At 52.4% G+C, this 41,487-nt stretch carries 40 protein-coding genes; 33 read left to right on the top strand and 7 right to left on the bottom strand.

Annotated elements, in window-relative coordinates:
- The first annotated feature begins 517 nt into the window (after window positions 1-517).
- The 4 genes from ABU190_RS25490 to ABU190_RS25475 are packed head-to-tail and all read left to right on the top strand — an operon-like array spanning window position 518 to window position 3,483.
- Window positions 518-1,726: a SpoIIE family protein phosphatase gene (locus ABU190_RS25490; protein WP_296414737.1), complete on the top strand. Its 1,209-nt coding sequence runs from the start codon at window positions 518-520 to the stop codon at window positions 1,724-1,726.
- Between the two features lie 8 nt (window positions 1,727-1,734).
- Window positions 1,735-2,316: a SiaB family protein kinase gene (locus ABU190_RS25485; RefSeq protein ID WP_041852240.1), complete on the top strand. Its 582-nt coding sequence runs from the start codon at window positions 1,735-1,737 to the stop codon at window positions 2,314-2,316.
- The gene (locus ABU190_RS25480; RefSeq protein WP_071193932.1) at window positions 2,309-2,725 is read left to right on the top strand and encodes a DUF1987 domain-containing protein; all 417 of its coding nucleotides are present in this window, start codon (window positions 2,309-2,311) and stop codon (window positions 2,723-2,725) included. Before ABU190_RS25485 ends, ABU190_RS25480 begins: the two co-directional genes overlap by 8 nt.
- The gene (locus ABU190_RS25475; RefSeq protein WP_335255545.1) at window positions 2,719-3,483 is read left to right on the top strand and encodes a GGDEF domain-containing protein; all 765 of its coding nucleotides are present in this window, start codon (window positions 2,719-2,721) and stop codon (window positions 3,481-3,483) included. The genes ABU190_RS25480 and ABU190_RS25475 overlap by 7 nt, the downstream gene beginning before the upstream one ends.
- A gap of 38 nt (window positions 3,484-3,521) precedes the next feature.
- Here ABU190_RS25475 and accB read toward each other — a convergent pair whose 3' ends face one another.
- Entirely contained in the window at window positions 3,522-3,983 is a 462-nt protein-coding gene (gene accB, locus ABU190_RS25470; protein WP_354692738.1) for an acetyl-CoA carboxylase biotin carboxyl carrier protein, read from the bottom strand.
- 585 nt (window positions 3,984-4,568) lie between these two features.
- A complete protein-coding gene (locus ABU190_RS25465; protein WP_271850193.1) occupies window positions 4,569-5,171 on the bottom strand; it encodes a cupin domain-containing protein in 603 nt (200 codons plus the stop codon).
- A gap of 208 nt (window positions 5,172-5,379) precedes the next feature.
- Here ABU190_RS25465 and ABU190_RS25460 point away from each other — a divergent pair, with 208 nt between their 5' ends.
- The 23 genes from ABU190_RS25460 to ABU190_RS25350 all read left to right on the top strand — a co-directional run bounded on the left by ABU190_RS25460 (window position 5,380) and on the right by ABU190_RS25350 (window position 28,383).
- Window positions 5,380-5,931: a chromate transporter gene (locus tag ABU190_RS25460; protein ID WP_354692737.1), complete on the top strand. Its 552-nt coding sequence runs from the start codon at window positions 5,380-5,382 to the stop codon at window positions 5,929-5,931.
- Window positions 5,928-6,458, top strand: coding sequence for a chromate transporter (locus tag ABU190_RS25455; protein WP_296414733.1), 531 nt, complete (start codon window positions 5,928-5,930; stop codon window positions 6,456-6,458). Before ABU190_RS25460 ends, ABU190_RS25455 begins: the two co-directional genes overlap by 4 nt.
- Before the next feature lie 282 nt (window positions 6,459-6,740).
- On the top strand, window positions 6,741-7,580 hold the full coding sequence (locus ABU190_RS25450; protein ID WP_071193935.1) for an ABC transporter ATP-binding protein: 840 nt from the start codon (window positions 6,741-6,743) through the stop codon (window positions 7,578-7,580).
- On the top strand, window positions 7,570-8,451 hold the full coding sequence (locus tag ABU190_RS25445) for an ABC transporter permease (RefSeq protein ID WP_041852248.1): 882 nt from the start codon (window positions 7,570-7,572) through the stop codon (window positions 8,449-8,451). The genes ABU190_RS25450 and ABU190_RS25445 overlap by 11 nt, the downstream gene beginning before the upstream one ends.
- A complete protein-coding gene (locus ABU190_RS25440) occupies window positions 8,448-9,521 on the top strand; it encodes an ABC transporter permease (RefSeq protein ID WP_354692736.1) in 1,074 nt (357 codons plus the stop codon). The genes ABU190_RS25445 and ABU190_RS25440 overlap by 4 nt, the downstream gene beginning before the upstream one ends.
- A gap of 47 nt (window positions 9,522-9,568) precedes the next feature.
- Entirely contained in the window at window positions 9,569-10,585 is a 1,017-nt protein-coding gene (locus tag ABU190_RS25435; RefSeq protein ID WP_041852249.1) for an ABC transporter substrate-binding protein, read from the top strand.
- A 42-nt stretch (window positions 10,586-10,627) separates the two neighbouring features.
- A complete protein-coding gene (locus ABU190_RS25430; RefSeq protein ID WP_354692735.1) occupies window positions 10,628-11,275 on the top strand; it encodes a TetR family transcriptional regulator C-terminal domain-containing protein in 648 nt (215 codons plus the stop codon).
- A gap of 233 nt (window positions 11,276-11,508) precedes the next feature.
- Window positions 11,509-12,897, top strand: a complete 1,389-nt coding sequence (locus ABU190_RS25425; protein ID WP_354692734.1) for an NAD(P)-dependent oxidoreductase — start codon at window positions 11,509-11,511, stop codon at window positions 12,895-12,897.
- Window positions 12,890-14,194, top strand: coding sequence for an NAD-dependent dihydropyrimidine dehydrogenase subunit PreA (gene preA, locus ABU190_RS25420; protein ID WP_354692733.1), 1,305 nt, complete (start codon window positions 12,890-12,892; stop codon window positions 14,192-14,194). The genes ABU190_RS25425 and preA overlap by 8 nt, the downstream gene beginning before the upstream one ends.
- A gap of 194 nt (window positions 14,195-14,388) precedes the next feature.
- A complete protein-coding gene (gene hydA / locus ABU190_RS25415; RefSeq protein ID WP_354692732.1) occupies window positions 14,389-15,837 on the top strand; it encodes a dihydropyrimidinase in 1,449 nt (482 codons plus the stop codon).
- Between the two features lie 24 nt (window positions 15,838-15,861).
- A complete protein-coding gene (locus ABU190_RS25410) occupies window positions 15,862-17,148 on the top strand; it encodes a Zn-dependent hydrolase (protein ID WP_354692731.1) in 1,287 nt (428 codons plus the stop codon).
- Window positions 17,149-17,439: 291 nt separating this feature from the next.
- The gene (locus tag ABU190_RS25405) at window positions 17,440-18,678 is read left to right on the top strand and encodes an EAL domain-containing protein (RefSeq protein WP_354692730.1); all 1,239 of its coding nucleotides are present in this window, start codon (window positions 17,440-17,442) and stop codon (window positions 18,676-18,678) included.
- Window positions 18,679-19,290: 612 nt separating this feature from the next.
- A complete protein-coding gene (locus ABU190_RS25400; protein WP_296414722.1) occupies window positions 19,291-19,746 on the top strand; it encodes a helix-turn-helix domain-containing protein in 456 nt (151 codons plus the stop codon).
- Between the two features lie 87 nt (window positions 19,747-19,833).
- Entirely contained in the window at window positions 19,834-20,406 is a 573-nt protein-coding gene (locus ABU190_RS25395; RefSeq protein ID WP_354692729.1) for a fimbrial protein, read from the top strand.
- Between the two features lie 63 nt (window positions 20,407-20,469).
- Complete coding sequence (locus ABU190_RS25390) at window positions 20,470-21,063, top strand: fimbrial protein (RefSeq protein WP_354692728.1); 594 nt, start codon at window positions 20,470-20,472, stop codon at window positions 21,061-21,063.
- A 62-nt stretch (window positions 21,064-21,125) separates the two neighbouring features.
- Complete coding sequence (locus ABU190_RS25385) at window positions 21,126-21,716, top strand: fimbrial protein (RefSeq protein ID WP_354692727.1); 591 nt, start codon at window positions 21,126-21,128, stop codon at window positions 21,714-21,716.
- A 59-nt stretch (window positions 21,717-21,775) separates the two neighbouring features.
- The gene (locus tag ABU190_RS25380) at window positions 21,776-22,369 is read left to right on the top strand and encodes a fimbrial protein (RefSeq protein WP_354692726.1); all 594 of its coding nucleotides are present in this window, start codon (window positions 21,776-21,778) and stop codon (window positions 22,367-22,369) included.
- A 55-nt stretch (window positions 22,370-22,424) separates the two neighbouring features.
- The gene (locus ABU190_RS25375; RefSeq protein ID WP_354692725.1) at window positions 22,425-23,006 is read left to right on the top strand and encodes a fimbrial protein; all 582 of its coding nucleotides are present in this window, start codon (window positions 22,425-22,427) and stop codon (window positions 23,004-23,006) included.
- A 55-nt stretch (window positions 23,007-23,061) separates the two neighbouring features.
- Window positions 23,062-23,619: a fimbrial protein gene (locus ABU190_RS25370; RefSeq protein WP_354692724.1), complete on the top strand. Its 558-nt coding sequence runs from the start codon at window positions 23,062-23,064 to the stop codon at window positions 23,617-23,619.
- A gap of 190 nt (window positions 23,620-23,809) precedes the next feature.
- The gene (locus ABU190_RS25365) at window positions 23,810-24,391 is read left to right on the top strand and encodes a fimbrial protein (protein ID WP_354692723.1); all 582 of its coding nucleotides are present in this window, start codon (window positions 23,810-23,812) and stop codon (window positions 24,389-24,391) included.
- A gap of 46 nt (window positions 24,392-24,437) precedes the next feature.
- Window positions 24,438-25,157, top strand: coding sequence for a fimbria/pilus periplasmic chaperone (locus ABU190_RS25360; RefSeq protein ID WP_354692722.1), 720 nt, complete (start codon window positions 24,438-24,440; stop codon window positions 25,155-25,157).
- A gap of 87 nt (window positions 25,158-25,244) precedes the next feature.
- Window positions 25,245-27,872 carry a fimbria/pilus outer membrane usher protein gene (locus ABU190_RS25355; RefSeq protein WP_354692721.1) on the top strand — a complete coding sequence of 876 codons (2,628 nt, stop codon included), beginning with the start codon at window positions 25,245-25,247 and terminating at the stop codon, window positions 27,870-27,872.
- Window positions 27,873-28,140: 268 nt separating this feature from the next.
- Window positions 28,141-28,383: a biofilm development regulator YmgB/AriR family protein gene (locus ABU190_RS25350; protein WP_354692720.1), complete on the top strand. Its 243-nt coding sequence runs from the start codon at window positions 28,141-28,143 to the stop codon at window positions 28,381-28,383.
- Between the two features lie 281 nt (window positions 28,384-28,664).
- Here the strand turns inward: ABU190_RS25350 and ABU190_RS25345 are convergent, their stop codons facing one another.
- The gene (locus tag ABU190_RS25345; protein ID WP_108701856.1) at window positions 28,665-29,984 is read right to left on the bottom strand and encodes a diguanylate cyclase; all 1,320 of its coding nucleotides are present in this window, start codon (window positions 29,982-29,984) and stop codon (window positions 28,665-28,667) included.
- A 281-nt stretch (window positions 29,985-30,265) separates the two neighbouring features.
- On the opposite strand from ABU190_RS25345, the gene ABU190_RS25340 reads away from it, so the two are divergent.
- Together ABU190_RS25340 and ABU190_RS25335 are read left to right on the top strand one after the other, a co-directional pair.
- Entirely contained in the window at window positions 30,266-31,942 is a 1,677-nt protein-coding gene (locus ABU190_RS25340) for an AAA family ATPase (protein ID WP_354692719.1), read from the top strand.
- Window positions 31,939-33,237 carry an McrC family protein gene (locus ABU190_RS25335; protein WP_354692718.1) on the top strand — a complete coding sequence of 433 codons (1,299 nt, stop codon included), beginning with the start codon at window positions 31,939-31,941 and terminating at the stop codon, window positions 33,235-33,237. Before ABU190_RS25340 ends, ABU190_RS25335 begins: the two co-directional genes overlap by 4 nt.
- Window positions 33,238-33,348: 111 nt before the next feature.
- Here ABU190_RS25335 and ABU190_RS25330 read toward each other — a convergent pair whose 3' ends face one another.
- Window positions 33,349-34,800 carry an MFS transporter gene (locus ABU190_RS25330; protein WP_354692717.1) on the bottom strand — a complete coding sequence of 484 codons (1,452 nt, stop codon included), beginning with the start codon at window positions 34,798-34,800 and terminating at the stop codon, window positions 33,349-33,351.
- Window positions 34,801-35,073: 273 nt separating this feature from the next.
- Here ABU190_RS25330 and ABU190_RS25325 point away from each other — a divergent pair, with 273 nt between their 5' ends.
- Window positions 35,074-35,766, top strand: coding sequence for a heavy metal response regulator transcription factor (locus tag ABU190_RS25325; protein ID WP_354692716.1), 693 nt, complete (start codon window positions 35,074-35,076; stop codon window positions 35,764-35,766).
- Window positions 35,767-35,775: 9 nt separating this feature from the next.
- Complete coding sequence (locus ABU190_RS25320) at window positions 35,776-37,227, top strand: heavy metal sensor histidine kinase (protein WP_354692715.1); 1,452 nt, start codon at window positions 35,776-35,778, stop codon at window positions 37,225-37,227.
- Between the two features lie 41 nt (window positions 37,228-37,268).
- Here the strand turns inward: ABU190_RS25320 and ABU190_RS25315 are convergent, their stop codons facing one another.
- Complete coding sequence (locus ABU190_RS25315) at window positions 37,269-37,523, bottom strand: DUF1471 domain-containing protein (RefSeq protein ID WP_110295929.1); 255 nt, start codon at window positions 37,521-37,523, stop codon at window positions 37,269-37,271.
- Between the two features lie 423 nt (window positions 37,524-37,946).
- Between ABU190_RS25315 and ABU190_RS25310 the strand changes: the two genes are divergently transcribed.
- Window positions 37,947-38,288, top strand: coding sequence for a helix-turn-helix domain-containing protein (locus ABU190_RS25310; protein ID WP_041852265.1), 342 nt, complete (start codon window positions 37,947-37,949; stop codon window positions 38,286-38,288).
- Between the two features lie 73 nt (window positions 38,289-38,361).
- Here the strand turns inward: ABU190_RS25310 and ABU190_RS25305 are convergent, their stop codons facing one another.
- Together ABU190_RS25305 and ABU190_RS25300 are read right to left on the bottom strand one after the other, a co-directional pair.
- The gene (locus ABU190_RS25305; protein WP_354692714.1) at window positions 38,362-39,924 is read right to left on the bottom strand and encodes a methyl-accepting chemotaxis protein; all 1,563 of its coding nucleotides are present in this window, start codon (window positions 39,922-39,924) and stop codon (window positions 38,362-38,364) included.
- Window positions 39,925-40,284: 360 nt separating this feature from the next.
- Window positions 40,285-40,599: a PTS cellobiose transporter subunit IIB gene (locus tag ABU190_RS25300; RefSeq protein WP_296414708.1), complete on the bottom strand. Its 315-nt coding sequence runs from the start codon at window positions 40,597-40,599 to the stop codon at window positions 40,285-40,287.
- A 377-nt stretch (window positions 40,600-40,976) separates the two neighbouring features.
- Here ABU190_RS25300 and ABU190_RS25295 point away from each other — a divergent pair, with 377 nt between their 5' ends.
- Window positions 40,977-41,237 (top strand): DUF2534 family protein, encoded by a 261-nt coding sequence (locus tag ABU190_RS25295; protein ID WP_079497931.1) that lies wholly within the window; start codon window positions 40,977-40,979, stop codon window positions 41,235-41,237.
- Window positions 41,238-41,487: the final 250 nt, after the last annotated feature.

Here is a 41,487-nt window from a genome sequence, read left to right as displayed (position 1 = left end):
GTAATGACATGGTATCTCTCGCATCCCAGGGCATAAGTGACTCCATAAACGGGTTCTTATGCCTCAGTTGTAAGTGTCTACCATGTCCCCGAACAAGCGTTCACTATGTCTCCGGACCGTACACCCCAAAGAGGAGAGGGGACCGATCGTGCTCGCATTTTTTGTGGGGATTCCTCACCCCTTGAGGGAGAGGGAACAGCCGCAGACCCCTCCCTGCCACTTTTTTGAAAGTTGCACAAAATTTGGGGTTGATAACCAAGATGATAAAGATTATCTTTCTCATCACCGAATAGTTGAGTGAATCGCTCAGGTATTCGGTACGACATTGCTCACATTGCTTCCAGTATTATTTGCCCGCACGTCACGTGCGGGCTTTTTTTTGCCTCTGGCAAAGTGGCTGTGATTTGCCTTTAGGAACAATAATCTACCGTAATAATCATCTGTAATCCGCTGCAATGAAACCGTCACAATCAGGCTTTATCCTCAGATTATTCTTATCAAGGAAAACAGCAGGATCATGGATATACCTCTTTCATCGCGGCAGCTTACTGCGGGCGTGTTACGTATTGCCGTTCCGCACGTAACCCCCGAAGCAAATAATGTGCAGGTCATGTCGATGTTCTCCGAACATAAGTCACTGATTGGCTTACCCGTTCTTGAACAGAATCGCCCTATTGGCATGATTAATCGCCACATTTTTCTTTCGCAGATGAGCCGTCCGTTTTTCCATGAACTGTATGACCAGAAAAGCTGCATCGCGTTTATGGATAAAACGCCGCTCATTGTCGAGGCTGACGCAGGCCTGGATTACCTGGCCGAGCGCGTCATCGAAACGGGCGATAAAGCGATTACCGAGGGGTTTATCCTTACCGAAGACAACCAATACATCGGCATTGGCCTCGGTCTTGATCTGATTCGCACGGTATCGGATTTGCAGGCGAAACAGCATATGCAAATCATGCAAAGTATTGAATATGCGCGCATCATTCAGGAGTCCATGCTCAGCCGCTCACGGCAAAACATTGAGCAAACGCTGAATGACTGGTGTCTGTACTGGCACCCGCGTGATTGTGTAGGCGGCGATATTTACGCCTTTCAGCGCTGCGAAAACGGCTGGCTTCTGGTGCTGGCCGACTGTACCGGACACGGCGTTCCCGGTGCGTTTATGACCTTTATTTTTTCGTCTGCGCTCGAAAAAGCGCTGACTCAGGCGCAGGCCCACGAGCCAGATCGCCTGCTCGCGTCAATCAACCATTATATAAAACAGACGTTGAGCCAGAGTCATCCCACCGCAGATATGGGCCAGTCCAACGACGGTTGTGACGCCATCGCCGTGTTTGTCGATACGCAAAATGAGCAACTCATTTGGTCTAACGCGCGTATGCATGCCTTTATGCTCGGCGCGGACGACGAAGAGGTCGTTAATCTTGACGGCGATCGCAAAGGTATCGGCTATTCAGATACGGCCACAGATTATCAGTGGCGTCGTCATCAGCGTCCGTTACGTCGCGGCGATCAGTTGTTGATCGTAACCGATGGCGTAACCGATCAGATTGGCGGTCCGCGGGAAATAATGTTTGGTAAGAAGCGTATTCAGTCATTGTTATTGCAGCAACGTGCGCTGCCAATGTCATCCATTTCCGAGGCGCTACTCCTGGCGCTGACGAGCTGGCAGGGCAAGCAATCCGCGCGTGATGACATGACCTGGTTTGGTTTCCGTTGGTGATAAATTAAATGAAAATAAGCGACCTGCAGGTCAAAGAAGCGGTTTTGCTCCCCCTTTTTACTCTTCAGCGGCAAAGCGCTGTCGAGCTTTTTTACACGGGCTATTTTTCCCAACAGCACATTGTGTCGATGGGTGACGTGATGCGCACGTGGCTGGATAAACATGAAGCCTCCTCTGCGACGCGTCGCAAATTATTCTCCGTCTTTATCGAGATGGGGCAAAACATCGTTCGCTATTCATCGGATGAACGCTTTCTGTGCACGGGCCAGGATGAATTGCGCTATGGTTCACTGTGTTTTCACACCGACCAGGCAAATTATTACCTCGAAACCGCAAATCTGGTTGGCCCGGAAGAATCCTCTTTGCTAAAAACAAACCTCGAAGTCCTGCGCACAATGACCCAGGCGGAAATCCGCAATGCCTGGAAACAGGGATTACGCAGTGAAGCACCCGCCACAAGCAAGGGCGCGAACATTGGTTTGTTGACCATGGCGCGGGATACCAGTGAGCCACTGGAGTATCGCATTCATCCACTGGCGGCCAGTCCGTTGTCCGCCTTTCACCTAAAGGCAACGTTTTGCCATGACTGATATGACATTAACCTCTTCCATTGAGCAGCCCGCAACCCAGGCCACACCGGAAGTGAATTTTGATTTTTCAGCACATCGTCTGGTGCTTAAAGGTGAAGCCTATCCTGAAAATGCCGCGGCGTTCTTTCGCCCGCTGTTGCAGGCCATTGAGAACTGGCTGCAAGACAAACCGGCCACCGATGAACCGGTTCGTCTGCATGTCGCGCTGAGCTATTTCAATAGCTCCAGCACCAAGCTGTTATTTGAACTGTTCGAGTGTCTGAACGGCTTTGCGAAAGGCGGTATCGCCTGCGAGCTGCACTGGTACTATGACGAGGAAGACGATATTTCCGAAGAGTTCGGTCAGGAGTTACGTATCGACTTCCCTTCCCTGGCGGTCTTTCTTATCCCGGATCTTGACGCATGCTAGATATTAATGAGCTTTTCAAGGAGGAATATTCCGTACTCGAAGAGGCTCGCCTGGCGGCGGCAGACGCCACGCTGCCCGCAGACGCCTGTCGTGAAAAGCTGTGGAGCGTGGCGAAGCATTATCAACGCCTGATCCGCGAATCCTACCGCGTGATCAGCCGCAGCGACCGTGCGGAACGTGAACTGAACCGTATGAATGAGCAACTGCAAAAACTGGCGGCGCAGCTTGAGTATGAGGCCACGCACGACCCGCTCACCGCCGTCTTTAACCGCAGTGCCATCATCAACCACATCAATAAATCTCTGACGCAGGCAAACGTCGCCCTGATCCTGCTGGATATTGATCACTTCAAACGCATCAATGATGAATATGGTCACCCCACGGGTGACAGGGTGATTTGCGCGCTGGTGTCGCGCATTCGCCGCGCGCTGCCGGAAAGTGCATCCATTGGTCGCGTCGGCGGTGAAGAGTTTACGATTTTACTGCCGGAAGCCCGTATTGAAGATGCGATGATCATTGCCAGTTACATTCACTCTTCCCTGAATGCATCACCGCTGGATGTCTTACCGCAACAACTGGTGACCGCCAGTTTCGGTGTCAGCCTTGGCATGAAAAACAGTGATTTTGAAAACCTGTACAGCGCCGCCGACGCCGCGCTTTATACAGCGAAAAAACGCGGGCGTAACCAGGTTGCGCTGCATGAGGATTTTTTTCGCCAGCCCCCCCCGGTCCAGGCGAACATCGCACTCGTCCGTTAGGGTAGTAGAGCATCCTGATATGCCGGTCGTCAGTCGCGTTATTCGATGACGACCAGCGGCTCGTCAAACTCAACCGGCTGACCACTTTCCGCCAGAATCGCCTTCACTACTCCTGCTTTGTCCGCTTCGATCTGGTTCATCATTTTCATCGCTTCAACGATACACAGGGTATCGCCCACATTCACTTTCTGGCCGACTTCACAGAACGCTTTGGCATCCGGGCTCGGCGTGCGATAGAAGGTCCCGACCATAGGGAAACGCACGATGTGACCACTGATTTGTGCGGCAGCAGACTCTGCCGCCACTGTGGTTACGACTGGCGCAACTGCGTTTGACTGTGCTGGTTGCGGCATTACGGGGAGGGTATACGTATGCTGTGTCGCAGGGGTAGCGACCGCGCGACTGATACGCACCGACCCTTCGCCTTCGGAAATTTCCAGTTCGGAGATGCCTGACGCTTCGACCAGTTTGATCAGTTGCTTGATTTTCTCAATATCCATAGGGATTCTCAGTGGTTCAGTGCCGGATGTCGCGCAAGTGTAACGACGTGAATATGCAGTGTATAGAAGAGGTTATTGCAAAGCGCAACGATAAACAGGATCTCCGGCGATCGAAGGAGAATAACGAAATGCACAGGATGAATAAAAACAGCGGCGCTAAAAACGATTAAGCCCTGGCAGATGCCAGGGCCTGGTGTTTTAAGTCGAGCAAATACTTCAAGTTTATTTACCCTCCCGGCGCTTATCTCCGGCACTCACTATCTATTGTGGCGTTAGCTCTGTCTGGGGGTGAAGCCATAGTAGTCTATCGGAAAATTCCTGGCAATAAGCAGATCATACCAGCTTTTCAGAATTATGACGGCGATCATAATTTCCTAAAGGTTCCAAAAAAAACCACTAAATGTCCAAAAAAAAGCCAGCTCTCACGAGCTGGCCGCAACATGTCCAAAACCTTTTATCCAACAATGTCTTTCAATAGAGAAGACCATCATTACATACACAGAGAGCTTTGCATTCCTAATGCGCTTTAAGCGTAGACCGCAAAGTTAGCCCTGCCATAAAACAAGAAAATTCCTGGCAACACGATTAAAGCCATTGCTCTAAAAGCAATCCCTGCGCGCCAAAAACCGGGTCGCTATGAGGAAATGTCGCACTGGCAATCGCGGCTAACCTTTGCGCATCGGCTGCATCACGGCAGAGATCGAAATCCTGCCCTGGTGGATACGCGCCGACGACGGAAAAATCCGCGCTACTGCCGAGATTACAGTGCCCCGTCCCGGCAGGTAATACCACCACATCACCCGCCCGCACGGTCAATTCTTTACCACCCGGACCACCCAACATTAGCCTGGCTTCACCGCCGACAATCCCCAGCACCTCATGCGCCGTGCTGTGGTAGTGGTGGTAATCAAATACCCCGTCCACCCATTGCGGCGGCCAGCCATTTTTCGCAAACAACTGCTGTGCGTCCTGGGCTGTTGCCCGCCCCGGAATCACCTGACGATACAGCAACACGGGCAACACAGGATTATTGGGTACCCACTCTTTTGGCGAAAGCAAGAAAGCCCCGGTCACGGGAGCCGAAGCTGCCGCGGACTGCCCCTTTTCAGCCGCCTCGAGCAACCAGGGAGTCGTCAGCGCAGCGCCAGAAAGCATCTTCATAAAACAGCGACGATTCATATCAGCCATAGCACCTCCTGCATGTTGATCCGTCTCCTTAGCGTAGATGAAATCCCGCCGTCCCTTCGCCCTCTTGCGATATCTGTCGCTGCGGATCCCGGCGGCGATCATTTTTCTGCCGATGAAATTCCTGTAATTTCATCAAGATTACAAATGGGTTATCGATCGCCAGGGATCCGGCCATTAAAGGTAGGTCGTTGTGCAAGAAAATAAGAAGATGTCCGCGTCGCCTGACGCGAAACCCACATTGGGGCAGCTCTGGCTGGCCTGTTTTATGTTAGGAGTGACCGGGTTTGGCGGGGTGTTGCCGCTTATGCACCGGGCGCTGGTGGAAAAAAAGCGCTGGCTATCAGAACAACGCTTTGCCGAACTGCTGGGGCTGTGTCAGTTTCTGCCTGGCGGAAATGCCGTGAATTTATGCGTCGCCACCGGGGTAGAATTTCATGGCATAAAAGGGGGATTTGTCGCGCTGGTGGGGTTACTGACCGCACCGCTGCTGGTCATCGTCTGTCTTGGCAATATCTGGCTGCTCTGGCATGACAACCCACTGGTCGCCTCGGTCTTTGCCGGTATATCCGCCGCTGCCGCGGGGCTTATCATTGCTACTGGCCTGAAAATCCTGCGCTCAATGCCGCGTGCGCTGACATCGTGGCTTATTCTTGGCGGGATCATTGTTGCGATTGCCCTTTTCCGCCTGCCGCTGCTGCCAGTCTTACTGGTCGCCGTGCCGCTGAGTATTATGCTGAGCTACCGGAAACACACATCATGACAACGCTGTTTTCCCTCGCCTTCATTTTTTTACAGCTCTCGTTTTTAGCCCTGGGCGGCGGTAATGCCATTATCCCTGAGTTGCAACGCCAGGTGGTCGACGTGCATCACTGGATGACCTCACGGGAGTTCAGCGAACTGTTCGCCCTCGCCCAGGCCGCGCCTGGCCCCAATATGATGATTACCTCACTGGTCGGCTGGCGTGTTGCGGGCATCGCCGGGCTGATGGTGTCAACCGTTTGCCAGTTCATCCCCTCGTCACTGATCGTGGTGGCGTGCGTAACCTTATGGAATAAGAACACCGACGAGAAAATGAAACGCGTATTAAACCATGCGTTAATCCCGCTGACGGTCGGGCTGGTTATCTCCGGCGGAGCGCTGGTCGCCGGAGCGGTGATCCATAATTATCTGCAACTCGCCACGATTGCGGTCTGTATTGTCCTGTTTTTGAAAACCCGCCTTTCGCCGCTGATTTTACTGGCCGCAGGCGGAATAGTCGGACTGATAGCCGCCTTATACGGGCTCTAACCTCATCTGCCACACCGTCATATCCAGACTGTCACTCCCCCTTTGCGAAGGGGGCGTGTAACCTGCACACTAGCGCTTCTTTTTTCACCGAATTCGGCCCAACTTCCCCACACACCCTTGCCCCACGACTACGCACCATTGTCGACATTTGCACCAATTTAGCCATCAAAAAACCTTATCTTGCCGTCAAAAACCGCGAAAAACCGCCTTTTAACGCCTGGCACAAAAATGGCATAGAGAAACAAACTTAACCAGTTAGTCAAAAAACAGGGGAGGCCTGGAATGAGCCAGTTGATCTATGCAGAGGAATCTGCGGTCGTACCGTTAAAACCGGCAACCGCCACCGCACGGCCTGCCATCAGGGTAAACCAGGCCAACGTGATTTATCCGGCAGCCGACCAGCCGGTACATGCGCTCAAAGACATTAACCTGACCATTCGCCAGGGGGAGTTTGTCTCGTTTATCGGCCCTTCCGGCTGTGGCAAAACCACGTTATTGCGTGCCATTGCAGACCTCGAACCCATCACCTCCGGTGAAGTGCTGGTTAACGATATGTCGCCTTCGGAGGCACGCCAGGCGGGGGCCTACGGCTATGTCTTTCAGGCCCCGGTCCTGTTGCCATGGCGCACCGTGCTGGCCAACGTCAAACTGCCGCTGCAAATCCAGGGCGTGCCGCCGGAGCGCTGCGACGAAATCGCCCGCGAGCAGTTGGCACGCGTCGGGCTAAAAGGCTTTGAGAAAAAATATCCGTGGCAGCTTTCCGGCGGCATGCAACAGCGCGTCTCCATTGCCCGTGCGCTGGGTTTTGAACCCAAAATTCTGATGATGGACGAACCCTTTGGCGCGCTGGATGAACTGACGCGCGACAACCTCAACCAGCAATTACAACAACTGTGGTTTAACGAACAGCGCACGATGGTCTTTGTGACCCACTCCATTTCCGAGGCCGTCTACCTGTCGACCAAAATTGTGGTGATGTCGCCGCGTCCGGGCAGAATTGTGAAGGTAATTGACTCTCCGCTTCCGGCCGGGCGCTCCCTTGCCATTCGCGATACCCCCGCGTTTTTACAGCTCGCCGCCGACGTGCGCGAAGCACTGGTGGAGGGACATCATGACCATTAGTCAGCGTCTGCATCTGCACGTTCTGCCCGTCGGCAGCGTATTGCTGGTGGCGTTGATCCTCTGGTACGTGCTGGCCTTCGCCCTGAATGCTTCCGGGGTGATCGACCGTGTACTGACCCCGCGCGGCCCCTGGACAAGTACAGACCTGATTGCCGCCTCCCTCAATGCCACCCGCCCGCTGCTACCCGCGCCGCATCAGTTGGTTATTGATATCTGGAACAGCATCACCCAGTGGCCGCTCACTTCGCCTCGCAACCTATTACTGCATACTTGGGTGACTGCCAGCGCCGCGCTGACCGGTTTCGCCATGGGCGTAGTGCTAGGCGTACTGCTGGCGGTGTGCATTGTCCATTCACGGACGCTCGATAAAGCGCTGATGCCGTGGATTGTCGCCTCGCAAACCATTCCGGTACTGGCGATTGCCCCCATCGTGCTGATTATTCTCGGCAGTCTGGGGGTTACAGGTATGCTCCCCAAAGCAACCATCGCCATGTACCTGTGCTTTTTCCCGGTCACCATCGCCACCGTGCAGGGACTGCGTTCGCCGCAAAAAATGGAGATGGAACTGGTGCATACCTATGCCGCCAGACGGGTCGATATCTTCTGGATGGTGCGTCTGCCCTCCTCTTTGCCCTATCTCTTTCCGGCCTTTCGCGTCGCCATTGCCAGTGGTCTGGTCGGCACGATGGTGGCGGAGCTGCCCACCGGCGCACAGGCCGGACTGGGGGCAAGGCTGCTCACAGGCTCCTATTACGGCAACACCATTCAGATCTGGTCTGCGTTGGTGATGGCCTCCCTGCTGGGTCTGGCATTAACCGGGCTGGTAACCCTGACCGAACGGCTGGTGATGCGCCAGCGTAAGGGGGCATGATGAAAAAAAATACAACGCCCGGCACCCTGCTGTTAGTCAGCGCCTTCATTGTTGCCGTTTTGTCGCTGATTCAGTTAAGCGGAGACAGCGATGCCGCTTATGGGCTTCGTTTCCACGCGCTGCTGCTTGTTGTCTGTTCGCTGCTGGCCTGTTCACAGACGGCTTTGCGTAGCGTGCTGTTCGCCGCTGCGCTCGCAGGCAGCGCACTTTGGCTTGCGCTGTTGCCGTTTAATGGCCTGAGCACCCTCGCCCTGGCGCTGCTTGCCGCCGTCAGCGTACAGCGACTGGCGAGCGCCCCGGTCCCGCCTGCCGCCGTCGCCGCGCTGCTCGGTATCTGGCTGCTGTGGTTCTGGCAGATTCTGGTCACTGGCTTTGCCGTTCCGCAGGTCATCCTGCCTGCGCCACTGGATATTCTCACGGCGTTAGTCGACGGCGTCTCACTGCTGGCGGGTGACCTGGTACAAACGGTCCTCAAATCGGTGCTGGTGGGATATCTGCTGGGTTGTGGTTTAGGCATTGGCGTGGCGCTGCTTATTGACCGATTACCCTTCCTGCAACGCGGGCTGCTGCCGGTCGCCAGCCTGACCAGCACCGTGCCACTGGTCGGCGTCGCGCCTATCGCGGTGATGTGGTTTGGTTTCGACTGGCCGTCAAAAGCTGCCGTGGTCATTCTGGTGACCTTTTTTCCGGCGCTGGTCAGCACGCTTGCCGGGCTGAAAGCAAGCGGCAGGCTTGAGCAAGAGCTGATGTATTGCTACGCCGCAACGCCCCATCAGCAGTTGCGCATGCTGCGCCTGCCCGCCGCACTGCCTTTTATTTTTAGCGCCCTGAAAGTGAACGCCACCCTGGCGCTGATTACCGCCATCGTCGCCGAATATTTTGGCTCACCGACCGCCGGGCTTGGCTTTCGTATCTCCACAGAATCGGCGCGCATGCATATGCCCATCGTGTGGTCAGCGATTGTGGTGTCTTCGCTGGCCGGTTCGCTGATTTACACCTTGCTGGTCCGGCTCGATCGCCGCGTAAATTTCTGGCATCCCTCGATTCGCGGGATGGCAACGGAAAAGTAAAACAACATAAAAACATGATGATGCACACTAACCCGAGGAGTTATCCCATGATGAAACGTTCCGCTTTTCGCCGGGGGTTGTTGCTGGCGGCAATGTCTGTGGCTTTTACCTTTTCAGCACACGCAGCAGAGAAAGTCACGCTGCAGTTGAAATGGGTACCGCAGGCGCAATTCGCTGGCTACTACGTGGCACAGGAAAAAGGGTTCTATAAAGAGGAAGGACTGGATGTCACGATCAAACCCGGCGGTACGGATATCTCCCCGGTTCAGGTAATTGCTGGCAAATCCGCGGATGTCATCGTCAACTGGCTGCCAGATGCGCTGGCCTCACGCGAGGCGGGCGTGCCGCTGGTGAACATTGCCCAGGTTTACGATCGTTCCGGGATGATGCTGACCTGTAAAAAATCGAGCGGCATTAAAACACCTGCCGACTTCAAAGGTAAAACACTGGGCGTCTGGTACGGCGGTAATGAGTACCCCTTCTTCAACTGGATGAGCAAACTGAACCTGAAACCGGGCAAAGACATTACCATCCTCAAACAGGGCTTTAACGTCGATCCACTGTTGCAGGATCAGGCAGCCTGTATTTCCACCATGAACTACAACGAATACTGGCAGTTGATCGACGCAGGATTGAAAGAAGCGGATCTGATCACCTTCCCGTATGAGGATCAGGGCGTTTCTACCCTCGAAGATGGCCTGTATGTGCTGGATTCCAGCCTGAAAGACCCGGCGTTCGTCGCCAAAATGGCCAAGTTCCTCAAAGCCTCGTTCAAAGGCTGGGATTACGCGGTGAAACACCCGCAAGAGGCGGCGAAAATCGTGGTTGCTGAAGATGCGTCCGGCGCCGCCACCGAAGAGGTACAGACTCGCCAGATGGAGAACGTGGCGAAGCTCATCACCAACGCCAACACACCGAAAATCGGCTATCTCGACCCGGCGGCCTACCGTCGCACCATTGATGTTTTACTGCACAGCGGTGGCGATACCCCGGTAATCAAAAAAGATCCGGGTGACAGCGCGATGACCCATACCGTCTGGGATGCCGCGGCGAAGCTGAAATAACCCCTCCCCCGCCAGGGAGGGCGGATTTCACTGGAGCCTGTCATGAACGAAAGCCTGCTGAGCGGCATTGCGGTCTCGCTGGAGAAAGGGCGTATTCGCCAGGATAACGAGGCGATCATTATGCCCGCAGCCGAACGGGTCTTCGCCCGTTATGGATTTCGCGGCACCACCATGCAACAGATTGCCGATGCCGCTGACCTGCCCAAAGCCAATCTTCACTACTATTTTGGCAATAAACAAACCCTTTATTTGCGCGTGCTGGAGTGCATTCTGCACGACTGGCTGGCGCCGCTGGAGGGGATCTCGGCCCGCGCCGATCCCAAAACCGCGCTGGAAGAGTATGTCCGTAAAAAGATCGGCTTTAGTTTTGCCCGCCCGGAAGCCTCCCGCCTGTTCGCTAATGAGATCCTGCAAGGCGCGCAGGTGGTTCACCCACTGCTAAAAACACAACTTCGACAACTGGTAGCGGAAAAGGCCCGCATCCTGGATGGCTGGATTGCGCTCGGCAAGCTCTCTGCGATGGACACCACCCATTTCTTTTTTACCGTCTGGTCGATGACCCAAACCTATGCGGATTTTGATATCCAGATTGCCGCCGTGCTGGGAGAGGACTCGCACAGCAAGACGGCACAGCAACGGGCGACAGAACATGTATTGCGTTGCGTCTGGCGGATCTGCGGCCTTGAATAATCTTGCCGCAAAATGCAGCAATTAGCGTCAAATAAGGTGCGAAATGCACCAAAAGACAGCAATAAAAGCCCGGTTAGTTTGTTCATGTTTCTCTGCTCGCCTGAATTTACGCGTCATGCAGCAAACTTGTCGCAAATGGCACGTAATTAGCATGGTTATTACGCGAAAACTTAACCATCTGGTCAGGATTTTAACGCGGGGAGAGATAACCCCACTGACAATTCAGGAGAAGCATGATGAGCAACGATTCAGGTAGCCACGCCCAGGGGATGCAGGCCGCACGGCTTGCTCCCGACGCGTATGCCCGCGAGTTTGCGGACTGCGCGCCCCCGTTAACGGCCACCCAGGCGGTGATTGAAGCAGAACGCTGTTACTACTGCTTTGACGCCCCCTGTTCGCGGGCCTGCCCGGCGGATATTGATGTACCGAGCTTTATCCAGCGCATCGCCCAGAGCAACGATCGCGGTGCGGCAGAGGTCATTTTACGCGCCAATGTGTTAGGCGGGATCTGCAGCCGCGTCTGCCCTACCGAAACCTTGTGTGAACAAGTCTGCGTACGTAACGCTCAGGATGGTCGCCCACTTAATATCGGCCTGCTTCAGCGCCACGCCACCGATCATTTTTTTGCTAACCCCGGTAAACCGCTGTTCGTTCGTGGGCCTGAAACCGGCAGGCGTGTTGCCGTGGTCGGCGCCGGTCCCGCCGGGCTTACCGTCGCTCATCATCTGGCGATAGCAGGCCACAACGTGGATCTCTTTGATGCCCGCAGCAAAGCAGGCGGTCTGAATGAATACGGCCTTGCCAGCTATAAAGTGACCGACGATTTCGCCGCTCGCGAAGTGGCCTGGCTGCTCTCCATCGGCGGCATTACGCTGCACACGGGTAAAACGCTGGGCGAAGATTTCAGCCTCGCGCAGTTACGGGCCAGCCACGACGCGGTATTTCTCGGCCTTGGGTTGGCGGGTGTTAACCGACTGGAAACCGACGACGCAGAACCCGAAGGCGTTTGTGAAGCGGTGGAGTTTATTGCCAGGTTGCGCCAGTGCGCGGATCTCAGCGAGCTCCCCGTTGGCCGCAAAGTGGTGGTGATTGGTGGCGGCATGACCGCCGTCGATGCCGCCGTTCAGGCGAAAAAGCTTGGCGCTCAGGAAGTCACGCTGGTCTATCGCCGTGGCGAAGCACAGATGAAAGCTTCAGAAAAAGAGCGCCAGTGGGCACAGCTTAATGGTGTAACGATACGCCTGTGGGCCGCCCCTTTGCGCTTCGAGCAGCGCAATCACCAACTGACCGGCGTGACATTCAGCGTGGTGCGGCAAGGGGAAGTCAGCGATGAGACCTTCACGCTGGAGGCCGACATGGTGCTTAAAGCCATCGGTCAGACCTTCGACAGCGCCCCTGTCGGGCAAACCATTCAACTTAAACACGGGCGTATTGCCACCGACGAGTGCGGTCGCACCTCGCTGGCGGACGTCTGGGCCGGAGGTGACTGCTGTGCAGGTGGTCTTGACCTGACGGTCGATGCCGTACGCCAGGGCAAACTCGCCGCCCGCTCTATCGCGCTGGCCCTCACTATCTCCGACGCCGCTAACGCCACCTCATTTCAGGAGCACTCTCATGGCTAGTCTGCATACCGATTTTCTGGGCATCAAAAGCCCCAATCCGTTCTGGCTGGCGTCTGCGCCGCCTACCGACAAAGAGTACAACGTGGAACGCGCCTTTCAGGCGGGCTGGGGCGGCGTGGTGTGGAAAACGCTCGGGCTGGATCCGCATGTGGTGAATGTCAGTGGGCCGCGCTACGGCACTTTACTCGGGACCGATCGACGCGTTCTGGGACTGAATAATATCGAGCTTATCACTGACCGTACGCTGGCCATCAACCTTGAAGAGATTACCCGCGTCAAAAAACGCTGGCCCGACCGGGCGGTAGTGGTGTCGATCATGGTGCCTTGCGAAGAAGAAGCGTGGAAAACCATTCTGCCGCAGGTAGAAGCCACGGGGGCAGACGGTATCGAGCTTAACTTCGGTTGCCCGCATGGCATGAGCGAGCGCGGGATGGGCGCGGCGGTCGGCCAGGTGCCGGAATATATCGAAATGGTCACCCGCTGGTGCAAGCAATATTGCAGCCTGCCGGTGATCGTCAAACTGACGCCGAATATCACCGACATTCGTTACCCGGCGAGAGCCGCGAAAGCGGGCGGCGCGGATGCCGTGTCGCTTATCAACACCATTAATTCAGTGATTGGCGTCGATCTCGATCAGATGTTGATGTCGCCGCATACCGGCAACCAGGGTTCTCACGGCGGCTATTGCGGCCCGGCGGTGAAGCCGATTGCGCTGAATATGGTCTCGGAAATTGGCCGCGACGCGCAAACCCGTGGTCTGCCGATTTCCGGCATTGGCGGCATCTCCACCTGGCGCGATGCGGCGGAGTTTATCGCGCTGGGGTGCGCAACGGTGCAGGTCTGTACCGCCGCGATGGTTCATGGCTTCCAGATTGTGCGCGACATGATAAGCGGCCTTGAAAACTACATGGACCAGAAAGGATTCCGGACCCTCGAAGACTTTCGCGGCATGGCACTGCCAAGCGTTACCGACTGGCGCTATCTCAACCTCCATCACGTAGATAAAGCGGTGATCGACCAGGCGTCGTGCATTAAGTGCGGGCGCTGTCATCTGGTGTGTGAGGACACGTCGCACCAGGCGATTTCCGCCACCACAGGTGACGAACGGCGTTTCGAAGTGCGCGAAGAAGATTGTGTCGGCTGCAACCTGTGTGCCTCGATTTGCCCGGTGGAGAACTGCATTTCACTGCGCAGTCTACAGCCCGGCGAAGTGGATAAGCGTACCGGCAAGGTGGTAACGGACCAGTACGCCAACTGGACGACGCACCCGAATAACCCGATGACCGCCACGGCGTAGTTGACGGTGTGCGGCCTGCTCCCCCTCACCCCGACCCTCTCCCTCAAGGGAGAGGGAGAAAAGCAGGCCCGGCGCGAATCCTGTCACTCAGTGAGAGTGGGCTCGATCCAGTCCCCTCGCCCCTTTGGGGAGAGGGTTAGGGTGAGGGGAAAAGAACATAACTAATCAAACCAAAGCACTACAGGAGAAAACGAATGCGTAACCTGTTGATCAAAGGCGGAACCGTCGTCAACGCCGACCATCAGCGTCGTGCCGATGTGCTCTGTGTCGACGGTATCATTGCGGCCGTTGGCGATGCATCCCAATGGGACATCCCCGCCGGAACCGAAACCGTAGACGCGGGTGGGCTGTACGTCATGCCTGGCGGCATTGACCCGCACACCCATATGAATTTCCCGTTTATGGGCACCACCACGGTCGATGACTTCTACAGCGGCACCGCTGCCGCACTGGCGGGCGGCACAACCACTATCATCGATTTCGTCATCCCTAACCCACAGCAACCGCTGATGGACGCTTATCACCAATGGCGCGGCTGGGCGGAAAAAGCGGCGTCCGATTACAGCTTCCACGTCGCCATAACCTGGTGGGACGAAAGCGTAAGCCAGGACATGGGCACGCTGGTCCAACAGGAAGGCGTTAACAGCTTCAAACACTTTATGGCCTACAAAAACGCCATCATGTGCGATGACGAAACCCTGATGAACAGCTTCCGCCGCTGCCTGGAACTGGGGGCGATGCCGACAGTACACGCGGAAAACGGCGAGATGGTTTACCTGCTGCAACAAGAGATGCTCAAGCAAGGCATCACCGGCCCGGAAGCCCACCCCCTCTCCCGCCCGCCGGAAGTGGAAGGCGAAGCCGCCAACCGCGCCATCACGGTCGCCAGCATTATGGGTGTGCCAATTTACGTGGTACATGTCTCCTGCCGCGAATCTGCTGAAGCCATCGCGCGCGCGCGTGGTCGCGGGCAGCGCGTCTATGGCGAAGTTCTTGCCGGGCATTTAGTCATTGACGACAGCGTCTACCGCCATCCGGACTTTGGCTTTGCCGCCGCTCACGTCATGAGCCCGCCGTTTCGCGATAAATCCCACCAGTCAGCGCTGTGGCACGGCCTGCAATCTGGTCAGCTCCACACCACCGCCACTGACCATTGCACTTTTTGCGCCAACCAGAAAGCGGCGGGCCGCGATAATTTCACAAAAATTCCCAACGGCTGCGGCGGCGTGGAAGAACGCATGGCGGTCATCTGGGATGCGGGAGTCAACAGCGGACGCCTGACACCGAGCGAGTTTGTGGCGATTACCTCCGCCAATACCGCGCGCCTCTTCAATATTTATCCGCGTAAAGGCTGTGTGGCGCAGGGCGCCGATGCAGACCTGGTGCTCTGGGACCCGGCGGGCAGCAAAACGCTCTCCGCCAGCACTCATCATTCGCGCAACGATTTTAATATTTTCGAAGGACGTACGGTAACCGGCGTACCGGCCTTCACCATCAGCCAGGGCCAGTTGGTATGGGCTGATGGCGACCTGCGCGCCCGCGAAGGCGCGGGGCGCTATATCAAACGTCCGGCGTTCGGCCCGGATTTCAGCGCAGCGGCTGCATGGGAGCGCCAGCGCGCGCCGCAGGCCGTCACCCGCTAATCACCTGACATTGAGGAAATAACCATGAGCAGTGAAGTCGTTTCACCAGATACGAACAGCATTGATATCAGTGACCTGCGGGTTGATGGCGAGCGTTTGTGGCAATCGTTAATGGACCTCGCGCAAATTGGCGCCACGCCCAAAGGCGGAGTCTGCCGCTTAACGCTGACCGACCTCGACCGTCAGGGTCGAGATTTGGTCGTCAGTTGGGGCAAAGCGGCCGGGCTGTCGGTCGAAATAGATCAGATCGGCAACGTCTTCATGCGCCGTCCAGGCCGCAACAACGCCCTGCTGCCGATTGTCGCCGGTAGCCATATCGACACCCAGCCAACCGGGGGCAAGTTCGATGGCAACTTTGGCGTGCTCTCGGCACTGGAGGTTATTCGTACCCTGAACGATCGCGGTATTGAAACCGAAGCGCCGGTGGAGATGGTTTTCTGGACTAACGAAGAAGGCTCACGCTTTGTGCCGGTTATGATGGGCTCTGGCGTCTTCGCGGGTATCTTCCCGCTGGAGACGGCCTATGCCGCAACCGACACTGAAGGAAAATCAGTGAAAGATGAGCTGTTCAAAATTGGTTATGCGGGCGACGTTGTACCGGGCGACCACCCTATCGGCGCCTATTTTGAAGCCCATATCGAGCAAGGCCCCATCCTTGAAGATCAGGACATCACCATCGGCGTGGTGCAGGCAGTGCTCGGTATTCGCTGGTATGACTGTACCGTCACGGGGATGGAGTCTCACGCCGGGCCAACGCCCATGGCGATGCGCAAAGATGCTCTGCAGGTTGCCACACATATCATGCAGGAAGTGGTCAATATTGCCGGGCAATTTGCGCCCCACGGACGCGGGACCGTGGGCATGGTACAGGTGCATCCTAACAGCCGCAACGTCGTGCCCGGCAGTGTGAAATTCTCCATCGACTTTCGCAATATGACCGACGCCGGGGTGGACAAAATGGATGCGGCCTTAAAAGCATACATTGCGCAGACTGAACAACAAACCGGGCTGAGCGTTGCGCTGCAACAGGTCTCCCACTACCCTGCCGCGCCTTTCCACCCGGATTGTAAAGAGGCCGTGCGGCGGGCAGCCCAAAAATTAGGCTACTCTTCTATGGATATCGTCTCAGGTGCCGGACATGACGCGGTGTATATGAGCATGCTCGCACCTGCTGGCATGATTTTTATTCCCTGCAAAGATGGCATCAGTCACAATGAGATAGAATATTCCGCGCCGGAACAGGTCACGGCCGGGGCAAATGTCTTGTTACACGCTATGCTGGAAAAAGCCGGCGTTGTCTCTCGGTCATAATCGGGTTCCCCTCACCAAAAACCCGATTGCAGGCAATCGGGTTATTTTTTTAGCGAACTGAACATTTTTTCAGAAAACCGGCTCAATAATACCCTGTAAACGTAGATGGGATTTGACTTAAGTCCCTAAGAAGTTTACAAAAGATACTGCCTTCTGTAAGACCCACATGCGTCTTTGCCATTTTCGTCCAGGCTTCCCTTTCATCGGTAAGAGAAAATGCTGGGGGATTAACCGGTTACATACCTGTTTAACCGGGTTTTGATATCTACAGGCATCTGTATGGAGTATCCAATGTTTTCTTTTGTCGCCCGCCAGGCGATTTTTGACGAAAATATGAACACAGTCGGTTATGAGCTGTTGTTCAGAGACAGCATGACGAACCGGTTTCCTGACGTTACTCCGGAATATGCCACTGCCCAAATTATCGTAGAACAATTTCTTGGTGCGCCGCTGGGCCGCCTCAAGGAATACAGCGCGATCTTCGTTAACTTCCCCTATGAACTGTTAGTACAGGGCATGGCGGAGACCTTGCCCAAAGATCGCGTGATCGTGGAAATACTCGAAACGGCTGAACCCACGCCGCGCCTGCTTAAGACCGTAAAACAGCTTTATCAGCATGGTTTTCGTATCGCCCTGGACGATTTTGAACTTGGCAATACGTGGAACGACTTTCTGCCTTATGTCAGCATCATCAAATTTGATGTGCGCATGAGCACGCCGGAAGAGATCAAAGAGTACATCGAAAGCAAAGCTGAGCTGCTCAAAGGCACGGTTTTTCTGGCGGAAAAGGTTGAAACGCAGGAAGAGTATGAGTGCTACCGTAACCTCGGCTGCACCCTCTTTCAGGGGCACTTTTTCAGCAAGCCGGTCATTCACGCTAACAACAAGCTTATCCAGAATCAGTCTGTAACCTTAAAGCTGATGAAGGAAGTGAATACTGACTCACCGGACTTCGCCAGAATCGAAGCGCTGCTGAAACAGGACCTTGCGCTCTCTTTCAAACTGATGCGCTACGCGCAGAACATCGTCTTCAACGCGCGCGGCATTAAAAACTTTCGCAGCCAGTCGCTCAAAGACATCATCTTTTATCTTGGCGCGAATGAGCTACGCCGGTTCGTGCTGGTGGCCTGCTTAACGTCGGTGAATGTCGGCAAAACCGATGAAATCTACCACCGTTGCCTGATTCGCGGAAAATTCTGCGAACTGGCCGCCGCCCGTTCCATCAGCCGACATTCATCGGATGATGCCTTTATTGTTGGCCTGTTCTCACAACTGGACGATATCTTCGAAATGCCGATGGCGGATTTGATTGGCCAGATTGACGTCTCAAGCAATGTCATGATGGCGCTCAAAGAGAAACGTGGCCCACTCTATCCTTATCTGCACCTGGCGCAACTGTATGAAAATCATAAATGGGAGGATGTCAGCGCGCTGGGCCATCGGCTCGGTTTCAACCGCAGCGTGGTGGCTGAATTGATCACCACCGCAACACAATGGGCAGATGATATCCCAACGGGTATTACCAGCTAAATCCCCCCGGGTTTGTAAGCCGCGTGCATTGAAGCTGGTTTTACAGGCCCGCCGCCTTTCTACTCCCACAACGCATATTCTATTTCTCCAATAAATATCTCTACCCATACCATTCATGTCAATGGATGAAAAATGCTATTCGCTACGTTTTCGCTTCCTAATTATTACGGGAATCGCTATTCTTTACTGCCCACTGAAATATATTCCGCACATCAATACATTGAACGCCAATATAAACCCCATTTATTTACCCTGTTTAATTATTAACACAAACAAAACAATTCGAATTAAAAACCACTAACAGGCTAAAAAACAGGATAATTATTTTAGTATAAAAGGATGAAGATTTTGTGAGTTCAGGCACGAATCAAATCAGCGTAACCATACAAAGCTTCGTTCGTTACAAGATAAATAAAATTTTACACTAGATATAATCGACAATTTAGTATTCCACCTTGATTCTATGGTTTAATGAAATAAAGTTGATTAACGAACGGAAAAATCAATAACATTCACCCCGTCAGCAACACAGAGAAGAATTATGATTAAGCAGGCAGGAGCGCCGGTCAGTCTTAATCAGCCCTTCCAGGATGAGAAGGAAGATTAAGGACAATGGTCAAACTTACAGTGTATGGATATCGTCTTGGCGAACGCAACGAAGTTGAGTTCCTGCCGTTTAAAAGATGTCTACTGCTCCCCGAAACACCGGGAAAAGCGGTTGAATACCTCAGACCGACCATGGCAAACCTGCTGGAATACCTGCTGGCCAATGCCGTTGGTGAAATTGTCCCGGATAAAACCCTGCAAATCCAGGTCTGGGAAAATAACGGGCTGAGCTGTTCCAGCCAGCGTTTGTGGCAGGTGATGCATAATCTGAAAAATAAATTGGCGCTCGTTGGTCTGCCGGATAACTTTATTATGCGTATTACCGGCAAAGGCTACATGATCGCTAACGAAATGGTGATGGAACTCTACTGTAAGCGCAGGCAGTTCTCTAAAAACGGCGCAGAGTATCCATTACAGCGTACAAAGACCTTTGAATCATCCATGAGCAGAATGATTGAGTAGAAAACATCACAACTTAAATTAAAACTTTTACTCGAAAGTATCATCAATGATTAACTAATGGACAGGGTTAAATCGAAGGGAAAATCGATGAAGAGCTTACTTTTAGTGCCGGTGGTTATAACAGCAATATCTCTGGTAAATACCGCCAGTGCAGCCACTAATGGTACGGTTAACTTTAGCGGTAAACTCAACGACCAGACCTGCCAGGTTGTGCTGAATAACGGAAGCAGCGCAAGCGGTACGGTGGAATTACCCACCGTGTCGAAAGAGCTGTTAAAATCCTCGTTCACTACTGCAGGCAAGACAGCGTTCACGCTGAATTTAACCGGTTGTAAGGCCAGCGCAACTGCATTTGGGGTGACAGCATACTTCCCCCCAAATTCAATATATATAAATGGACAAACTCTGAAAAATATCGCGACAGGTGCGGACGCAGCGACAGGGGTATCTCTCCAATTATTGCAAAAAAATGGCACAACTGAAACAGCGGTTCCCTTGGGCCAGCCGGCAAATTATAGCACATATAAATATTTCACTGTTGCCGCCAATGCAACTTCGGCCACAATGAATTATGCTGTGAAATACATAAATACAGCTATCGGACCTGTAACTGCTGGCAAAGTCAAAGGTATTGCCATTTACGAACTAGCGTATCAATAGCCAATATAAAACGCATCATCAATAATTAACTTACGGAATAGTGACATACCAAAGGGAATAGTGATGAAAAAATTACTTTTAGTGGCACCTGTCACAGCAGCAATATCTCTGTTAAATATCGCTAATGCAGCCACCAGCGGTACGGTGAACTTTAGTGGAAAACTCAGCGACCAGACCTGTCAGGTAGTACTGAATAACGGAACCAGCGCAAGCGGTACGGTGACATTGCAAACGGTGTCAAAAGGAAACCTCTCCGCGATTTTTGCTCAGGCAGGTAAAACGCCGTTTACATTAAAGTTAACCGGCTGTAAGGCCAGCACGACTTCATTTGGCGTGTTAGCCTATTTTCCTTCTACTACATATATACAAAGTGTTGGTGCTAACTTGGGCTTCCTGAAAAATCTGGAAACCGGCACAACGGCGGCAGACGGGGTTATGCTGACAATATATAAAAAAGACGGCAGTACCGAGACACAGATCAATTTGGGAAAACCAATTACTGACTCCGGCTACAAATATACCACCGTTGCCGCCAACGCAACATCTGCGACCCTGGAGTACAGCGTAAGATACATTAACTTCAATACTTCGGGTAGTTCGCTCGTAAAAGCGGGTAAAGTCAAAGGCATCGCCGTTTACGAATTATATTATCAATAACTAATAAAAGAACACCATCAACAATTAGCTTACGGAATAGTGACATACCAAAGGGAATAGTGATGAAAAAATTACTTTTAGTGGCGTCTGTCACAGCAGCAATATCTCTGTTAAATATCGCTAATGCAGCCACCAGCGGTACGGTGAACTTTAGCGGAAAACTCAGCGACCAGACCTGTCAGGTGGTACTGAATAACGGAACTAGCGCGAGCGGCACAGTGACATTGCCAGCGGTGCCAAAAGAAAAACTCGCTGCCAAGTATGCTCAGGCAGGTAAAACTGCGTTCACATTAAACTTAACCGGCTGTAAGGCCAGCACCACCTCATTCGGCGTATTAGCCTATTTTCCTCAAACTGCATATATAGAAGATGCTAACAATTATGGCTTCCTGAAAAATCTGGAAACCGGCACAACGGCGGCAGATGGGGTTATGCTGACAATATATCAAAAGAATGGGACTACCGAGAAGCAGATCAATTTGGGAGAACCCATCACTGACTCTGGCTACAAATATACCACCGTTGCCGCCAACACAACGTCTGCGCCCCTGGAGTACAACGTAAGATACATTAACTACCGTACTACGGGTAGTTCGCCCGTCACAGCGGGTAAAGTCAAAGGCATCGCCGTTTACGAATTAGCGTATCAATAACCAAAAAAATATCGCCAAGAATTAGCTTACGGAATAGTGACATACCAAAGGGAATAGTGATGAAAAAATTACTTTTAGTGACATCTGCCACAGCAGCAATAACTCTGGTAAATATCGCCAGTGCGGCCACTAATGGTACGGTAAATTTTAGCGGTAAACTCACCGATCAGACCTGCCAGGTTGCGCTGAATGATGGAAGCAGCGCGAGCGGTACAGTGACATTGCCAACGGTGCCAAAAGAAAAACTGCCCAGCAAGTGGGATCAAGCAGGCAGTACGCCGTTTACATTAAAGTTAACCGGCTGTAAGGCCAGCACGACTTCATTTGGCGTATTAGCCTATTTTCCTTCTACTTCATATATACAAAGTATTGGTAGTAGCTTGGGTTTCCTGAAAAATCTGGAAACCGGTACAACGGCGGCAGACGGGGTTATGCTGGTAATATATAAAAAAGACGGCACTAGCGAGACACAGATCCATTTGGGAAAACCAATTACTGACTCCGAATACAAATATACCATCGTTGCCGCCAACGCAACGTCTGCGACCCTGGAGTACAGCGTAAGATACATTAACTACAATACTTCGGGTAGTTCGCTCGTAAAACCCGGAAAAGTCAAAGGCATCGCCGTTTACGAATTAGCGTATCAATAAAAGCAATATCTCAATCATTAACTTACGGAATAGTGACATACCAAAGGGAATAGTGATGAAAAAATTACTTTTAGTGGCATCTGTCACCGCAGCAATATCTCTGGTAAATACCGCCAGTGCGGCCACTAATGGTACGGTAAATTTTAGTGGTAAACTTACCGATCAGACCTGCCAGGTTACACTGAATGATGGAAGCAGCGCGAGTGGTACGGTGACATTGCCAACTGTGATTAAAGAAAAACTGGTCACTACATGGGATACAGCGGGTAAAACACCGTTTACATTAAAATTGACTGGCTGTAAGGCCAGCACGACATCATTTGGGGTAACAGCATATTTCCCAGGTAATTCATATTCAATTGATAATTCAGGTACATTGTTAAACCAGGAAACAGGCCCAACGGCAGCCGAATATGTCAACCTTCAAATACTTCAAAAAGTCGGCTCTACCGAGACGGCGCTGCAGATAGGAAAGCCAATCACTGATGCCCACTATAAATTTACTACAGTGGCAGCAAATGCAACATCTGCAACTATGAACTATGCCGTACAATATATTAACTCATATGAAGCTGGTGCAATCGTAAAACCCGGAAAAGTCAAAGGCATCGCCGTTTACGAATTAGCGTATCAATAAAAGCAATATCTCAATCATTAACTTACGGAATAGTAGCATACCAAAGGGAATAGTGATGAAAAAATTACTTTTAGTGGCATCTGTCACCGCAGCAATATCTCTGGTAAATACCGCCAGTGCGGCCACTAATGGTACGGTAAATTTTAGCGGTAAACTTACCGATCAGACCTGCCAGGTTAAATTAAACGATGGAACCAGTGCGAGCGGAACGGTGAGACTGCCTACGGTATCTAAGTCAGCACTGGCAAGTAATGGGGATGTGGCAGGTAAAACCCCATTTCAGCTTAAAATAATCGACTGCAAGGCCAGCGCAACCGCATTTGGTATAATCGCTTATTTTCCCAATAATGAGAATATAAACGCAAGAACCCTGGTTAATAAGGAAACGGGGGTAACCGCTGCCACCGGCGTTAGCCTCCAGTTAATATACAAAATGGGCACGACCGATAAAGTCATACCATTAGGTTGGTCAGTCGGTAATTATGATGCGCAGATCATCCCTGCGAATACGACCTCCGCCACAATGAATTATGCCGTACGATATATTAACACTGGTGGTACTGGCTCAGTAAAATCCGGCAAGGTCACGGGCATTGCTATTTACGAATTATAGTACAAATGATTTTTGCAGTACAAAAATTCCATAAACACATAATTGGAAAGTAGGGAAAGCATTAGGTAGAAAAAGGATAGCGCAGTAATTCATCCTGAAGTACTTAATAAAAAATTGATAATTATGCAGCAGTAATTATTGCTGATAATTATCATTCACAACGAGTAAGTTCATATCAAAGGGAATATTTATGAAAAAGATTCTGTTAGTCGCCTCTATTGCCTCCGCTATGTCTCTGGCAAATGTCGCAAACGCAGCAACTGGCGGTACCATTACCTTTACCGGTAAAATCTCTGACCAGACCTGCCAGGTTGTACTGAATGGTGGCTCCAGCGCAACCGGCACCGTAGTACTGCCAACCGTACCGAAAAGCGCGCTGGCTGCTACAAACAATACCGCAGGTCCAACTGCGTTCTCATTAGATCTGACCGGCTGTACTTCTGCCACAACCGCGTTTGGCGTGACCGCGTACTTCCCGGATAACTCCACCAACATCGACACCACCACTTCAACGCTGAAAAACCTGGAAACAGGCGCAACAGCAGCAACCAACGTTGGTCTTGAACTGCTGCATGAAGCAGTATCGGGCACTAAATCTGTAGTACCGTTGGGTAAAGCTATTAGCGATACTGGTTATAAATATACCTCCGTGGCTGCAAATGCCACTTCGGCCAAGATGCAGTATCACGTGCAATACAAAAACAATGGTTCAGCAGCGGCGACCGCTGGTCTTGTGAAAGGTGTTGCCGTTTACGAGTTAGCTTACCAATAATTAAACACAGGGGGGGCTTCCCCCCCTTTTTTCCAAGGAACTGGATATGTCTTATTACGCCAAAATTATCTCCGTTACACTATGCTCAATATTGATGACGGGTCTTGGCAATATTGCCAACGCCAGTATTGTGCTAGATGGCACACGCGTAGTTTACCCAGCCGGAAAAAAAGAAGTCACGGTGACGGTATCCAATCAAAATAACAACCCGGTACTGATACAAAGCTGGATCGACAGCGGAAACCCGGATGATGCAGCCAGTCAAAAAACCCCCTTTATTTTGACGCCGCCTATTAATCGTATTGACGCGGGTAAAGCGCAAACTCTGCGTATCAGTTATCTTGGCTCAGCGACAATGCCAACAGACCGCGAGTCTGTATTTTACTTAAATGTGCTGGAAGTCCCCGCAAAAGCCAAAGACATGGACGAGAAAAGCAAGCTTAATATTGCCTTTCGCTCACGCATAAAATTGTTCTACCGTCCGAACGATCTTCCTGGGTCAGCAGCAGACGCAATGGAAACGCTGCACTGGAAAATGAAAAGCGGCGGCGTAGAAGTGACCAATCCATCGAAATTCTACGTTTCCCTGGTCAATATTACCTTTACCTCTGGCGGTAAAAAAATGGCCACAAAAGGTAAAATGATTGCGCCCGGCGCCACGGAATTCCATGAAATTCAGGACAGTTCAATAACCAGCATTAACCAATTGAGCTATACCACGGTAAACGATTATGGCGGCTATAACGAATTTAAAGCTAAACCATAACACCCGGCGGCAGAAATAATTAACGAAGAATGTTTTTATCACAAAAATAAAAATGCATTCAGGGACGAAGACTTTTCGGGAGTTATTATGAAAATATCCACCGTACGCTATCATCCATTATTGTTTAAGGCTCGGTTATCGCCACTGGCTTTAATGTTAATGATGGCGTTTCCGGTCGGTATTGCGGAAGCGCAAGACGATAAACCCCGCGACTATGTACGACGCAACGTTGTGGAATTTGAATCCGATCTGTTACGTCTGGATAGCGGCAGTAAAGTCGATCTGAGCCGTTTCTCCTTTGGTTCCAGCGCCTCCCCCGGTATCTATCGGGTGGGTATCTTTATCAATGGCGCAGAAGCGGCCAATGAAGAGGTGGAGTTCAAAGCCGACGATGACCGGCAAGTTTATCCGTGCCTGACACCGCGCTTGATTGAGCTAATCAACTTTAATGAAGACAATCTGCCGTCTGAAATGCGCCAGGCGCTCGCGACCCCGGCAACTTGCGCCAACCTGGGAAAAATTATTCCAGAGGCCAAATTCGAATTTGACAGTAACAAGCAGGAGCTTTACATCGAGGTACCGCAGGTATATGTCAACCGTATTGCCCGCGGTACCGTCAACCCGGAACTGTGGGATAGCGGCGTTCCGGCGCTCCTCTTCGGCTACTATGCAAACGCCTACGATTCAAAATACAGCAACGGTGGCAACAACCGTTCTGTCTATGCCTCGCTCAATGCCGGGTTAAACATAGGTGCCTGGTACTTCCGCCACAACGGTTCTTACAGTTGGCAGGATGGTATGGGCGGCGAATACCAGGTCTCCAACAGCTACTTACAGCGTGACATTAATACTATTCGTGGTCGTGCGATTGTTGGTGAATATAACACCACCGGGCAACTGTTCAGCTCGTTACCCTTCACGGGCGCGCAAATCGCCAGCGACGAACGTATGCTGCCGGAATCACAGCGCGGTTACGCACCAGATATTCGCGGTGTGGCCAAAACCAATGCCAAAGTCACCGTTAAGCAGCTAGGCAATATTATCTATGAAACGACCGTCACCCCCGGTGCCTTCGTTATTAACGATCTCTACCCGGCAGGTTACGGTGGCGATCTGGAAGTCACCATACAGGAAGCAGACGGCAGCACCCAGCAATACACCATTGCCTACGCCTCTGTCGCCCAGTTGCTGCGCCCCGGCTCCCAGCGCTATAGCGTCACTGCGGGCAAATTACGCGATGCTGGCGTTTCTGGTGAACCCATGTTCTATGAAGCCACCTATACGCGCGGCCTGAGCAATATTTTTACCGGTTATACCGGGGCACAGGTAAGCGAAAACTATCAGGCTTATCAGATTGGGCTGGCGACAGGCAGCATAGCGGGGGCTATCAGTGTTGATGCCACCCATGCTATCAGCCAGTTGGGTAACCGGGCGGGGGGGAAAAAGACCGGCCAGAGCTACCGGGTGAGCTACAGTAAACTGTTCAGTGAAACCAACAGTAACGTAACCCTTGCCGCCTACCGCTACTCGACGGCAGGCTATATGGAGCTTTTAACCGCCTTACAAACCCGCGAAGTGGTGGCAAACGGCTACGATCCCAATAGCATCTGGCGCTCGAAAAACCGCTTTAACGTGAGCTTTAACCAGGGACTACCTGAAAAATGGGGCAGCCTGTTCGTCAGTGCCACACTGGAAAACTATTGGAACAGTAATAAGAAGGGCTATAACAAACAGTACCAGATAGGCTACTCCAATAACTGGAAGCGGGTGAATTACAGCGTCAACGTTGGTCGCAGTAAAACCAATGACGGACGTGACCAGACCTCCTGGTACTTTAACCTCTCTTTCCCGCTCTGGGAAAGCTGGGAAACGCAGGCGCCTTATTTCAGCCTGAACTACAACCAGGATAACAACGGCGGCAAGTCTGAGCAGGCCATGTTGTCTGGCTCTATGGGTAAAGACGGCAAATATAACTATAACCTTACCGCCTCACACGACCAGGGTGGAACATCAGGTAACGTCAGCGGCGGTATGACAGGCAGCATAGCGACGGTGAATGGCGGTTATAGCACAGGCAGTGGTTACCACAGCATGTCGCTGGGTTTCTCCGGCGCTTTGGTAGCACACTCCGGCGGGGTGACATTTACTCCTTACAACAGTGACACCTATGCTCTGGTGGAAGCGAAAGACGCGAAAGGCGCCAAACTCAGCGGTTACGCAGGTACTAGCGTCGACAGCTTCGGTTATGCCCTCTTCCCTTCGTTATCTGCGTATCAGATGAACCAGGTCGCCATCGACCCGGAAGGTTCGTCGCTGGACGTAGAATTTGATAATACGGCGCAACGCGTCGCGCCGCGTTCAGGCGCTGTTGTGAAGGTGAAATTCAACACCAACAAAGGGACACCGGTACTGATTGCCACCTCTTTTGGCGGAGAAAACTTACCTTTCGGGGCAGAAGTTCTTGATGAAAACAATACCTCTATCGGGGTCGTAAACCAGACCGGGGCAATTTATGCCCGCGTCAAGGAAGACAAAGGCACGCTGTTAGTCAAATGGGGCAATAGCACCGATGCAAGCTGTAAAGTGAACTATATGCTTGCGCCAACGAAGAGTGATGCCCAAACCAGCCATATCCAGCAGTTCACCAGTCCGTGTCTGCCGGTACAAGGGCCGATAACTAAAGGTCCAAACACGGAACTGGCCAGCGCTCAGTAAGCGAAAGCGCAGCAAACGGTTTACGTCAAAGCATCCATAATTCCCGTTATGGATGCTTTTCTTTTATTAACAAGAAGTTATATGTGACCTCAACAGCACTGCGCCTTATATAACCTCAAGTTATATAAATAGATGAAATTTAACTGCATTTTCATAGCGTTCCCATTTGTAAAGACGCCCTTCCCTGTCTACTTTTATCTGGCAAAACGAAACACTCCCGCCATCATCGGGAAAGTAATCAGCCTCTTTTTGACAGGTGCATTTTTTGATGAGCGTTCATGAAATGGATATTGAATCCCCCGCCGCCCCACATCTGGACGCTAACGATACCGGGCAGCAAATTATTGCCGGGATCCGCACAGCGCTGTTGGCCCGTAAATCCATGGCCACAAATAAGGACATTATTCTGGAGTTGCTGGTCAGGCTGGAAACCGAAAAAGACATGGCAAAACTGGAGATTTACCGAAGTGCACTTGAACGCGTGGTGCATGCCACGCCGGATGATATCTAAGCTCTGCGTCTCGTTTCCTCCACCTGCGGGTGGAGGTTTTTTCTCCCTCACGCCGCGCCCGGCAACCCTCTTTTCCCCCGTAATAACCAGAAACCACACTTTTTATAAGTAATTAATGCTCATCGCCATAATCCATGAAAAATATTTATACATATGGCTTTTATAATCACGCTAATTATTTTTAAGGGGCTTTTGTAACGAATGGCCATATGGTCTCCCCTTCTGAAGCCATGGATTTATCTTCAGAAGGGGTATTTTTTGCATTGTCGATCGGTATCGACTCACCCGGCATGTGTGTCCGCAGCAACAACCCGATTACGTCCCTGCTTTTTCGCCGCGTACAGCGCAGTATCGGCTTTACCGATCAGCGCGCTGGCAATCATATGTTGCGGCTTGTCCTCAGAAAAGATGCTCTCGCAATCGAGCGTTGCCACACCAATGCTGATCGTTAAGAAACCCATCGGGCTTGCGGCATGCGGCAATTTCAGCGCGTTGATTTGCTTACGCAGACGCTCGGCAATCGATAACGCAGCCGATTTATTGGTATCCGGTAATATCACCAGAAACTCTTCCCCACCATAGCGGCTGACATTGGCATCCGGGTGAACCAGGGAAGTAACCAGCGCCTTCGCCACGATTTGCAGACATTCATCCCCCGCCTGATGTCCCTGGCTGTCGTTATAGAGTTTAAAAAAGTCGATATCCACCAGGCAGATCGAGAGCGGAAAGTGGCCGTGATAAGAACGTGTGACTTCCGTCAGCAGGCACTCATCCATATACCGACGATTAAACAAGCCGGTCAGGTGATCGTGCTGCGCGTGCCGCTGCAACACCAGGTTCGCGCCCGCCAGTTTTTGTTCAGCCTGACGACGCGCGGTGATATCCACCCAGGTAATCGACAACCCCACAACATTACTGCTCGCATCTGTCACAGCAATAGACTGCGCATCGTAGCAGCGGTCATGCCAGATCATTTCGCGACGGGGAATGGCCTCGCCCATGTCTGCCAGCGCAAAATCTTCCTCAAAGAGATGCCAGAACTCGGGCATATGCTCGGAAAGATAGCTCTCCGCAAGCTCATGCCCATCGTTGTGCAGCAGATGATTCATCGCTTTATTCGACATCACCAGGCGGCCATGACGGTCAATCATACACAGCGCCACGGGGGTGGTATCGTAGATAGTTTCCAGTTGCAGTACGCGCTCGCCCAGGGTCGAGATATTACGGTCCACCCCCCGATAGCCGCGTAATTCACCGTTTTCATCAAAAAGGGGAACGCCGCTGGTTTCCAGTACCACAATGCGCCCATCGGCACGCTGGTTACGATTCACCAGGCCTGAAAAAGCCCTTTTCTCTTGCACGATCTCCATAAAAGCGCGTCCAACGCGTTCGGCCTCGCCGGGTGGCATAAAATCGAACGGGGTCTTACCAATGACTTCACTCGGGGGATAGCCGAGCAAGCTGGTGACCACATCGGAGGCCCAGGTATAACGTCCTTGCGCATCCACTTCCCATACCCAATCCGAATTTTGATTTAATAAATCATACAGATGCTGCACATCCACATCCTGGAGAGGCGACGGCTTTTTTTTATCGTTCATGAATGTTATCCGCATGTCCAAAAACCGCCCGGACAGCAAGGGCAAAGTGGTGTTGACGCCTGACTACACGTTTCAGCGAAGCGCTAAACTCACTATCATTGATACAGTAAATGTTAACGTTTTACTAATTCGCTGTAACGATAACAACGCAGAAAAAGCTGAAACGGGCCCGTTAATAAAGAGTGCTCTATGAAATATTCACTCGATAAAGAGAGTGACACAGCCTGTCAGGCCCTTGTGCATAATGACTCAACTGTTTTACCCATAGGATGGAGAATGCGATGACCGTTACAGCAGAACAACGAGAAAAGATACTGGCGGATTTTCACAGCAAGTGGCCCCTTTCCGCACTGCAAAACCTGACGCTGGAACAGTACATTTGCCTTGGTGATAAAAATACGCTGGCTTACTGGCTGGAGTTTGGTGACGGTCGTTTTCTGGGGTCGATTAAAGGCGGCGATGCCTCGAAATTTGGTATTTACGAGCGCAAAGCTGAGGCCAAAGGTGAACGTGGTTTTATCTCATCTGATAGCCGCTATTCCTGGAAAAATAAATACGGTCACACGGCAGAAGAAGCGTTCTCGACAATCAAAGCTCATATCCTTGCCATCGCTCATGCGGCCCAGATGGGCTACACGGAAATTATCGAGAAACGGGATTTTGAAGTTGCCTTAAAGTGGAAACTCGCTTTTCTCTATCAGAATCATGACGATCCTTGCGTATTGTCGATTTACAAACTGCAGGCGTTACAGAGCTTATTGCCAGGGAATCGATATCTCACTCACTCCGAAGCCTATCGCAAACTGCTTGCTGAGCGAGGCAACAAATCACTGATTGAATACGGTCTGGATCTGTGGAAAGAAAGTGAGGCAGAAAAAGACGATGATCGCCAGCAAAGCCTGGATGACATTACCGATGACGAGAACGAGCTCGCCATCGACCAGCCTGTTGCGGTCTTAAACCAGATCCTCTATGGTCCTCCCGGAACCGGCAAGACCTGGAATACCGTTAACCACGCACTGACCATCCTCGAACCTGTCTTTCTTGATGCCCATCGCGACGAACGTCACCTGCTCAAAGCACGTTTTGATGAACTGGCAGATGCGGGACACATCGATTTCGTCACCTTCCACCAAAGCTTTAGCTACGAAGATTTTGTCGAAGGTATTCGCGCGGATATTGCAGATAACGGTGCCGGATTACAGTACCGTATTGAAGATGGGATTTTCCAAAAGGCCTGTCTCCGGGCGCAAATGTCCCCTTTGCAGCCTCATGTCCTGATCATTGATGAAATTAACCGTGGGAATATTTCCCGTATTTTTGGCGAACTCATCACTCTGATTGAGCCCTCGAAACGCCAGGGGCAAAGCGAAGCGCTGAGCGTTACCCTGCCCTACTCGAAGAAACGTTTTAGCGTACCCGGCAATCTTTATATCATTGGCACCATGAATACCGCCGACCGCTCACTTTCCGGGCTGGACATCGCCTTGCGCCGCCGTTTCACCTTCGTTGAAATGCTCCCGCAGCCGGAACGGCTGGATAACGTTGTCATTTATCACGAAGAGGGTGATATTCACGTGGGCAACCTGTTGCGTGTTATCAATCAGCGCATTGAAGTCTTGCTGGATCGTGACCACTGTCTGGGTCACGCATACTTTATGCCGCTACAGGCAGCTCCCACTTTGCAGACACTGGCATCCATTTTCAAAAACCAGGTCCTTCCGCTGTTGCAGGAGTACTTCTTTGAAGACTGGCAGCGTATTAACTGGGTGCTGAACGGACATTATGCCGACACCGTCACGCCACGCTTTATTTGCCCGCCTAAAGAGAGCCAGTCGCTGGAAAAACTGTTTGGCAAAGAGGTTGCCGCAGAACTCACTGACAGACGCTGGCAATTTAACGAGGCGGCCTTTATGTGCCTGGAGAGTTATCGTCTGATTCTCCGGGAGGCCGAGTGAAACAAAAGTGGATAACGGTTCGCGAGCACGCGCGCCTGACCACCTCGGATGTGCCAGACACACTCGAACGCGCGCAAATCGGTGCCAGCGCCTTTGACTATCTGTGTCAATTGCAGGCTGGATTCAGTAAGCAAGGTGCCAGGCTGGTGGAAGTGGAAGACCGCCGCTGGCTTCGGCTGGACAGCTATGTCGGTATAATTCATACCCCATGTGGCACGGACATTGAAATTCTGCCCAAACATTTTGCCGAGGAAGACTCACCGGAACAAAGCCGGGCGCTGCTGTGTAAGCTTATTGCCTCCGCACTCAATCTGCCCTACCGGGAAACCGGGATAGCGGACCTGCAACTGTTTCGTTTTCCGCTCACCGAATGGATCATGCGCCAGTTTTTACTTGCGCTTGATCGGTTACTTAAACGTGGACTGCGTTTTGATTATCAGCAGGTTGAGGAAGAACAGCCTTATCTGCGGGGTCAACTGGATATGTCCCGACAGATGCGACAGCCACCGGGGCGAGCGCACCGCTTTCATCAGCGTCACACACTTTTTTTGCCAGACCGGCCGGAGAACCGGCTGCTACGTCTGGCGCTGGATAAAGTGTGCCAGCAGGCCAGGGAGGCCGATAACTGGCGACTGGCGCATGAACTGCACGTCATCATGCAGGAGATCCCACCCAGCCGACAGGTACGCCTCGATTTTTCCCACTGGCGTAACGACCGCCTGCTTGCCCACTACCAGCCCGTCCGCCCATGGTGCGAACTCATCCTTGGGGAACAGATGCCGCTGGCGATTCAGGGGCAGTCGAAGGGTATTAGCCTGCTCTTTCCGATGGAACGCCTGTTTGAACAGCATGTCGCGCGAACGCTCAAACAACAGCTTCCCCCGACAGCACATCTGCGTACCCAGGCTGCGAGTGAATACCTCTGCACCCATGATGGTAATAACATGTTCAGGCTGAAACCGGATTTGCTACTGGAGCACAGCGGGAAGAAATGGCTGCTGGATACCAAATGGAAGCGTCTGAATACCGAAGCCCGCGACAAAAAATATGACCTGGCGCAGCAGGATTTCTACCAGATGCTGGCCTACGGTCATAACTATCTCGCAGGCCAGGGGGAGATGGTGCTGATTTACCCTAAAACACGGGATTTTCCCGCGCCGCTAAAACCCTTTGTCTTCTCACCTGAACTGATGCTGCACGTCTGGCCGTATGATCTGGAGAACGACAAATTAATGGCTTCTGAGATCCATTCACTGCCGCTCGTTATCCAGCCGCAGGCACAGCCAGAAAAATAACAGCCATGATGTAACGAAAATTGACGCATCCTGGGGGCGGCCAAAGCACTCGCGAGGTTTTTTCACTCACAATCAATGGATGCGCCTGCGAGGGGCTACTCGCCCCTCTCTTTATTTCTTCGGCTTCTGCGAGACATTTCGCCCCGCCCCGGCTTCAAGGCGTGTCATGTCATACAGCCCAACCGCCGTGATAAGCGCAATCATCACAAACCCCAGCTTAAAGGCCATCCCCTGAATATCACCATACCCCAGATTGTCGGTGATGAGCGCGCCTGCGCGAATACTCAGCGCCCCCAGCGTTACCCCCAGGCCGTTAGCCAGTTGCAACGAGGTGCTAAAGAGAGTGTTCGCGGAGCTCATCTCTGCCGCCGGTACCTCGGCAAATGCCAGCGAACTGATCCCGGTAAACTGCATTGAGCGGCTCAGCCCCCCGATAAACAACAGCGCGAGGGTAAGCATTTGCGATGAGTTCGGCGCTAAAAAAGCGCAGAAAAACAGCGACAACACGCAAACAACCCCGTTGCCAATCAAAAGCTTTTTAAAACCGAAACGGCGAATCAGCGGCGTTGTAGCAGGCTTCATCGCCAGGTTACCGGCAAAGACCGCCAGCACCAGCGACCCGGCCTCAAACGCGCTCATCCCGAAGCCCACCTGAAACATCAGGGGCAACATAAAGGGCGCGGAGCTGATAGTGGCGCGGAGAATAAACCCGCCGCGCATCGTGACGCGAAAAGAATGTACCGACAGCGAACTCAGGCCAATCAGCGGCGCAGGCGCACGGCGCAAGTGATGAATACTCCACACTAGCGCCAGCAGACCAACGGCGAGCGTCGCCCCGGCGCTAACCATGCTCACATGCTGCTGGCTCAACATCTCAAGCCCCGCCACCAGGCACAGCATGGTTAGCCCTGTGGCGATAAAACCCACCACATCGAACGGACGTTTTTCATCAGCCGATAGCCCCGGCATCATTTTCAAGGCCAGAACGATAGCCACCAGCCCCAGCGGCACATTGAGGAAAAAGATCCAGTGCCAGCTCGCATAGGTAGTAATGAAGCCCCCCAGCGGCGGACCAATAATCGGCGCGACCAGCGCAGGCCAGGTCAAAGTGGCGATGGCTTTAATCAACTGCTCTTTCGGCGTGGTACGCAAGACAACAAGACGTCCTACTGGCACCATCATCGCGCCTCCCACCCCTTGCAGAACGCGCATCAGCACAAACCCGGTGACGTTATTTGTCAGGCCGCAAAGCAAAGACGCCACGGTAAAAATCAGCAGCGCCAGGCTAAAAACCGTCCGCGCGCCAAAGCGCTCCGCCACCCAGCCGCTGGCAGGAATCAGCATCGCCAGCGTCAACAAATAGGCGCTAATACCGATATTCAAATCGATAGCGGAAACACCAAAGGCTTTCGCCATGTCCGGCAAGGCAGTCGCAATCACCGTGCCATCAAGAAACTCCATAAAAAACGCGCTGGCGACCAGCAACGCCACCCCGGAAATCCGCCCGGAACGGGTCACTTTTTCCCGTGGCGTTTGCGTCTGGGTTGTCTCAGACGAGGCCATAACGTCCCCTCAACATGGTTAACCTCTACTGCCCGGCAGAGGTCTGACAAGAATAGAAAGTTGTTATACCAAAAATGCAAACCGTCCGATAACCCAATTTCCTGTTGATTGTCCGCAGATTGATATTTTGCAATTTATTGCGGCCCGTCTTCGTCGATTTCCTCTGCCGCAAGCTGACAAAAATGTCAGTAAAATGTCAGCCAGTTGTTGGCAATAACGCGATAAAATCACTTGTATCATCACATTTGTCCGTAGCGACAAAGGAAGAGCCCCATGCGACTTCTGCTGGTCGAAGACGAGGAAAAAACCTCGTCATATATTTATCGTGCGCTCAGCGAACTGGGTTTTACCGTTGACGTCGCCGCCAGCGGTACAGAAGGTTTGCATCTGGCGGTTGAATTTGACTATGACGCCATCATTCTCGACGTCATGCTGCCAGGCCTTGACGGTTACAGCGTGTTAAAAGGGCTGCGTGCCAGTAAAAATACACCAGTGCTGATGCTTTCCGCCCGTGGCTCCGTCGATGAACGGGTTAAAGGGCTACGTCAGGGGGCAGACGATTATCTTCCCAAACCGTTTTCCCTGATTGAACTGGTCGCCCGTATTCAGGCCTTGCTGCGCCGCCGCTCCAGTGATGGCACCGACACCACGCAGTTGCAGATCCATGATTTACATCTCGACCTGCTCGCCCGTCGCGTCTCACGCGCCGGAGACCGCCTTGAACTAACAGCCAAAGAGTTTGCCCTGTTGAGCCTGCTCGCCCGCCATAAAGGTGAAATCCTCTCCAAAATGATGATTGCGGAACAGGTATGGGATATGAATTTTGACAGCGATGCCAACGTTGTGGAGGTGGCGATTAAACGCCTGCGAGCCAAAGTGGACGCCCCCTACCCCGTAAAACTGCTGCATACCGTCCGGGGCATGGGATATGTCCTTGAAACCCGGCCCGAGAGCCCCGCTAAATAGAGTCTGTCTATGCTCAAACGTTCGATTTCAGGACGCCTTGCATTAATGTTTGCCCTCGCCTCCGTGCTTATCGTCTCGGCGATCGGTTTTCTTCTGCGCAGCACCCTGCATGAATCCTTACAAAAACAGATGCACAACGAGCTGCTTTTCAGGGAATCGCTAATGGAGCCGTGGCTGCTATCGCGCACCACGCTGCACAGTTGGCAAATGCTCGCCACCAAGCTCGCCGATATGACCACGGCAGAAGGCGGACGCGTACAGTACTGGGTTCTCAGCGATGATCCCCGCTACCAGGTAGGTGGCGAGCCACCGCAAGGGGTCAACTGGACGACACTCGCCGACGGATTTAGCGAAGCGCCGGGGGCCACGAAAGAGTCCTGTTCGCTCTTTATTCTGGTCAAATTAATTCCGGCGCGGGGCGAACGCCCGGCGATCCGCTACGTGATTGCTATCGATTCCACGCCTTATATGGGCACACTGGAAGAGTTTACCCGCACGCTGCTGCTGATCACCGCCCTTGGGGTGATACTGGTTGCCGTGTTAGGTTTTATGATTGCACGGTTTGGCATGCGCCCGGTGAATACAATGAGCGAGCAGGCGCATAAACTTGCCCCCGGCGATCACGGACAGCGCCTCGACACCACAACCCTGCCGGATGAACTGCAAACGCTGGCGGAAGCATTCAACGGTGTGCTGGAACGCCAGGAAGTGGCCTGGCGGCAACTGGAGAGTTTCAACGCAGACGTTGCCCACGAGCTGCGCACACCGCTGACTAACCTGATAGGCCAGACACAACTGGGACTATCCCGCGAACGTTCCGTCAGTGAGCTGGAAGATTTACTGGAATCCAATCTGGAAGAACTGGCGCGTATGACGTCGATTGTCAATGACATGCTCTTTCTCTCACATGCCCAGGCCGGGGAACATGCCACCCAGCTTACCGAGGTATCGCTGCGCGAGGAGGCATGGAAGACGGCGGAATATGTCGAACCCTCCTTCGCCGAGAAGAACCTCACTATCAACGTGGAAGGCGATATCATTGCCTGTATCGACCGTCGGCTGTTCCACCGTTCGCTGGCAAACCTGCTGGAAAATGGGGCTCGCCATGCAAAACCGAATACCACGGTGACCGTTTCCATTCGCCAGCGGCATGAGCATGCGATCATAGCTGTCGCCAACGTGGGCGAGCCAATCGCCGCAGAACACCTGGAACGTCTGTTTGAGCGTTTTTATCGTATCGACTCGTCCCGCACGCGCAGCGATACGCATCATGGTCTGGGATTATCCATTGTTCGCGCGGTCGCACTGATGCACCGTGGCGATGTGTTTGTTCGTAGTGAAAACGGCATCAATACTTTTGGTCTGTCACTGGCAATCGGTAAAATAAATGCGGATGGGCTTACCGTTGCGCCAGGTGACAAACCGGCGCTTGATGAGCAGACACAGTTCAAAAACGCCTGAACAGAAAAGCAAACAGGAGGCTTAGCCTCCTGTTTTTCGACTTATTTGTAGATAACCGCCACGCCGTGCATCTGGTTTTCGCCCCCGGCCGCCACGATGCGATACGAACCTGCTCCCGCCGCTTCGGCTTTTTGCGCCAGCTCCTCATGCAAACCAGACAGCGTTGTCGCGCCCGATGCCGAGACCGAACCCATTTTTTGCAGACCGTTACCAGACTCTACAGGGACCGCCGCCAGCGCACCGGCGGAAAACAGGCCAACTATCATTGCGGTCATAATGCCTTTCGTCATCTTCATGTTTCCACCTCGCAAAGAGAATAGTCAGGAATATCCGCTGACATGAATGATTTTAGAAAGGCTGGCTGTCAGTTCACTGACGCCAAAATAACAGATGCGTCAGATAACAAAAATATACATTTATTTTAATTTATCCTTTAAATATTCTTATTATCAGGGTTTGTTCGCACCTCTGAAATACGACAAATATAAAAATAACTCGCCAGTATTTTCAGCATTTATTCATCGATCACCCGCCAGGGCTTGCCACCCGCCGCGTTGTTCACAAACCTGACAGGAATGTCATTTTCACGTCACGCTAACGACAGCCACACTGATTTAAACTCAGCTTCCTGGGTAATACGTCAGGCAATTATGTTGCGCTTTTTCTTGCTGTTCAAAGAGACGACACGCATTCATATTTAGCAAAGAGGGGCATATATTATGGCCATGCAAAAATCGGTTATCCTCGATATTCAGACATGGATTGATAATAATATTGACAAACCTTTACGGATTAATGATGTTGCCCACCGGGCAGGTTATTCCAAATGGCATTTACAGCGCCTCTTTCATCAAATTATTGATATTCCGTTAGGTGTGTATATTCGCAACAAAAAGCTGGAAGGCGCCGCCCATGACCTGAGCGTGACAAAGGAGTCGATTATCACCATCTCCACCCGCTACGGCTTCGATTCCCAGCAAACTTTTACCCGGGTTTTTACCCGCAAATACAGCATGCCGCCGGGCGCATGGCGTCGCTATCATCAATCGGGTGAGGAGTAGGTCCCCTCACCCGCTATCGCGCCCGGATAAGGCGTTTACACCGCCATTCGGGCCATCCCCTGTATGGCCGAAACTACACAGCTACGGTACGGAACACGCTCATCAGCGTGACCAGATGCTGCGCCTGATCGCGCAGATCTTCCGCCGCAGTGCTTGACGCCCCCACCAGCGCCGCGTTTTGCTGCGTCACTTTATCCAGTTGGGTAATGGCTTCATTCACCTGCCCGACACCTGATTCCTGCTCACGCGTCGTCACGCCAATCTCGTCGATCATCCCCGCCACATGGTGCGACTGTCGCACCAGTTCGCCAATGGTCGCGCCCGCGTGATTCACCAGCGCCGTGCCGTTATCCACACGCTCGATGCTATCCATAATCAGGGCCTTAATCTCTTTTGCCGCAGACGCCGACCGCTGGGCCAGCGAACGCACTTCACCCGCCACTACCGCGAATCCCCGGCCCTGCTCCCCTGCCCGCGCCGCCTCTACCGCGGCGTTCAGGGCCAGGATATTCGTCTGGAAGGTAATGCCGTCAATCACCGCAATGATCTCACTGATTTTGCGGGAACTTTGGCTGATCTCCTCCATCGTACGCACGATATTCTCAATCGCCTCGCCCCCTTTTGCGGCAATTTCGCTCGCGGTTGCCGCCTGCTGATTGGTGACCCGCACCGTATCGGCATTCTGGCGAATCGCCTGGCCGATTTGTTCCATGGATGCGGCCGTCTGCTGCAAACTGGCCGCCTGCTGTTCGGTACGCTGGCTCAGGTCAGTGCTGCCCTCCGCCACACCATTTGCCCCCGCCGAGATCGACTCACTGCTTTCCCGCACCTGGTTGACGATACCACTCAGGCTTTGTCGCATCTCATCCATCCCTGCCAGCAAACTGGTGCTGTCATCCGGGGCAAGCGTAATCCGGGTGGCCAGATTTCCCTGCGCAATTTCATGGACGACCTGCAGCGCATAAGCGGGTTCTCCCCCCAGTTGTCGCTTGATGTAGCGCGTGAAAAGCCAGGCAATGGCGATCCCCAGTAATGCCGCCACCGCAGCAATCATCAGCAGGGCATCGCCAGCGGAGCGGGCGCTTGCGGTGGAGGCCGCCGCCGCAGAGGTTGTGCTGGCCTGCTGGGTCTGGATCATGGCGGAAATCTCTTCAAACAGGCGAATCTGTAACGGCTGCATCTTTTCGACCGCCAGCGACTGGGCATCCAGCATCTGGCCATTCTTCGCCAGCCCCACGGTCTGGCGCACAACATTCACGTACTCCACCTGCGTGGCTTTAAAATTGTTCAGCATGTTCTGTGCATCAGCATCCTGCACATTCGCCTGCAACTGCGCCACCAGCTCGTCGTTGCGTTTAATCGACATTTCGGTCAGCTTTTCCTCTTCCATCTGGCTCTTTTCATCATCCTGAAACACCATGATGAATGTCGCCTTAGTGGCATTATTGAGGTTGTCCTTTAATGCCTGCATCGACAGCAGATTGGTCAAATGGTACTTCTCGTAGAATTCAATATGTTTACTGGTGTTATTCAATTCAGCCCGACCAAAAATCGCCACCAACAGACCGATAGCAATAATCGCGGCAAAGCCGGTGCCCAGCAGCGCACCCAGAGAGAAATGTCTTTTTACTCGCATATATCCCTCGATAAATGAATCCCGAAACCCCTTAACGGCGAAAACACACGCGTATCAGCCCGCAGAAAACAACTGCAAGCGCACGAATGCGTAATAGCGAACAGGGTTAATATACGTAGCGTAAAAAACCGGGGAAAATATGAAATAGCGATGGTTTGACCAGGTGGACAGGTTGCGCCAGAGCAGACATGATGAAATGTGTCGGGCACAGAAAGAGGAACAGTCAGTATATTAAAAACTTATTTTTCATAAAGTTACAATAAATCAACCAAACGATAACATCAGCAAACTCATGACGACCTTGCCCACTCATCCCTGAGCCCTTTTGCACGGCCTGTTTGGAGATTTCTCAATAACCCATTAATCAACCAACTCCTCCATACGATCGATGGCAAATTTTAATATTTTCTCTGCGTCAATGGCGGCATACGGATAGCCGTCAATAACCTCAATATGCTGGCCTTCTTTAATCGCTTTTTTCAGTTCTTCTTTTTTATATTGAATATGCGGTGCCACCAAAAAACAATCAAAGGCAGGCGCCACACTGGCAAATGCCTCAGCCCCTATTCCGCTAATTTGAATCTGATACCGATTTGCATCTGCAACATCCTGCATTTTTTTGGCCAGCGTTACCGCCGTGTTACCAAACAGGCAACATATTAATAACCTTTTCATGGTAGTGCCCTCCTGGAAGTTACCGATACGCTATGCCTGCCCCGGCTTAAAAAATGCGCACTACATCATGTTTACGAATATATTAGATTAATATTTAACCACCCCGAATAGATTCTCCTCATAAAATCCTCTCATCCTCCAGTTCGATCAGCGGTAACATCTGAGATGAGAATAAGATACACTTCCGATTCATAAACCGTATGATGACTGTTTTTATACGCGCGTAGCGCCATCCTGAGGTCAGGCGGGGAAGCCCGCAGCATAAATGTGGAAAAGGCTCTCGCCGTAGCAGCGAAATAGTGCATCTGGTCAGCAACCTTCGCCGGATGGATATTCATCATTACCTGCGGGCTGCACAGAACAATAAGGAGATTTACATGCTGGAAAAATTGCGTACCCGTGAGGGTAAAAAATTCCTTATCGCCGTCGCGATTGTTTTTGTGGTCGCCGTGTCGGTTATCTCAGAAGCCGCCTTTCAGGGCGTGGTGGATCAGTACGATTTACCGATGGACGAGTGGTCGGTGTCGATGTTTGTGATTCAGGGCGCGTGGGTGTTTATCTACAGCCTGATGTTTACCATTATCGGTTCGCTGCCCTTCGCGTTTTGGTTCCTTGGACCAAAGGATGATCGCGGTTAGGTTCGATGCTGGTTTCCCCGGAAGGTGGCGTAAACGCCTTATCCGGCTACGGGTTCGGTGCCCGATCATAGAGGCGGAGGGATCCCCACAAAAAATGCGAGCACGATCGGTTCCCTCTCCCTGAGGGTGTACGGTCCGGAGACATGGCAGACAGGTGTTCGGAGACATGGTGAACACTTTTTAACACCCTTTACCCATGATGATCGACCTCTTTTTCAGGTCGATCATCCCCACTTTCGTGCTGTACCAC

The sequence above is a fragment of the Phytobacter sp. RSE-02 genome (genome assembly GCF_040578655.1).
GTDB lineage: Bacteria > Pseudomonadota > Gammaproteobacteria > Enterobacterales > Enterobacteriaceae > Phytobacter > Phytobacter diazotrophicus.
This window is presented reverse-complemented; position numbering and strand designations above follow the sequence as displayed.

Excerpts from the sequence above, each read along its gene's own strand:
- ABU190_RS25385 (WP_354692727.1), top strand. The coding sequence starts at position 21,126 with ATGAAAAAATTACTTTTAGTGGCGTCTGTCACAGCAGCAATATCTCTG.
- ABU190_RS25320 (WP_354692715.1), top strand. The coding sequence starts at position 35,776 with ATGCTCAAACGTTCGATTTCAGGACGCCTTGCATTAATGTTTGCCCTC.
- ABU190_RS25325 (WP_354692716.1), top strand. The coding sequence starts at position 35,074 with ATGCGACTTCTGCTGGTCGAAGACGAGGAAAAAACCTCGTCATATATT.
- ABU190_RS25445 (WP_041852248.1), top strand. The coding sequence starts at position 7,570 with ATGACCATTAGTCAGCGTCTGCATCTGCACGTTCTGCCCGTCGGCAGC.
- ABU190_RS25410 (WP_354692731.1), top strand. The coding sequence starts at position 15,862 with ATGAGCAGTGAAGTCGTTTCACCAGATACGAACAGCATTGATATCAGT.
- ABU190_RS25300 (WP_296414708.1), bottom strand. The coding sequence starts at position 40,599 with ATGAAAAGGTTATTAATATGTTGCCTGTTTGGTAACACGGCGGTAACG.
- ABU190_RS25350 (WP_354692720.1), top strand. The coding sequence starts at position 28,141 with ATGAGCGTTCATGAAATGGATATTGAATCCCCCGCCGCCCCACATCTG.
- ABU190_RS25360 (WP_354692722.1), top strand. The coding sequence starts at position 24,438 with ATGTCTTATTACGCCAAAATTATCTCCGTTACACTATGCTCAATATTG.
- ABU190_RS25425 (WP_354692734.1), top strand. The coding sequence starts at position 11,509 with ATGATGAGCAACGATTCAGGTAGCCACGCCCAGGGGATGCAGGCCGCA.
- ABU190_RS25380 (WP_354692726.1), top strand. The coding sequence starts at position 21,776 with ATGAAAAAATTACTTTTAGTGACATCTGCCACAGCAGCAATAACTCTG.
- ABU190_RS25455 (WP_296414733.1), top strand. The coding sequence starts at position 5,928 with ATGACAACGCTGTTTTCCCTCGCCTTCATTTTTTTACAGCTCTCGTTT.
- ABU190_RS25435 (WP_041852249.1), top strand. The coding sequence starts at position 9,569 with ATGATGAAACGTTCCGCTTTTCGCCGGGGGTTGTTGCTGGCGGCAATG.
- ABU190_RS25475 (WP_335255545.1), top strand. The coding sequence starts at position 2,719 with ATGCTAGATATTAATGAGCTTTTCAAGGAGGAATATTCCGTACTCGAA.
- ABU190_RS25375 (WP_354692725.1), top strand. The coding sequence starts at position 22,425 with ATGAAAAAATTACTTTTAGTGGCATCTGTCACCGCAGCAATATCTCTG.
- ABU190_RS25465 (WP_271850193.1), bottom strand. The coding sequence starts at position 5,171 with ATGGCTGATATGAATCGTCGCTGTTTTATGAAGATGCTTTCTGGCGCT.
- ABU190_RS25395 (WP_354692729.1), top strand. The coding sequence starts at position 19,834 with ATGAAGAGCTTACTTTTAGTGCCGGTGGTTATAACAGCAATATCTCTG.
- ABU190_RS25330 (WP_354692717.1), bottom strand. The coding sequence starts at position 34,800 with ATGGCCTCGTCTGAGACAACCCAGACGCAAACGCCACGGGAAAAAGTG.
- ABU190_RS25355 (WP_354692721.1), top strand. The coding sequence starts at position 25,245 with ATGAAAATATCCACCGTACGCTATCATCCATTATTGTTTAAGGCTCGG.
- ABU190_RS25450 (WP_071193935.1), top strand. The coding sequence starts at position 6,741 with ATGAGCCAGTTGATCTATGCAGAGGAATCTGCGGTCGTACCGTTAAAA.
- ABU190_RS25480 (WP_071193932.1), top strand. The coding sequence starts at position 2,309 with ATGACTGATATGACATTAACCTCTTCCATTGAGCAGCCCGCAACCCAG.
- ABU190_RS25310 (WP_041852265.1), top strand. The coding sequence starts at position 37,947 with ATGGCCATGCAAAAATCGGTTATCCTCGATATTCAGACATGGATTGAT.
- ABU190_RS25345 (WP_108701856.1), bottom strand. The coding sequence starts at position 29,984 with ATGAACGATAAAAAAAAGCCGTCGCCTCTCCAGGATGTGGATGTGCAG.
- ABU190_RS25490 (WP_296414737.1), top strand. The coding sequence starts at position 518 with ATGGATATACCTCTTTCATCGCGGCAGCTTACTGCGGGCGTGTTACGT.
- ABU190_RS25365 (WP_354692723.1), top strand. The coding sequence starts at position 23,810 with ATGAAAAAGATTCTGTTAGTCGCCTCTATTGCCTCCGCTATGTCTCTG.
- ABU190_RS25305 (WP_354692714.1), bottom strand. The coding sequence starts at position 39,924 with ATGCGAGTAAAAAGACATTTCTCTCTGGGTGCGCTGCTGGGCACCGGC.
- preA (WP_354692733.1), top strand. The coding sequence starts at position 12,890 with ATGGCTAGTCTGCATACCGATTTTCTGGGCATCAAAAGCCCCAATCCG.
- ABU190_RS25440 (WP_354692736.1), top strand. The coding sequence starts at position 8,448 with ATGATGAAAAAAAATACAACGCCCGGCACCCTGCTGTTAGTCAGCGCC.
- ABU190_RS25315 (WP_110295929.1), bottom strand. The coding sequence starts at position 37,523 with ATGAAGATGACGAAAGGCATTATGACCGCAATGATAGTTGGCCTGTTT.
- ABU190_RS25340 (WP_354692719.1), top strand. The coding sequence starts at position 30,266 with ATGACCGTTACAGCAGAACAACGAGAAAAGATACTGGCGGATTTTCAC.
- ABU190_RS25485 (WP_041852240.1), top strand. The coding sequence starts at position 1,735 with ATGAAAATAAGCGACCTGCAGGTCAAAGAAGCGGTTTTGCTCCCCCTT.
- hydA (WP_354692732.1), top strand. The coding sequence starts at position 14,389 with ATGCGTAACCTGTTGATCAAAGGCGGAACCGTCGTCAACGCCGACCAT.
- ABU190_RS25430 (WP_354692735.1), top strand. The coding sequence starts at position 10,628 with ATGAACGAAAGCCTGCTGAGCGGCATTGCGGTCTCGCTGGAGAAAGGG.
- ABU190_RS25400 (WP_296414722.1), top strand. The coding sequence starts at position 19,291 with ATGGTCAAACTTACAGTGTATGGATATCGTCTTGGCGAACGCAACGAA.
- ABU190_RS25460 (WP_354692737.1), top strand. The coding sequence starts at position 5,380 with ATGTCCGCGTCGCCTGACGCGAAACCCACATTGGGGCAGCTCTGGCTG.
- ABU190_RS25295 (WP_079497931.1), top strand. The coding sequence starts at position 40,977 with ATGCTGGAAAAATTGCGTACCCGTGAGGGTAAAAAATTCCTTATCGCC.
- ABU190_RS25370 (WP_354692724.1), top strand. The coding sequence starts at position 23,062 with ATGAAAAAATTACTTTTAGTGGCATCTGTCACCGCAGCAATATCTCTG.
- ABU190_RS25390 (WP_354692728.1), top strand. The coding sequence starts at position 20,470 with ATGAAAAAATTACTTTTAGTGGCACCTGTCACAGCAGCAATATCTCTG.
- ABU190_RS25405 (WP_354692730.1), top strand. The coding sequence starts at position 17,440 with ATGTTTTCTTTTGTCGCCCGCCAGGCGATTTTTGACGAAAATATGAAC.
- accB (WP_354692738.1), bottom strand. The coding sequence starts at position 3,983 with ATGGATATTGAGAAAATCAAGCAACTGATCAAACTGGTCGAAGCGTCA.